Annotated in this window: 46 protein-coding genes, 3 tRNA genes and 1 riboswitch (1 of these 50 cut by a window edge); of the genes, 36 read left to right on the forward strand and 13 right to left on the reverse strand. The window is 71.2% G+C overall.

Features of this window, described 5'->3' with window-relative positions:
• Positions 1–285 carry the end of a CPBP family intramembrane glutamic endopeptidase gene (locus tag ABD298_RS10840; RefSeq protein ID WP_344299698.1) on the forward strand. It extends 516 nt beyond the left edge of the window, so the window shows 285 of its 801 coding nt (coding positions 517–801); its start codon lies beyond the left edge, outside the window; its stop codon occupies positions 283–285.
• 146 nt (positions 286–431) lie between these two features.
• Here ABD298_RS10840 and ABD298_RS10845 read toward each other — a convergent pair whose 3' ends face one another.
• The 5 genes from ABD298_RS10845 to ABD298_RS10865 form a co-directional block, all read right to left on the reverse strand.
• On the reverse strand, positions 432–1,070 hold the full coding sequence (locus tag ABD298_RS10845) for a VOC family protein (RefSeq protein WP_344299796.1): 639 nt from the start codon (positions 1,068–1,070) through the stop codon (positions 432–434).
• Between the two features lie 47 nt (positions 1,071–1,117).
• The gene (locus ABD298_RS10850; protein ID WP_344299699.1) at positions 1,118–2,152 is read right to left on the reverse strand and encodes a sensor histidine kinase; all 1,035 of its coding nucleotides are present in this window, start codon (positions 2,150–2,152) and stop codon (positions 1,118–1,120) included.
• Positions 2,149–2,835 (reverse strand): response regulator transcription factor, encoded by a 687-nt coding sequence (locus ABD298_RS10855; protein WP_344299700.1) that lies wholly within the window; start codon positions 2,833–2,835, stop codon positions 2,149–2,151. Before ABD298_RS10855 ends, ABD298_RS10850 begins: the two co-directional genes overlap by 4 nt.
• A gap of 90 nt (positions 2,836–2,925) precedes the next feature.
• Complete coding sequence (locus ABD298_RS10860) at positions 2,926–3,555, reverse strand: VTT domain-containing protein (protein WP_344299701.1); 630 nt, start codon at positions 3,553–3,555, stop codon at positions 2,926–2,928.
• 6 nt (positions 3,556–3,561) lie between these two features.
• The gene (locus ABD298_RS10865; RefSeq protein ID WP_208712126.1) at positions 3,562–4,305 is read right to left on the reverse strand and encodes a phosphatase PAP2 family protein; all 744 of its coding nucleotides are present in this window, start codon (positions 4,303–4,305) and stop codon (positions 3,562–3,564) included.
• A gap of 146 nt (positions 4,306–4,451) precedes the next feature.
• Here ABD298_RS10865 and ABD298_RS10870 point away from each other — a divergent pair, with 146 nt between their 5' ends.
• The 9 genes from ABD298_RS10870 (at position 4,452) to ABD298_RS10910 (ending at position 12,077) form a co-directional block, all read left to right on the forward strand.
• Positions 4,452–4,682, forward strand: a complete 231-nt coding sequence (locus ABD298_RS10870) for a helix-turn-helix transcriptional regulator (RefSeq protein WP_208712127.1) — start codon at positions 4,452–4,454, stop codon at positions 4,680–4,682.
• A complete protein-coding gene (locus ABD298_RS10875) occupies positions 4,679–5,950 on the forward strand; it encodes a type II toxin-antitoxin system HipA family toxin (protein ID WP_344299702.1) in 1,272 nt (423 codons plus the stop codon). Before ABD298_RS10870 ends, ABD298_RS10875 begins: the two co-directional genes overlap by 4 nt.
• Positions 5,951–6,012: 62 nt before the next feature.
• Positions 6,013–6,125: riboswitch (SAM riboswitch) on the forward strand.
• Positions 6,126–6,138: 13 nt separating this feature from the next.
• A complete protein-coding gene (locus tag ABD298_RS10880; RefSeq protein ID WP_344299703.1) occupies positions 6,139–7,551 on the forward strand; it encodes a bifunctional o-acetylhomoserine/o-acetylserine sulfhydrylase in 1,413 nt (470 codons plus the stop codon).
• 2 nt (positions 7,552–7,553) lie between these two features.
• Positions 7,554–8,726 (forward strand): homoserine O-acetyltransferase MetX, encoded by a 1,173-nt coding sequence (metX, locus tag ABD298_RS10885; protein ID WP_425564390.1) that lies wholly within the window; start codon positions 7,554–7,556, stop codon positions 8,724–8,726.
• 91 nt (positions 8,727–8,817) lie between these two features.
• Entirely contained in the window at positions 8,818–9,153 is a 336-nt protein-coding gene (locus ABD298_RS10890) for a hypothetical protein (RefSeq protein WP_344299704.1), read from the forward strand.
• A gap of 1 nt (position 9,154) precedes the next feature.
• Positions 9,155–10,081, forward strand: a complete 927-nt coding sequence (locus ABD298_RS10895) for an FAD:protein FMN transferase (protein ID WP_344299705.1) — start codon at positions 9,155–9,157, stop codon at positions 10,079–10,081.
• Positions 10,078–10,632 carry a ferric reductase-like transmembrane domain-containing protein gene (locus ABD298_RS10900; protein WP_344299707.1) on the forward strand — a complete coding sequence of 185 codons (555 nt, stop codon included), beginning with the start codon at positions 10,078–10,080 and terminating at the stop codon, positions 10,630–10,632. The genes ABD298_RS10895 and ABD298_RS10900 overlap by 4 nt, the downstream gene beginning before the upstream one ends.
• Positions 10,633–10,638: 6 nt before the next feature.
• Complete coding sequence (locus tag ABD298_RS10905; RefSeq protein WP_344299708.1) at positions 10,639–11,853, forward strand: NADH-ubiquinone oxidoreductase-F iron-sulfur binding region domain-containing protein; 1,215 nt, start codon at positions 10,639–10,641, stop codon at positions 11,851–11,853.
• Positions 11,850–12,077, forward strand: a complete 228-nt coding sequence (locus tag ABD298_RS10910) for a ferredoxin (RefSeq protein WP_344299710.1) — start codon at positions 11,850–11,852, stop codon at positions 12,075–12,077. The genes ABD298_RS10905 and ABD298_RS10910 overlap by 4 nt, the downstream gene beginning before the upstream one ends.
• Positions 12,078–12,088: 11 nt before the next feature.
• Here ABD298_RS10910 and ABD298_RS10915 read toward each other — a convergent pair whose 3' ends face one another.
• Positions 12,089–12,952, reverse strand: a complete 864-nt coding sequence (locus ABD298_RS10915) for an SGNH/GDSL hydrolase family protein (protein ID WP_344299711.1) — start codon at positions 12,950–12,952, stop codon at positions 12,089–12,091.
• Between the two features lie 83 nt (positions 12,953–13,035).
• Between ABD298_RS10915 and ABD298_RS10920 the strand changes: the two genes are divergently transcribed.
• Positions 13,036–13,737, forward strand: coding sequence for an alpha/beta hydrolase (locus tag ABD298_RS10920; RefSeq protein ID WP_344299713.1), 702 nt, complete (start codon positions 13,036–13,038; stop codon positions 13,735–13,737).
• A 103-nt stretch (positions 13,738–13,840) separates the two neighbouring features.
• On the opposite strand, the gene ABD298_RS10925 is transcribed toward ABD298_RS10920, so the two are convergent.
• Positions 13,841–14,101 (reverse strand): RNA-binding S4 domain-containing protein, encoded by a 261-nt coding sequence (locus ABD298_RS10925; RefSeq protein ID WP_344299715.1) that lies wholly within the window; start codon positions 14,099–14,101, stop codon positions 13,841–13,843.
• A gap of 39 nt (positions 14,102–14,140) precedes the next feature.
• Here ABD298_RS10925 and ABD298_RS10930 point away from each other — a divergent pair, with 39 nt between their 5' ends.
• The 4 genes from ABD298_RS10930 (at position 14,141) to ABD298_RS10945 (ending at position 19,232) form a co-directional block, all read left to right on the forward strand.
• Positions 14,141–15,121 carry a DMT family transporter gene (locus tag ABD298_RS10930; RefSeq protein ID WP_344299716.1) on the forward strand — a complete coding sequence of 327 codons (981 nt, stop codon included), beginning with the start codon at positions 14,141–14,143 and terminating at the stop codon, positions 15,119–15,121.
• A 115-nt stretch (positions 15,122–15,236) separates the two neighbouring features.
• A complete protein-coding gene (locus tag ABD298_RS10935) occupies positions 15,237–16,622 on the forward strand; it encodes a glycine--tRNA ligase (protein ID WP_344299717.1) in 1,386 nt (461 codons plus the stop codon).
• 4 nt (positions 16,623–16,626) lie between these two features.
• Positions 16,627–17,655, forward strand: a complete 1,029-nt coding sequence (locus tag ABD298_RS10940) for a GNAT family N-acetyltransferase (RefSeq protein WP_344299718.1) — start codon at positions 16,627–16,629, stop codon at positions 17,653–17,655.
• A gap of 173 nt (positions 17,656–17,828) precedes the next feature.
• Positions 17,829–19,232: a YibE/F family protein gene (locus ABD298_RS10945; RefSeq protein WP_344299798.1), complete on the forward strand. Its 1,404-nt coding sequence runs from the start codon at positions 17,829–17,831 to the stop codon at positions 19,230–19,232.
• 9 nt (positions 19,233–19,241) lie between these two features.
• On the opposite strand, the gene ABD298_RS10950 is transcribed toward ABD298_RS10945, so the two are convergent.
• Positions 19,242–20,069, reverse strand: a complete 828-nt coding sequence (locus ABD298_RS10950) for a lysophospholipid acyltransferase family protein (protein WP_344299719.1) — start codon at positions 20,067–20,069, stop codon at positions 19,242–19,244.
• Positions 20,070–20,295: 226 nt separating this feature from the next.
• On the opposite strand from ABD298_RS10950, the gene ABD298_RS10955 reads away from it, so the two are divergent.
• The 13 genes from ABD298_RS10955 to ABD298_RS11015 all read left to right on the forward strand — a co-directional run bounded on the left by ABD298_RS10955 (position 20,296) and on the right by ABD298_RS11015 (position 31,902).
• Positions 20,296–21,342 carry a hypothetical protein gene (locus ABD298_RS10955; RefSeq protein WP_344299721.1) on the forward strand — a complete coding sequence of 349 codons (1,047 nt, stop codon included), beginning with the start codon at positions 20,296–20,298 and terminating at the stop codon, positions 21,340–21,342.
• A 140-nt stretch (positions 21,343–21,482) separates the two neighbouring features.
• Complete coding sequence (dusB, locus tag ABD298_RS10960; RefSeq protein ID WP_344299799.1) at positions 21,483–22,634, forward strand: tRNA dihydrouridine synthase DusB; 1,152 nt, start codon at positions 21,483–21,485, stop codon at positions 22,632–22,634.
• The gene (locus tag ABD298_RS10965; RefSeq protein WP_344299722.1) at positions 22,627–23,910 is read left to right on the forward strand and encodes a deoxyguanosinetriphosphate triphosphohydrolase; all 1,284 of its coding nucleotides are present in this window, start codon (positions 22,627–22,629) and stop codon (positions 23,908–23,910) included. The genes dusB and ABD298_RS10965 overlap by 8 nt, the downstream gene beginning before the upstream one ends.
• Positions 23,911–23,923: 13 nt before the next feature.
• Positions 23,924–25,822: a DNA primase gene (dnaG, locus tag ABD298_RS10970; RefSeq protein ID WP_344299723.1), complete on the forward strand. Its 1,899-nt coding sequence runs from the start codon at positions 23,924–23,926 to the stop codon at positions 25,820–25,822.
• 53 nt (positions 25,823–25,875) lie between these two features.
• Positions 25,876–25,948, forward strand: a tRNA-Asn gene (locus ABD298_RS10975).
• Positions 25,949–25,961: 13 nt separating this feature from the next.
• A tRNA-Asn gene (locus tag ABD298_RS10980) sits at positions 25,962–26,034 on the forward strand.
• A 73-nt stretch (positions 26,035–26,107) separates the two neighbouring features.
• Complete coding sequence (locus ABD298_RS10985; RefSeq protein WP_344299724.1) at positions 26,108–26,518, forward strand: hypothetical protein; 411 nt, start codon at positions 26,108–26,110, stop codon at positions 26,516–26,518.
• A 170-nt stretch (positions 26,519–26,688) separates the two neighbouring features.
• Complete coding sequence (locus tag ABD298_RS10990) at positions 26,689–27,534, forward strand: phage holin family protein (protein ID WP_344299800.1); 846 nt, start codon at positions 26,689–26,691, stop codon at positions 27,532–27,534.
• A 31-nt stretch (positions 27,535–27,565) separates the two neighbouring features.
• On the forward strand, positions 27,566–28,207 hold the full coding sequence (locus ABD298_RS10995) for a CDP-alcohol phosphatidyltransferase family protein (RefSeq protein WP_344299801.1): 642 nt from the start codon (positions 27,566–27,568) through the stop codon (positions 28,205–28,207).
• A complete protein-coding gene (locus tag ABD298_RS11000; RefSeq protein WP_344299725.1) occupies positions 28,207–29,142 on the forward strand; it encodes a DMT family transporter in 936 nt (311 codons plus the stop codon). The genes ABD298_RS10995 and ABD298_RS11000 overlap by 1 nt, the downstream gene beginning before the upstream one ends.
• Before the next feature lie 68 nt (positions 29,143–29,210).
• Complete coding sequence (locus ABD298_RS11005; RefSeq protein WP_344299802.1) at positions 29,211–30,437, forward strand: glycosyltransferase; 1,227 nt, start codon at positions 29,211–29,213, stop codon at positions 30,435–30,437.
• A gap of 85 nt (positions 30,438–30,522) precedes the next feature.
• Positions 30,523–30,596: transfer RNA gene (locus ABD298_RS11010), tRNA-Ile, on the forward strand.
• Between the two features lie 121 nt (positions 30,597–30,717).
• Positions 30,718–31,902 (forward strand): acyl-CoA dehydrogenase family protein, encoded by a 1,185-nt coding sequence (locus ABD298_RS11015; RefSeq protein WP_344299727.1) that lies wholly within the window; start codon positions 30,718–30,720, stop codon positions 31,900–31,902.
• 69 nt (positions 31,903–31,971) lie between these two features.
• Here the strand turns inward: ABD298_RS11015 and ABD298_RS11020 are convergent, their stop codons facing one another.
• Positions 31,972–32,499 carry a M23 family metallopeptidase gene (locus ABD298_RS11020; protein WP_344299728.1) on the reverse strand — a complete coding sequence of 176 codons (528 nt, stop codon included), beginning with the start codon at positions 32,497–32,499 and terminating at the stop codon, positions 31,972–31,974.
• A 503-nt stretch (positions 32,500–33,002) separates the two neighbouring features.
• Between ABD298_RS11020 and rpsB the strand changes: the two genes are divergently transcribed.
• From rpsB to ABD298_RS11050, 6 genes are all read left to right on the forward strand, one after another.
• Entirely contained in the window at positions 33,003–33,899 is an 897-nt protein-coding gene (rpsB, locus tag ABD298_RS11025) for a 30S ribosomal protein S2 (protein WP_344299729.1), read from the forward strand.
• Positions 33,900–34,027: 128 nt separating this feature from the next.
• Entirely contained in the window at positions 34,028–34,864 is an 837-nt protein-coding gene (gene tsf / locus ABD298_RS11030; RefSeq protein ID WP_208712148.1) for a translation elongation factor Ts, read from the forward strand.
• A gap of 136 nt (positions 34,865–35,000) precedes the next feature.
• On the forward strand, positions 35,001–35,789 hold the full coding sequence (gene pyrH / locus ABD298_RS11035; protein ID WP_208712149.1) for a UMP kinase: 789 nt from the start codon (positions 35,001–35,003) through the stop codon (positions 35,787–35,789).
• 100 nt (positions 35,790–35,889) lie between these two features.
• Positions 35,890–36,447, forward strand: a complete 558-nt coding sequence (frr, locus tag ABD298_RS11040) for a ribosome recycling factor (protein WP_344299730.1) — start codon at positions 35,890–35,892, stop codon at positions 36,445–36,447.
• The gene (locus ABD298_RS11045; protein ID WP_344299731.1) at positions 36,447–37,403 is read left to right on the forward strand and encodes a phosphatidate cytidylyltransferase; all 957 of its coding nucleotides are present in this window, start codon (positions 36,447–36,449) and stop codon (positions 37,401–37,403) included. The genes frr and ABD298_RS11045 overlap by 1 nt, the downstream gene beginning before the upstream one ends.
• A gap of 19 nt (positions 37,404–37,422) precedes the next feature.
• The gene (locus ABD298_RS11050) at positions 37,423–38,034 is read left to right on the forward strand and encodes a DivIVA domain-containing protein (RefSeq protein ID WP_208712152.1); all 612 of its coding nucleotides are present in this window, start codon (positions 37,423–37,425) and stop codon (positions 38,032–38,034) included.
• Positions 38,035–38,096: 62 nt separating this feature from the next.
• Here the strand turns inward: ABD298_RS11050 and ABD298_RS11055 are convergent, their stop codons facing one another.
• The 4 genes from ABD298_RS11055 to ABD298_RS11070 are packed head-to-tail and all read right to left on the reverse strand — an operon-like array spanning position 38,097 to position 41,963.
• Complete coding sequence (locus ABD298_RS11055; protein WP_344299732.1) at positions 38,097–39,593, reverse strand: sodium/solute symporter; 1,497 nt, start codon at positions 39,591–39,593, stop codon at positions 38,097–38,099.
• Positions 39,590–40,003, reverse strand: coding sequence for a hypothetical protein (locus ABD298_RS11060; protein ID WP_344299733.1), 414 nt, complete (start codon positions 40,001–40,003; stop codon positions 39,590–39,592). The genes ABD298_RS11055 and ABD298_RS11060 overlap by 4 nt, the downstream gene beginning before the upstream one ends.
• Positions 40,000–40,731: a LytR/AlgR family response regulator transcription factor gene (locus tag ABD298_RS11065; RefSeq protein WP_344299734.1), complete on the reverse strand. Its 732-nt coding sequence runs from the start codon at positions 40,729–40,731 to the stop codon at positions 40,000–40,002. Before ABD298_RS11065 ends, ABD298_RS11060 begins: the two co-directional genes overlap by 4 nt.
• Before the next feature lie 5 nt (positions 40,732–40,736).
• Positions 40,737–41,963, reverse strand: a complete 1,227-nt coding sequence (locus tag ABD298_RS11070; RefSeq protein WP_344299735.1) for a sensor histidine kinase — start codon at positions 41,961–41,963, stop codon at positions 40,737–40,739.
• Between the two features lie 172 nt (positions 41,964–42,135).
• Here ABD298_RS11070 and ABD298_RS11075 point away from each other — a divergent pair, with 172 nt between their 5' ends.
• On the forward strand, positions 42,136–42,531 hold the full coding sequence (locus ABD298_RS11075) for a DUF485 domain-containing protein (protein WP_344299736.1): 396 nt from the start codon (positions 42,136–42,138) through the stop codon (positions 42,529–42,531).
• The coding region (locus ABD298_RS11080) for a solute symporter family protein (protein ID WP_344299737.1) at positions 42,528–44,130 on the forward strand (1,603 nt) is incomplete at its 3' end. The genes ABD298_RS11075 and ABD298_RS11080, both read left to right, overlap by 4 nt.

A 44,130-nucleotide genomic window follows, 5' to 3' on the forward strand; every position in this document is an offset into this window, starting at 1 on the left:
GCGCTCGTCGAGGAGGTCATCGTCGTGGCGTTCATGCTCGGGTGGCTTCGGCGGCTGGGCTGGGGGGCGCCGGCGGCGGTCGCGGCGAGCGCGCTCCTCCGCGGCAGCTACCACCTGTACCAGGGGATCGGGCCCTTCGTGGGGAATGCGGTGATGGGCGTCGTGTTCGCCTTCGTGTACCGCAGGTACGGGCGCGTCATGCCGCTGGTCATCGCGCACGCCCTGCTGGACATCGTCGCGTTCGTGGGCTTCAGCATTGCCGGCAAGGCCATGGGCCTGGGGTAGGGACGGGACCCCGCAACGAAGGGGACGGGACCCCGCAACGAAGGGGACGGGACCCCGCAACGAAGGGGACGGGACCCCGCAAACGTTGTGGGGTCCCGTCCCGTCGAATGCGGGGTCCCGTGCGCCCCCGTCGTCCGGTCCTCTGGTCAGATCGTGACGGCGCCGTTCGCCGTCTCGAAGGTGACCGACATGATGCCGGGGGTGCCCTTCGGGGAGACCCACTCGACCTCGACGTCCTCGAGAGGCTTCTCGACCGGCTCGCCGAGCCACTCGGTGACGCGCTCCGCCGAGCCGGCGATGGTCAGCCGGCTCATGCGCACCGTGGCCGGGTAGGCGTTCGAGGGGTGGAGGGACGGGTCGCCCTCCCACTTGAGCATGTACGGGACCTGCGGGTCGGCGATGAGCCCGAGGATGCCGATCTGCTTCCACACGAGCTCGCGCCCGTCGGGGAACTTCCGGTTGCCGGGAACGGCCTGGCGCCCGAGCCGCTCCTCGAACGGCGCGAGATCCCGGACCTCGACGCACCAGCCCATCCAGCCCCCGCCCGCAGCGCTGCGGGCGCGGACCGCTTGGCCGAACGGCGCCTTGTCCGACGCCGGGTGGTCCAGGACCTCGACGACCTCGAGGTAATGGTGGTCCGTGAGGGGAATGATCATATTGCGGGTACCGAAACGCGGGTGGACCCCGCCCTTGACGGCCTCGACACCGAGGGCGTCGGCGATCCGCTCCGTCGTGGCCAGCAGACCGTCCGCTTCGCAGGCATAAGAAACATGGTCCATACGCATGGAAGTCATGGTGCCACTTTGTGATGGGCGCCTCAGCTTAGGTTTGCCTAAGTAGCGGCGAGGGGGAGGGAGACCTCCATGGTGGTGCCGCCGGACCCGGTCTGCGCGATGCGCACCGAGCCTCCGTTGCGCACGGCGATGTCCCGTACCAGGGCAAGCCCGAGCCCGAAGCTCCGCCTCCCGCCCGGGGCGGGTAGGGCGCCGCCGGCGTACCGCTCGAACACCCGTTCGGGGGCCGGTCCGGCAATGCCGGGACCGGTGTCCGCGACGGTGAGCACCGCCGTCGCGCCTCCCGGGCCGCGTCCGCCTTCGGCGACCCGCACGCCCACGGTGACCCGGCCGCCGTCGGGCGTGTACTTGAGCGCGTTGTCGGCAAGGGCGACGACGACGCGCCGCAGCGGTGCGGGGGCAACGGCTACGGGCACGGGGTCGGTCGGGGCTAGGGCCGAGAGCGCGATCCCGCGGTCTCCGGCGACCACGGCAAGGTCGCCGACGACGTCGCGGGCGAGGTCAGCGAGGTCGGTGGGCGTATTGGGGACATCAGGGCCGCCGGAGGCGCTGTGGAGGAGGTCCTCGATGACCGCGGCGAGCTTCGCCGAGTCCCCGCGCAGCTCGGCGAGCACCCCAGCGGCCTCGCTGTCGGGACCCAGACGCTTCTGCGCGAGCTGGATGCGCGTGTCGATGACCGTCAGCGGCGTGCGGAGCTCGTGGCTCGCGTCCTGGACGAACCGGCGCTGGAGCGCCAGGGACTCGCCGAGCGGCCTCACGGCCTGCCGCGCGACCAGGACGCCCACCACTCCGGCGAGCACGATCCCCGCGACCCCGCCGACGACGAGGGCGAGCAGGACATCGACGGTGTCGAGGACGACCTGCGGCTGGTCCCGCTCGAGGTGGGCGAGGACCTGGGCGGGCTGGGACTTGACGGCGACGTACACCGCCGCTGCGGCGATCATCGCGACCACGACGACGGCGACGGCTGCGGCAATCTGTGTCCCCACCCTCATGGCGGCGCGCCGCAGCGCCATCTCGTCCGAGTTCAGGGGCCGCCGCGGCGGTCGAGGGGTCCAGGGGCGGGGGCTCATTCGAGGCCGCCGAGTTGGTAGCCGACCCGGTGCACGGTCCTGATCACGGTCTTGTGCGTCTTCTTCCTGATGTAGTGGACATACGTGTCGACGACGCCGGGGGTGTCGCCGGCGTCGAACACGGCTGCGAGGAGTTCGGCCCGGGAGTGGACGCGCGCTGGCTCCCGGGCGAGGCGTACTAGGAGGGCGGACTCGGCGGCGGAGAGCTCGACCCGGTCGCCGTAGGGCGAGGTGAGGACGCGTGCCGCAGGGTCGAGGTCCCAGGCGCCGACGGACAGCAGCGCGGGCGGCGGCGCCTCGTAGGTGCGGGTGAGCGCCCGGAGCCGGGCTGCGAGCTCCTCCGAATCGAAGGGCTTGGGCAGGTAGTCGTCGGCTCCGGCGTCGAGCCCCTCGACCTTGTCCCGCACGCCCCCGAGGGCTGTGAGCATCAGGATCGGGGTCCCGATGCCCTTCGCCCGCAGGGTCTTCACGAGGGAGACGCCGTCCACGAGCGGCAGCCCGCGGTCGACGACGAGGGCATCCCACGCTTCGCCCAGCGCGAGGCGGAGGCCCTCGCGCCCGTCCGCGGCGAGAGTGACGGCGAACGCATCGCCGAGCAGCTCGGCAACGAGGGGGCCGAGCTGGCCGTCGTCCTCGACGAGGAGGATGCGGGGTGGCCCCGTCCGCGGATGTCTGGGCTCCATGGCTGCCATTGTGCCAAGCGGACCTGACTCGCAGGAGGTGACCCCCAGGAGGTGACCCCCAGGAGGTGACCCCCAGAGGGAAGGGGGGTGTCAGTCCTCGTCGGCGCGGACCCGGACCGGCTCGGGCTGGCCGGCCTTGCGCCGCCGTCGGACGATCTCGATGGTGATCGGGATGACGGACGCCGCGACGATCAGCACGGACAGGACGTCGATGTTCTTGGCGATGAACTCGACGTGTCCGAGCCAGACGCCCAGCAGGGTGATGGACACGGCCCACGCGACGCCCCCGAGCACGTTCCAGCCGAGGAACTTCCGGTACGGGTAGTGCGCCATGCCGGCCACGAGCGGGACGTACGTGCGCACGATCGGGACGAAGCGGGCCAGGACGAGCGCCCTCCCGCCGTAGCGTCCGAAGAACTCCTCGGCGCTGTCGAGGTAGGAGAGCTTGAGGACCTTCGCGTCCGCGCGGAACCACCTCTTCCCCACGAACTTGCCGAGGAGGTACCCCGCTTGGTCCCCGGCGACGGCCGCCCCCGCCACGACCAGCATGAGGAGGGGCAGGCTCAGTCCGAGCTGGGCGTGCAGGAGGCCCACCGTGAACAGCAGGGAGTCGCCGGGCAGGAACGGGAACAGGAGCCCCGACTCGATGAAGACCAGCAGGGCCACGACGCCGAGGACCCAGGGGCCGGCGTCGAACAGGAGGGATGTGGGATCAAGCATGGGGCATCAGCGGCTCTCGAGACGGGCAATGAAGGGGAGTTTCCCGAGGACCGGCGGGGCCAAACGGTTCCAGATCCCGGAGAAGAGCAGGATCCCCGCGATCGAGGCGGGGAACGAGGCGAGGACGTCCATGGGGTAGTGCACGCCGACGTACACGCGGGTCCATGCCGCGAAGGCCGAGACCGCGAAGCCGGCCACGAGGATCCACGGGCTCCACCGCCGGTGGCGGAGCAGGAAGTACAGCGCGATGGTGAGCGAGACGGCGAAGCACACGTGGCCGCTCGGGAAGCTGTTGGGATCCATCTCGGGGGAGAGCGGGTCGGCGAGCAGGCCCGGATCCGGGCGGTGCCGATGGATCGCGTACTTGAAGATCAGGCTGAAGACCCAGCCGAAGGCCGTCACGCCCACGACGGCGATCGCGTCCACCGGCGTCCGGCGCACCACCCACAGGCCGATGAGGAGGAGCACGAGGATCGCGATCGCCCCGCGCGGGCCGAGGATCTGCTCGATCGCGAGCGAGACGGCGTTGAGCCAGGCCACGTGCTCGGTGCTGAGCCGCTGGTCGATCGCGAGCTCGGAGGACTGGTACGCCGGGGTCATGGCGGCGAGGCCGAGCGCGAACACGACGATGCTCATCGCGAAAGGCACCGCGATCCAGTGACGGAGCTCGGGAAGCTGCAGGAGCCGGCTGCGGGCAGGGCGCTCGCGCGCCGGCTCGACGCTGAGCCTTGCGTCGTTCTGTGGAGTCATGGGTCCATCGTGCGCCGGGCGGTCTAAGACGGTTCTAAGAACCGGGAAGCGCGTTCCGGGTCGGAGAGAGCGGAACGATCGTGCCGATCCGTCCGCTGGTGTGTGGCTTGACTCACAGCCTTCCGGTGCTCACGCTAGAAAACGGAATGAACGTGCCGGTCCCCTCACCTGACGTGAGCCTCGCCCTCGCCGCAGAGGTGCGGGGGCGGCGTCGTGCGCTCGGGCTGAGCCAGCAGGACCTCGCCGACCTCGCGGGGGTGAGCGAGCGGTTCGTGCGCTTCGTCGAGCAGGGCAAGCCCAGCATCCAGCTCGACGCGCTCCTCGCCGTCCTCGACGCGCTCGGACTCGAGCTCGTGGTCCGCAGGAGGGGCACATGACGCGCCACCGCATCGCGGACGTCTACAAGGCCGGCGTCCTCGCGGCACGGCTCGAGCGCTTCGAGGGCGGGACGCGCTTCTCCTACCTCCCGGCCTATCTCGCCTCCCGCGGCGAGCCGGTCGCGACGACGCTGCCCCTCACCGACCGCCCCGTGGACACCGGATCCGGCGCGGTCCCGCCGTTCTTCACCGGCCTCCTCCCAGAGGGCCGCCGCCTCGCATCCCTGCGGCGCGCCGTCAAGACCAGCGCGGACGACGAGCTGGGGCTCCTCATGGCCGCCGGATCGGACCCGGTGGGCGACGTGCAGATCGTCCCCCACGGCGAGCCCCTGCCCGCCGACGCGGGCACCGGCGTCCCGGCGGAGGGCCCGGAGCACGCCGTCGAGCTCGACCCCCGCCGGCCGCCGGATTTCGCGGCCCTCGTCGACGACCCGTCGCTCGTGGACCCGAAGGCCCTCGCGGGGGTCCAGGACAAGGTCAGCGCGGGGATGATCTCGGTTCCGGCCGCCCAGTCCGGCCGGCGCTACATCCTCAAGCTCAACGCCCCCGAGTTCCCCCATGTCGTGGAGAACGAGCACCTCATGTACCGACACGCGGCCAGGCTGCGCATCCCGGTGAGCACGGCCAGGATCGTCCACGACGTCGCCGGCCGCGCCGGGCTCCTCGTGGAGCGCTTCGACCGCCCGCCCCAGCCTGCCGGCAGCGCGCCCGGGGTGGCGACCGTGCGGCTCGCGGTCGAGGACGGCTCCCAGCTGTTCGGCCTCTATCCGGCGGACAAGTACAACGTGGGCTATGGCGAGCTCATCTCCGAGATGGCGCGCCGGTGCGCGGCGCCGCTCCCGGCCCTGCGCAACCTCGTGCTGCAGGGGGCGTTCGCCTGGCTCACGGGCAACGGGGACCTCCACGCCAAGAACGTCTCCCTCGTCAGGACCGCGCCCGGTCCCGCCACGGCCGAGGCGCCGGGGGAGTGGCGTGTCGCACCGGTGTACGACATCCCCTCGACCGTCCCCTACGGCGACCGGACCCTCGCCCTCCCCCTGGGCGGGAAGCGCTCCGGGATCTCCCGCCGCCACTTCCTCGCGTGGTCGGGGGAACTGGGGCTGCCGGCCCGCGCCGCCGAGGGGGTGCTCGCCGTGGCACTCCGGGCGGCGGGCCCGCTGCTGGCCTCCCTCGAGGCGGACGACGGCGGCCCCTCGCCCTTCGCCCCCGCACAGACTCGGGCGTGGGTCAGGGAGCTGCGGCACCGGCGGAGGCTCATGGAGGGGTGAGGGGGTCACAGACCGTCACAGAGTTGCCTGCCCCTTCGCAGCGTTCCCTAGACTCTTGAAAAGGTCATGAGTGCCAGCGCGAAACCCCGGTTTGCTGGCCGGCAACCCTCCTGATGCGGTGGGGTGCCCCGGGTGAAGACCTGGTCCGGCGAGAGCCGCCGGTCAAGCGCAGCGCAAAGGAGCTTGCTATGTCCAGCAACCCCGAGTGGTCCTTCGAGACCCGCCAGATCCACGTCGGCCAGACCCCGGACTCCGAGACGGGCGCCCGCGCCCTCCCGATCTACCAGACGACCTCGTTCGTGTTCCCGAGCGCCGAGAGCGCCGCGAAGCGGTTCGCGCTCGCCGAGCTGGCCCCGATCTACACCCGCATCGGCAACCCGACCCAGGACGCGGTCGAACAGCGCATCGCGAGCCTCGAGGGCGGCCTCGCGGCCCTCCTGCTCTCCTCGGGACAGGCTGCGACCACCTACTCGCTCCTGAACGTCGCCGAGTCCGGGGACCACGTGGTCGCGAGCGCGAGCCTCTACGGCGGCACCTACAACCTCCTGAAGCACACCTTCGCGAAGTTCGGCATCGAGGTCACGTTCGTCACGGACCCCGACAGCGTCGAGGAGTGGAAGGCCGCCGTGCGGCCGAACACCAAGGCGTTCTTCGCCGAGTCGATCTCCAACCCGCGCCAGAACGTCCTGGACATCGAGACGGTCGCGGACATCGCCCACGCCGCCGGCGTCCCCCTGATCATCGACAACACGGTCGCGACCCCGTACCTCGTCCGCCCGCTCGACCACGGGGCAGACATCGTGGTCCACTCCGCGACGAAGTACCTCGGCGGGCACGGCTCCGCGATCGCCGGGGTGATCGTGGACGGCGGCTCCTTCGACTTCGCCCGTGACCCCGAGCGCTTCCCGGGCTTCAACACGCCGGACGAGAGCTACAACGGGCTCGTTTTCGCGCGCGACCTCGGCGCGGACGGGCTCCTCGGGGCCAACCTCGCGTACATCCTCAAGGCCCGGGTCCAGCTCCTGCGCGACCTCGGCTCCGCGGTCGCGCCGTTCAACGCGTTCCTCATCGCCCAGGGCCTCGAGACCCTTTCGCTCCGCGTCGAGCGGCACGTCGAGAACGCCCAGAAGGTGGCCCGGTGGCTCGAGGAGCGCGCCGATGTCGCGTCTGTGGCCTACGCCGGGCTCGAGTCCAGCCGGTGGTACGGGCTGGGCCAGAAGTACGCCCCCAAGGGCGCCGGCGCGATCGTCTCCTTCGAGCTGGCGCTGGAGGACGCCTCCGGGGTTTCCCCCGCCGCTGCCGGCGCCGCGTTCGTCGACGCCCTCGAGCTGCACTCCCACGTGGCCAACATCGGCGACGTGCGCTCCCTCGTGATCCACCCGGCGTCGACCACCCACGCCCAGCTGTCCGCGGAGCAGCAGCGAGCGGCCGGCGTCACGCCGGGCCTCGTGCGCCTCGCGGTGGGGATCGAGCACATCGACGACATCCTGGCCGACCTCGAGAAGGGCTTCGCCGCCGCGGCCTCCGCGGCTCAGGACAGCGAGGGCGACGCCTCGGCCGCGGAGGCTGTGGCCGACCCGGTCGCGGAGCCCGTCGCGTGACGATCCTCGACCGGTCGGCCATCGACGGCGCGGCCCCCGGCGGGAGCCGCGAGCGCACGACGGCGGCGCCTGCGAGCGGGACCAGGCAGGACGGCGTCGTGCGCGCCACGGCCGTGGGCGCCCTCCAGCTCGAGGCGGGCGGCGCCCTCCCCGAGGTCGAGCTCGCCTACGAGACGTGGGGAACGCTCAACGCCGACGGGACTAACGCGGTCCTCATCCAGCACGCGCTCACCGGGGACACGCACGTGGCCCAGGGCGAGGGCGACGAGCCGGGCTGGTGGGAGGCCCTCGTCGGCCCGGGGAAGCCGGTGGACACCGAGAAGTACTTCGTGGTCGCGGCCAACATGCTCGGCGGGTGCTACGGCTCGACCGGGCCGAGCAGCCTCGACCCGGAGGGCGTGCCGTGGGGCTCGCGGTTCCCGTTCGTGACCATCCGCGATTCGGTCCGCGCCGAGGCCCGGCTGGCGGACCGGCTGGGCGTCCGCGCCTGGCACGCCGTCCTCGGCGGGTCCATGGGAGGCGCCAGGGCGCTCGAGTGGGCGGCCACGTACCCGGAGCGGGTGCGGCACTGCGTCGTCGTCGCGATCGGCGCCTACTCGACCGCCGAGCAGATCGCCCTCGCGCAGGCGCAGGTCCTCGCCATCCGGCAGGACCCCCACTTCAACGGCGGCGACTACTATGGCGGCCCGACCCCCGTGGCCGGGCTCGGGCTGGCACGCCGGATCGCCCACATCTCCTATCGCTCCGAGCCGGAGCTGAATTTCCGCTTCGGCCGCCGCGGCCAGGGCGCCGAGAACCCGATCGAGGCCCCCGGCCACGCCGCCGAGCGCGGCCGCTACCAGGTGGAGAGCTACCTCGACCACCAGGCCGCCAAGCTCGTGAACCGGTTCGACGCCAACAGCTACATCGCCATCACGGAGGCGCTCATGAGCCACGACGTGGGCCGCGGCCGCGGCGGCCTCGTGAGGGCACTGGCGAAGACGAAGGCGGAGTTCTTCCTCGCCTCCGTCAACTCGGACCGGCTCTACTTCCCCGAGCAGAGCGACGAGCTCGCACGCGCCCTCCCCGGTGAGGTCCCCGTCCATTCGATCGATGCCAAGATCGGCCACGACGGGTTCCTCACCGAGATCGGCCAGCTCGGCGGCGAGCTCCGGCGGAAGGTCTTCACGCTCTGATCGGTGCGAAAGCACAGCCTGCACACAGCTTTCTCCCTTCGAAGGCATAACTCGCGCGTCCATGCTGGAACCAGACCAGAGGAGGAGCGCGATGGGTGAGGGCATCCGTGAGACGGGACGGCGCCGGGCGCGCCTGACGGCCATGGCGGTCGGCGCGGCGAGTGCCGTCGCCGCGGGCGCCGTCGCGGCAGCCGTGTACATTCCGGCCGCGCAGGCGGCATCGACCACCGTGGGCAGCACGACCGGTTCGGACGACGGGTCCGGCTCCGGCGGGTACCCCGAGGAGGGGCCCCAGGAGCATTCCGGCCCGGGAACCCAGAGCCACCGGTCGCCGGGCTCGAGCTCCAGCTCCGGAAGCCAGCAGTCCCAGCAGGGGCTCGGCCCCTCGCGCGGCGGCGGCGCCGTCGGCCATTCCATGGGGTCCTGACGTGGCAGCTGTCGCGGACTTCGAGGCGTTCACCTGTGCGTGCCGCCTGGCCGTCACGGACCCCGCCGCTCTCGGCCCCGCCCTCGCCCACGTCGAGGAGCTCCTGGGCCGCGTCGATGAGGCCGCCAGCAGCTTCCGCCCCGACTCGGAGCTCAGCCGTCTGGAGCGGGCCGGGGGAGGGACGGTGACCCCGCTGCTGGCGAGCCTGATCCGCACTGCGCTCGACGCCGCTGACCGGTCCGGGGGCGCCGTCGTCCCGACACTGGGCCGCGAGCTGATCCATCTGGGCTTCGGGCCGCCGGCGGAGGACGCGCCCGCTGCGCCCGGCCCGGCGGTGTCCACCCGCCCGCTCCCCGCGGAGAGTTGGCGGAAGGTCACGCTCGACGCCGGCGTGCTCGCCATCCCGCCGGGTGTCCGCCTCGACCTCGGCGCCACGGCGAAGGCGGCGGCGGCCGACCGGGCGGCGGCGGAAGTGCACGCCCGCTTCGGCACGTCCGTCCTCGTCTCCCTCGGCGGGGACCTCGCCACGGCCGGCGACGCCGCGTGGGAAGTGCTCGTGCAGGACCTCCCGACCGACCCCGCATGCCAGGTGAGCCTGGCCGGCGGCTGGGCGATCGCGACGTCGAGCACGCAGAAGCGACGGCGGCGCTCGGGAACGCTCGAGGCGCACCACATCCTCGACCCCTGGACGGCCCTCCCGGCCCTTGAGGTCTGGCGCAGCGTCACGGTGGCGGCTCCCGACTGCGTCAGCGCGAACACGGCGAGCACCGCCGCCGTCGTGCGTGGGACCGGTGCTGTCGCAGGGCTCCGCGGCCTGGGATACCCCGCGCGTCTCGTGCGGGCCGACGGCGACGTGGTGGAGCTCAACGGCTGGCCCACCGACTCCGCGGACCACCGGCCGGCCCTCCCGGCAGGGTCCCGGCGATGAACGAAGTCCTGTGGGCCTTCGGCCGGGCGAGCGGGATCGTCTCCCTCGCGCTGCTCACCGCCGTGCTCGTCCTGGGCATAGTGAGCCGCTCGGGGCGTCCGCTCGCCGGGCTTCCGCGCTTCTCGGTGGCGCTCGTCCACCGCAGCACCGCCCTGACCGCCGTCACGTTCCTGGTGCTGCACGTTGGCACCCTCATGCTCGACCCCCACGCGAAGCTCGGCCTGAGCGACGCCGTCGTGCCCTTCGTGGCGGGCTGGAACCCGTTCTGGGTGGGACTCGGCACGACGGCCTTCGATCTCGTGGTGGCCCTCGTGGTGACGGGACTGCTGCGCCACCGGCTCGGGCAGCGGGCCTTCCGGGCCATTCACTGGGCCGCCTACGCCCTCTGGCCGATCGCGTTCGCCCACGCGCTGGGCTCGGGGACGGACGCGGGGTCGCTGTGGTTCCAGGCCTACGCGTGGGCCTGCGCCGGGGCCGCGGCATCCGCCGTGCTCTGGCGCCTCAGCGCGGGATTCGCGGAGACTGCCGCCGCGCGGTTCGGGCGGGTGTGAGCGCCCATGACTGAGACGGCTCTCGGACTGCCTGCCCTGGGCACCGGACGGCTCTTCGCGTCCGCCGGTCCGGGTCTGGCAGCCCACGAGGCGGCATACGGGCCGCCGAGGACCGGCTGGACCCGCGAGGCGCTGCTCGCGGAGCTCGAGGCGTCGGGTCTCGCCGGGCGCGGGGGCGCCGGATTCCCCGCCTGGCGCAAGCTGTCCTCGCTCGGAGCGCGCCGCGCCGTCGTCGTGGCCAACGGCGCCGAGGGCGAGCCGCTGAGCCGCAAGGACGCCGCGCTCCTGACCGGGGCGCCCCACCTCGTCCTCGACGGTCTCCTCACAGCGGCCGAGGCGCTGAACGCGTCGCAGCTCTTCGTCTATGCGCCCGCGGCATCGCTCGCGGGCGTGGCCGCCGCCCTGGCCGAACGCCGCGACGGACGGCGCGTCTCGCTCGTCGAATCGCCGGGAACGTTCGTCTCCGGGGAGGCCAGCGCGGTCGTCTCGGCGCTCGAGACGGGGGTTGCCCTGCCGCGGGACAGCGCGGCGCGCCTGACCACCGCGGGGTACCGGGGACTGCCGACCCTCGTTCACAACGTCGAGACGCTCGCCCAGCTCGCGCTCGTGGCCCGGTACGGCGCCGACTGGTTCCGCACCGCAGGGACCGACGACGATCCGGGCACCCGTCTCGTCAGCGTCTCGGGGGACGTCCCGGCGCCCCACGTCGCGGAGGTTCCCGGCGGCACGCCGCTCCGTGACATCCTTCTCGGCGCCGGGGCCGACCCGGGCTCCCTGGCCGCCGTCCTCGTCGGAGGCTTCCACGGCGCCTGGGTGCCGGCGAAGGCCCTGGGCCGGCGCGCGACAGCCGCAGGTCTTGCGGACTACGGCGCCCGGCCCGGCGCCGGGGTGCTCGTCGCCCTCGCCGCGGGACGCTGCGGCCTGGCGGCAGCCGCGCCCATCGCGCGCTACCTGGCCGACAGCTCGGCGCGCCAGTGCGGGCCGTGCACGTTCGGGCTGCCCGCCATGGCGGCCGTCCTCGAACGGATCGCCGCGGGGGAGCGGAGCCCCTGGCTCGCGGCGGAGGCCGAACGACTGGCGGGCCTTGTCACGGGCAGGGGAGCGTGCCACCACCCCGACGCGACGGCAGGGTTCGTCCGCAGCACGCTGACGGTGTTCCGGCAGGAGGTGCGTGCCCATCTGGACGGGCACTGCACGGGCGCCGAGGGGTGGCGGCCATGAGCCGGGAACGCCTCGCGCTGCACATCGACTTCACGCGGTGCGACGGGCGCGGCCTCTGCACCGAGCTGCTGCCCGAACTCCTCGTCCGCGACGACTGGGGCTACCCGCTCGGACGCGGCGGCCGGGACGTGCCGGTTCCCTCCGGGCTTGCCGGGGCGGCGCAGGACGCCGTCGCACTGTGCCCCGTGCAGGCGCTGAGGCTGCGGTCGGCCGGCCGGGACTGACCCGGCGCGCCTCAGCTGGCGCTGGCCTCCCCGGACCCGAGGGGAGCGCCCGCGCCGAAGACGGGCTGCGCCGTCGGGCGCTTGGCCAGGATGCCGTCGCCGCTCGACTTGTGCCGGAGCCGGCGGACCACCCACGGGACGAAGTACTCGCGCGCCCACACGAGGTCCTCGCTGCGGGCCGCTCGCCAGCTGCGCGCGGGCATCGGGCGGGGCTCCATCGGTTCGAGGCTGTGCCTCACATTGAGGGCCTCCAGGGCCATGATCGCAATCGTGTGGTGGCCCAGCGGGGAGAAGTGGAGCCGGTCGCTGTCCCACATGCGCGGGTCGGAGAGCTTGCGCAGCGCCCACATATCGGCGATGACGGCATCGTGGCGAGCGGCGATGACGCGCAGGTTCTCGTTGTAGATCGCGACCTTGCCGCGGATCGCCGAGAGCACGGGCGTCGAGCCGATGTCCGGTCCGTTGAACAGGAGCACCGTCGCGCCGGAGTCCGCCAGGCGGCTGACGGCGCCGTCGAGCCTGAGCGCGAGGGCGTCTGGGTCGCTGCCGGGCCGGAGGAGGTCGTTGCCGCCCGCGGAGAGCGAGACAAGGTCCGGCCGCAGCTCGAGCGCGGGCTCGAGCTGCTCGTCGAGGATGCGTCCCAGGAGCCGCCCTCGGATCGCCAGATTGGCGTAGGCGAAGTCGGGGGTGCCGTGGGAGAGCTCCTCCGCGAGGCGGTCGGCCCAGCCGCGGTGTCGTCCGGGATTGTTCTGGTCGGGGTCGCCGATTCCCTCCGTGAAGGAGTCGCCGAGTGCAACGTAGCGGTGCCACGGGTGGTGGTCGCCGTCGGGTCCGTCCTCGACGCCCGGGGAGAGCCGGTCAGAGATCGTACTCACGGGTACATTGTGCGCCGCGGGAGCGTGGAGTCCAAGGCGGCCAGCATTTAGTTGACAGTTCAACTACGTGCAAGAATGGACCCATGACTGATGCCGTTACCGATGCCCAGCGTCCCGAGGCCTACCCGGCCGACTACCCCGACCACCAGATCCTGTGGAGCCGGCCCGAGCCCGAGCGCGCTGGCACACCGCTCATCGTGATGTTCCACGGGTACGGCTCGAACGAGGCGGACCTCATGGGACTCGCGGGCTACCTTCCCGAGGACTTCACGGTCGCCGCGCTGCGCGCTCCCCAGACGCTCGCGCCGGGCGCCTACCAGTGGTTCCCCCTCATGGCCGCCCAGGACTTCACGATGGACTCCGTCGAGGCAGCCGTCGAATACGCCCTCGCGTGGCTCGACGAGGTCCGCTCCCAGCACTCCTCCGTGACCCTCCTCGGATTCTCGATGGGCATGGCCATGGCCACCTCCCTCCTGCGCCGGCGCCCGGCGGACTTCGCCGCCGTCGTGGGCCTGTCCGGCTTCGCCGTCGATCCCTCCGCCGCTGGAGCAGCGGACTACTCCTACTTCCGCGACGCAGAGCTGACCGGCAGCGTGCCCCTGTTCTGGGGCCGCGACCAGGCCGATCCGGTCATCACGGCCGACAAGGTCGAGTACACGATGGGCTGGGTGCGCGGCCACGTCGCCCTGACCAAGATCACCTACCCCGGCATCGGCCACAGCATCAGCGGGCCCGAGATCGCCCACGTCAAGGAGTTCCTCGAGCAGGCCGTCCTCAAGCCCTGACCGTCTCGGGTACGCGAAATCGCGCCGCTGACCGTCTCGGGTACGCGAAATCGCTTCCCCGAGCCTCTCGGGTACGCACGACGGCGCGGGGCCGCCCGGGCGGTCAGCCTCGCGACACGAGCTGCACCCGCGCGCCATTGACCTCGACCACGTCCCCGGCGCTCAGCTGGCGCCCCCGGCGCTCCTCGATCTCCCCGTTGACCTTGACGAGCCCGTTGCGGATCAGCTCTGCGGCCTCGACCCCGTCCTCGACCAGAGACGCGAGCTTGAGGACCTGTCCGAGGCGGATCGTCCCCTCGCGGATCTCGACCGTGTCGAGGCCGTCGTCGGGGGCGGGAGTGCTGCGCAATTCGCTGGGGGACATGGTGCAACTGTAGGCCGTGCAGCCCCTAGGCTGTCTCCAGTGACCGCGCCCCGACCCTTTCCCCTTCCGCTCGGCCTCGCCGCGGCCGTGGCGGCCGGCGTCGCCGTTCCCGCGCAGGGCCGCATCAACGGGGCGCTCGGCGCTCGCCTCGGAGATGGCGTCGCCGCAGCGCTGACCAGCTTCGGCACCGGGCTCGTGGTCCTCGCGTTCCTGGCGGCGGTCCTGCCCGCAGGCCGCGCAGGGGTGCGGGGCATCGGGCCGGCCGTGCGGTCGCGCGAGATTCCGTGGTGGTACCTCGGGGCTGGCCTATGCGGCGCGCTCTTCGTCGTCGCGCAGGCCGTCACCGTCGGCGTCCTCGGGATTGCGGTCTTCACCATCGCCGCCGTCACGGGGCAGACCATGAGCGGCCTCCTCGTGGACCGCGTGGGCTTTGCGCAGGGCCGGCAGCGTCCGCTCACGGGCATGCGCGTCTTCGCGACCGTCCTCACCCTCGCCTCGGTCGCCTATGCCGTGGCGCCGAAGTTCGGAGCAGCGCAGGACCTCGCCACGCTGACCGCCCTCGTGGTCCTGCCCTTCGCGGCTGGGTTCGCGCAGAGCTTCCAGTCCGCCATGAACGGGGCCAGCGCGGTGGCCTACAGCAGCCTCCTCGCGGCCACGCTCATGAACTTCGTCTCGGGCATCGTCGGGCTCACGGTCGCGTGGGCCGTCAAGGTCGCCGTAGCAGGCCCGGGCGGGCCCCTACCCGCCGACTTCCCGGGGGACTGGTGGTACTACACGGGTGGCCCCCTCGGCGTCGTGTTCATCGCCGTCGCCACCGTGCTCGTCCGTCGCCTCGGAGTGCTCCTGACGGGCCTCGGGATGATTGCTGGCCAACTGCTCGGCTCCCTCGCGCTCGACGCGTTCGCGCCCGCGCCGGGCACGGTCGTCGCGCTCCCCACCGTCGTCGGCACCGTGGCGACCCTCGTCGCGATGGTCCTGGCGACCCTGCCGTGGAACCGGCGCATGATCCGCTCGAGGTGACCGGGCGGCGTCGTGCGCCGGTAGGCTTGTCACTGCACGCTCGTCTGTGCGCCTGACTCACTGGTGCACACCGCCGGACCGCACCCAGCGGCCTGAGAAGTACGGAGGAACCCCCTTGGCACCGAAGACCCCACTGGACTCGATCGTCTCCCTGGCCAAGCGCCGTGGATTCGTCTTCCAGGCGGGTGAGATCTACGGAGGCTCCCGCTCGGCCTGGGACTACGGCCCGCTCGGCGTCGAGCTCAAGGAGAACATCAAGGAGCAGTGGTGGCAGACGTTCGTCCGCGGCCGCGAGGACATGGTGGGCCTCGACTCCTCCGTGATCCTGCCCAAGCAGGTCTGGGAGGCCTCGGGCCACGTCGCGACGTTCACCGACCCCCTCGTCGAGTGCCTCCAGTGCCACCACCGCTTCCGCCAGGACCACCTCATCGAGGCGTACGAGGCGAAGAAGGGCCGCGCGCCTGAGGGCGGCATGGACTCCATCGTCTGCCCGAACTGCGGGACCACGGGCAAGTGGACCGAGCCGCAGATGTTCTCGGGCCTGCTCAAGACCTTCCTCGGCCCGGTGGACAACGCCGAGGGCCTGCATTACATGCGTCCCGAGACGGCGCAGGGCATCTTCGTGAACTTCAACAACGTGGTCACCACGAGCCGGAAGAAGCCGCCCTTCGGCATCGGCCAGATCGGCAAGGCGTTCCGCAACGAGATCACCCCCGGCAACTTCATCTTCCGCACCCGCGAGTTCGAGCAGATGGAGATCGAGTACTTCACGGCGCCCGGCGAGGCCGACGAGTGGTTCAAGCACTGGGTCGAGGAGTGCTGGAACTGGTTCGTGGACCTGGGCATCAGCCCGGAGAACATGCGCCGCTTCGACGTCCCCGAGGACGAGCGCGCCCACTACTCCGCCGGCACCATCGACATCGAGTACCGCTTCGGCTTCCAGGGCAACGAGTGGGGTGAGCTCATGGGCATCGCGAACCGCACCGACTACGACCTGGGCAGCCACTCGAAGGCCTCCGGCCACGAGCTCGCCTACTTCAACCAGGCCACGAACGAGCGCTACATCCCCTACGTGATCGAGCCCTCGTTCGGCCTCACGCGTTCGATGATGGCGTTCCTCGTCGACGCGTATACCGAGGACGAGGCTCCCAACACGAAGGGCGGCGTCGACAAGCGCACGGTGCTCAAGCTCGACCCGCGCCTCGCGCCGGTCAAGGCCGCCGTGCTGCCGCTGAGCCGCAACGAGGACCTCTCGCCCAAGGCCCGCGACCTCGCCGCCCAGCTGCGCAAGCACTGGAACATCGAGTTCGACGACGCCGGCGCCATCGGCCGCCGCTACCGCCGCCAGGACGAGATCGGCACGCCGTTCTGCATCACCGTGGACTTCGACACCCTCGAGGACCAGGCCGTGACCATCCGCGAGCGCGACACGATGGGCCAGGACCGCGTCTCCCTCGACAAGGTGGCCGGGTACCTCTTCGAGCGCCTCGAGAAGAACTGAGCCCGTGGCCCAGCTGACGTACCGCCCTTGGCGCGACGGCGACGACCACGTCCTCCTGCAGCTCTGGGGTGACGCCGAGGGCGCCGCGGCGGAGCAGTTCCGCGGCGCCTTCGGTCCCGACGCCGACGGCGCCCAGCAGGGTGCCGCCGCCGGTGACGGGGGCGCGCACGACGGCGCCGGCTCGGCACCGGGGGCGTGGCGGCGCTGCGTCGTGGCCGAGGACCAGGGCATCCCTGTTGCCGCGGGCGTGGTGTACGCCTCCGCGCTGCATCCCCAGCGGCACTGGGCGTACGTCGAGGTGGCCCGGGACCACCGCCGGCAGGGTGTCGGCACGGAGCTCCTGCGCCGGCTGCGCGAGGCGGCGGAAGCCTCGCCGTCGGGCGTCGCGGCCCTGCGCTCACGGGTGACGGTCGGCACGCCGGGGGCGGACTTCGCCGCAGCGCGCGGATTCAGCACTCTGCAGCGGTCGCGCCACGTGGTGGTGCGGCCGGGCTCGCTCAAGCTGCCGGTCTTCGGCGACGGCGAGGACTCCGGCGACTTCCCGCTCGTCGAGGACCTCGCGACCGGCTCGGTCGAGCTCTCGGACGCCGTGGCCCGCTACTACACCGAGATCAACGACTGGGACCCGCCTGCGCCGATCAGCGTCGGGCGCGCCCAGCAGCTCTTCCTCTCGGACGCGGCCGGCGCCCACGGCGCCGTCGTGCTGCGCGCTCCGGCGGAGAGCGCTTTCGGCTCCGGTGTCGCCCCGTCGAAGCGGAAAGGGCGCCTGCGCGCGTTCGCCGTCAGCTACGCGGCACCGAGCGGCGCGGCGGCGGACGACCCGAGCGAGGTGCTCCTCGGCCATGAGGTCCGGCTCGACGCGGAGGACGCCCGGGACGCGGTCCGCGGTCTCCTGGCGCTCATCGCGTACCAGCACCCTGTGAGCCTCGAGCTGGACGATTCGATGGCGGCGCTCCGCGCGACCGTCGAGCCGCTGCTCGCTGCCGGCGCCGCCGAACAGGTCGGCGCGGACACGCTGACCGTCGGGGACTGAGCGTGGGCGCGGGACACGGGGCCGGGCACGGGTCGGCGGGGCACGGGCACGCAGGGCACGGGCACAGCCATGGGGGCCCGCCCGCCGGGCCCGCCGCGGCGGCGGCCCGCCGACGCGCCACGTGGATCCTGGCGGCGGTCCTCGTCCCCCTCGGCCTCCTCACCCTCGTCGGGATGGTCTCGCTCTGGCCCTCGGGTGACCGTTCGGGCCTCCAGCTCTCCAACCCCTACTCCGTCGCGCAGGGCGTCACGATGGACACCGGCACGGTTAGGACGGTGAGGTCCGAGGCCTGCGCGGGCGCGTCGTCGTCGCCCGCTTCCTCGGGGACGTCCGCCAGCACGTGCAGCCTCGCGTTCACCCAGCCTGACGCCGGTGGGGCCGAGGTGCGGGTGGCGCTCAACCCGGACATCGTGAAGTCGCACGGGGTCAAGCCCGGGGACCGGATCCGGTACCTCAACCTCTCGCGCATCCAGCCCCCGGCCCAGGGCAGCGCGGCCCAGGGCGGCGCGGTCCAGCAGGCGAGCGGCACCCCGGCCTACGTCTTCACGGACTTCGTCCGGACGGTCCCGATCCTGCTCCTCGCGGCGCTGTACGCCGTCGTGGTCGTGGCCGTCGCGCGATGGCGGGGCCTGCGCGCCCTGCTCGGACTCGGGGGCGCGTACGTGGTGCTGGTCGCCTTCGTCCTGCCCGGCCTCGTCGAGGGGAAGCCTCCGCTCCTGCTGGCCCTGGTGGGGTCGACTGTCATCATGATGGGCGTCCTGTACTTCGCCCACGGGCTCTCGGCCCGCACCTCGACGGCGCTGCTGGGGACGATCTTCGGACTGGGCGTGACTGCCCTGCTCGCGGCCTGGTCGACCGACGCCGCCTACCTCACCGGTGTGGGCAGCCACGACGCGGCGAGTCTGGTCAACGTCGGCGGGAACATCTCGATCTCGGGGATCATCCTCTGCGGGCTCATCATCTCGGGACTCGGAGCGCTCAACGACGTCACGATCACCCAGTCCTCTGCGGTGTGGGAGCTCTACGAGCTCGCCCCGCACACACCCGCCCGCAAGCTGTTCACCTCCGCGCTGAGGATCGGGCGGGACCACATCGCCTCGACCGTGTACACGATCGCGTTCGCCTACGCCGGAGCCGCGCTGCCCCTGCTCATCATCGTCTCGCTCTACGACCGGCCGTTCCTCGAGGCCATCACGAGCTCGGAGCTCGCCGAGGAAGTCGTGCGCACCCTCGTCGGCTCCGTGGGCCTCGTGCTCGCGATCCCGATGACCACCGCCGTCGCCGTCGCCGTCGTCAAGGCCACAGGCGCCTCCCGGATCGAAGGCCGGCCGTCCGAGGCGGCCCGGCTCGCGGGCGAGGAGACGGATCGCCTCGCCGCCGGCCGCTCACCGCGCACGACGGCGGGCACGCGCCGCGGCGAGGCCGGCTCGGCCTCCAGTCCGGACGACGGCGGCGCCCACCCCGCCGCCGCCGGTACAGCCGCAGCGACGGCCGGAGCGGGGGCCGATGCTGATGCAGTCACGCAGGGTGACGTCGCAGGGGAGTACCCGACCCGGAGGTCCCGCCGCGGCCGCTGACGCGGGCCCTCACATCTTGTCGCGGTCAGGCCGCAGGCCGTGCGAGGCGTCGAAGGCGTCCCAGATGTCCCTCTCGGCCTCGGTGGGTGCTCCGCCTCCGTCCTTGGCAGCGACCCACCACGTGCCCCGTGGCCGGCCGAGCGGGAAGTCGCGGGCCGCGGCGTCGACCGCCTCCTGGAGCGCCGTCTGGAGCCGCTGGGCCGAGAATTCGGGCGGTTCTCCGGCGCTAACCACAACCGGCGGCCCGAAGTGCACCCGGATCGGTGCCCTCCACGCGTTGCGGAACGAGCCGCGGTGGGTCCGGTTCCCGGGGCCGTGGCCCCGGGTCGCGATCCGCTGGCCGCCCCACACGCCAACAGGGATGAGGGGGATGCCGGTGGCGAGGGCCATCCGCACGGCGCCGGTGTGGCAGCGGCGTACGGTGAAGCTCCTGCTCACGCCCGCCTCGGGGAACAACGCGATGCTCCAGCCTGCGTCGAGGGTCCGCACCGCCGCTGTCAGGCTCGCGTGGTTCGGCTCGCCCAGGACGGCCAGTCCGCCGCAAGCCGTGATCGCGGCGCCGAGCAGCCTGCTCCGGTAGGGCCGCGGACCGACCATGAAGCGCAGCCGATCGTGCCTGTCCGTCCACCACGCGAGCGCCACCGGGAGGAAGTCGCCGTAGCCGAAGTGCGTCACGGCGAGGACGACCTGCCCGGTGGGCACATCGGAGAGCCCACTGGCGATGATCCGCAGGCGAAGGCTCCGGACGAGCCAGCTCGCGGCGCGACGGACGTAGTCGTAGAGCAACAGGTTCCCTCGCCGCGCGGCGCGGCCGCCCACGTCCGCGAAGCTGCTCATGGGCCAAGCGTAGGCCCGCTCCCACTGGTGCGCGCCGCGGGCGGCCCCGTGGTCCTGCACAGGTGGCCGATTGGTCCTCCACAGCCAACGCCCGCCGGGGCCCTCGGCTCCGTTCGTCGAAGTTGTCCACATAGGGGCTCGAGGTGCCGTCCGTCGGCGGATCGCTGCATAGCGTCGATGGCGAGGCGCCGGCGAGGCGTCCGGCAGAGCGGAACGGGGTACAGGCATGGGCAAGGCACAGCGGAACCGGGCAGAGCGGGCAGGCGCCATGAGGACGGCCGCCTCGGAGACGGTCCAATCCGTCTCCAGCGAGGACCTTTCGGGGCCAGACCGGTTCATCCCGGGATTCACCGGCCGGCAGGCAGACCTGCTCAGGGGACACTGTGCCGAGGCGGTCCGGGCCCTAGGACTGCGGCCGCGCGACCTCGGGAGCCACGTGGTCGTCACGGGAGGCCCCTTCGGCGGATCCGGGGCCCAGCTGGGGCTGACCTCCATCGCGCGTGCCGCATCGCGTGCACCCGAGGAGGCGTGGGGCGAGGTGGTGGGCAGCATCGTGGGACAGCTCATCGGGGGCGCCCTCGAGGCCTCCCAGACCGGAGGCGGCCGGGTCGGAAGCGGGCTCGGTTACGCCGGGAAGGCCCTGCGGGAGCGGCTGTTCCCGAGGTTCTCGGCCCCTGGACGGATCCCTGACGAGGTACTGGGCGAGGACTACACGTACGCGCGCAGGATCGCCGGGCTCCCGCTCCTCCTCGCCCTCCGCAGGGAGGAGACGTCCCTCCTGCTTGCCGACGTCCATCTGGCCAAGGCTGGCGGGCTTGAGGCAGCGTGGGAGGCTGCCGAGGCGAATCTCTTCTCCGCGGGCTTCGATGAGGTCCAGGCCTACGCCAAGGACGGCATCACGGTTCTGCACCTCGAAGGCGACCATCCGCGAATGGCCTCCTGGCTCGCCTATCCCGACCGGCTCATGGCCGAGCTGGGCCTTGAGCCGAGCAGGCTCGGAGTCTTCTTCGGGGTTCCCGCCCTGCGGATGATCACCCTCCACCTCGTGGACGAGGAAACGACGGTCGAGGGACTCGAAGGGATGCTCGGCCTCAACGCGATCCTCGGGAAGGACGAAATCGCACCCCTGAGCGGCCACCTGCACTGGTGGCGTCCCGGCGAACAGGTCCAGGCGGTGACTTCGAACGAGGAGGGCGCCCTGGCGCTGACGCTCCCAGCGAGCGTGATGCGGGCTGTCGCTGGACCCGACGGCGACTACTGGGAGGTCGCATGATGGCGGCTCAGGGCGGCGCTCCGCTGGAATTTGCCCCGCTTTGACACAATAGACGGGTGACTGCAGTGCCAACCGCCCTTCCCTCCGCCCCTGCGGGCCCAGACCAGGCTCGTCGGGGGGCCGGTCAGGATGCCGAGCCGGTGCGCCTTGAGCTGCCGCCCCTGAGTCTCGGCAGGCTGACGATCGACACCCCGGTCGTGCTCGCGCCGATGGCTGGTATCACCAATACCGCCTTCCGGCGGCTGTGCCGCGAGTACGGCGGCGGCCTGTACGTCTCAGAGATGGTCACCTCGCGTGCTCTCGTCGAGAGGCACCCAGAGTCGCTGCGCATCATCAAGCACGACGGCGACGAGCAGGTCCGCTCGGTGCAGCTGTACGGGGTGGATCCGGTCACGGTGGGCCAGGCGGTTGGGATGCTCGTGGATGAGGACCGGGCGGACCACATCGACCTCAACTTCGGCTGCCCGGTGCCCAAGGTCACCAAGCGCGGCGGCGGGTCCGCGCTCCCCTGGAAGACGGACCTCTTCACCCAGATCGTCCAGACCGCCGTGCGCGAGGCGGATCGGGGAGGGGTCCCCCTCACCATCAAGATGCGCAAGGGCATCGACGACGACCACCTGACCTACATCGAGGCCGGGAAGATCGCCCGGGACGCCGGCGTCGCAGCCGTGGCCCTCCACGGCCGGACGGCGGCCCAGTTCTACTCCGGGACAGCGGACTGGAGCGCCATCGCCCGTCTGCGCGAGGCGCTTCCGGACATCCCGGTCCTCGGCAACGGGGACATCTGGAGCGCCGAGGACGCCGTCCGGATGGTCCACGAGACCGGAGTGGACGGCGTCGTCGTCGGGCGCGGCTGCCAGGGCAGGCCGTGGCTCTTCGGCGACCTCCAGGCCGCCTTCGAGGGACGTGCCGAGCGTATCCGGCCGGGGTTGGCAGCCGTGGGGGAGGCCTTCTACCGGCACGCGCAGCTCCTCGTCGAGTACTTCGAGGACGAGGGCAAGGCGCTGCGGGACATCCGCAAGCACGTCGCGTGGTACTTCAAGGGCTACGCGGTCGGAGGGGAGCTGCGGGCCCGGCTCGCTCAGGTGAACACCCTGGACGAGCTTCGTGGACTGCTCGACACCCTTGACCCCGAGGCCCCCTACCCCGGCACTGACGCCGAGGGCCCGCGGGGCCGCGCTGGGTCGCCCAAGCGTCCGGCGCTGCCCCACAGGTGGCTCGAGAGCCGCACCATGGATGACGCGCAGACCCGTGACATCGCCGCCGCGGAACTGGACGTGTCCGGTGGCTGAGACAGTGGCCGAGGACACCCGCGGCTATTCGGTCCAGGACTCGAGCCGCTGGGTTGTCGAGCCCCCGAAGAAGGGCTACCGGAGCGACTTCGAGCGGGACCGCGCGCGGGTTCTGCACTCCTCGGCGCTCCGCCGACTCGGTGCCAAGACGCAGGTCGTCGCCCCGGACACCGACGACTTCGTCCGCACCCGCCTGACGCACTCCCTCGAGGTGGCGCAGGTGGGCCGTGAACTGGGACGGGTCCTGGGCTGCGACCCGGACGTGGTCGACGCCGCGTGCCTGAGCCACGACCTCGGGCACCCGCCCTTCGGCCACAACGGCGAGAGCGCCCTGAACGACCTTGCCCACGCCATCGGCGGCTTCGAGGGCAACGCGCAGACGCTCCGGCTCCTGACGCGGCTGGAGCCCAAGGTCCTTGATGCCGAAGGCCGTCCCGCCGGGCTCAATCTGACGCGGGCCAGCCTCGACGCCGCGTGCAAATACCCCTGGACCGCGGTGGACGCGCCGATCATCCACGGGCACCGGACGAGCAAGTTCGGCGCCTACGAGGACGACCTCAGGATCTTCGCCTGGGTCCGCGAGGGTGCCCCGTCCGGCAGGTCGTGCATCGAGGCCCAGGTCATGGACCTCTCCGATGACATCGCCTACTCGGTGCACGATGTCGAGGACGCCATCGTCGCCGGCAAGTTCCAGCTGCGGTGGATGGAGAACCCCGACCACCGGGCGCGTGTCATCGGCTACACCCAGCAGTGGTACCTCCCGCACAGCGACCCGGCCGAGATCGACGCCGCGCTCGCCAGGCTCGAGTCCACGCCCGTGTGGGTGCGCGAGGCCGACGGGTCACGCCGCTCGATGGCGGCGCTCAAGAACATGACGAGCCAGCTCATCGGGCGCTTCTGCGACAGCGCCCTGTCGCTCACGCGCGCTGCCTACGGCGAGGCCCCGCTCACGCGGTACGCGGGCGAGGTCATGGTGCCCCAGGAGACGGTCCAGGAGATCGCGGTGATGAAGGGCCTCGCGACGACCTTCGTGATGACCACGGACCACCGCCAGCCCATCTACGAGCGCCAGCGCGAGGTCCTCCACGCCCTCGTCACCGCCCTGAGCGCGTCGGGCGACCGGCATCTGGAGCCGATGTTCGCGGCCGACTGGAGGGCGGCGGACGACGACGCCGCACGGCTGCGTGTGATCGTGGACCAGGTGGCCTCGCTCACCGACGGGTCGGCTCTTGCCTGGTACGAGCGGCTGGTGGGCAGCCTTCCGAGCCTCTGGTGACTAAGGTGGTCCAGTGGCAGGCCTGATCAAACCCGAGGACATCGCGGAAGTCCGCTCGCGCACGGACATCAGGGAGGTCGCCGAGGGATACGTGACCCTCAGGAGCGCAGGGATCGGGTCGTGGAAGGGCCTGTGCCCGTTCCACGACGAGCGCACGCCGTCCTTCCATGTGCGTCCCCAGGTCGGCACGTACCACTGCTTCGGCTGCGGCGAGAGCGGCGACGTCATCAGCTTCGTCATGAAGATGGACCACACCGCCTTCGCGGAGACCGTCGAGAAGCTTGCCGCAAGGATCGGCTACGAGCTCCACTACGAGGACGGCGCCGGGCCGCGGCGGGAAGAGGTCGGCCGGCGGCAGCGGCTGCTCGACGCGCACAAGGTCGCTGCCGAGTACTTCCAGGCCCAGCTCCTGACCCCGGGGGCGGCCGCGGCGCGGCAGTTCCTCTTCGAGCGCGGCTTCGAGCGGGACGTCGCGGAGCAGTTCGGGGTCGGCTTCGCCCCCCAGGGATGGGACAGCCTGCTCAAGCACCTGCGCACGAAGGGCTTCCGCGACGAGGAGCTCAAGCTCACCGGAATGTTCTCCGAGGGCTCGCGGGGCCTGTACGACCGCTTCCGGGGACGCCTCATCTGGCCGATCCGGGACATCGCCGGGGACGTGATCGGCTTCGGCGCCCGGAGGCTGTTCGAGGACGACCAGGGCCCGAAGTACCTCAACACTCCGGAGACGGCGCTCTACAAGAAGTCGCAGGTGCTGTACGGGATCGACATGGCCAAGCGGAACATCGCCAGGAAGCGCCAGTTCGTCGTCGTAGAGGGCTACACCGACGTCATGGCGTGCCACCTGGCGGGCGTGGACACCGCTGTCGCGTCCTGCGGCACGGCCTTCGGGACCGAGCACATCAAGATCGCGCGCCGGCTCCTGACCGATGACGGAACCGGAGGGGAGGTCATCTTCACCTTCGACGGCGACGAAGCCGGCCAGAAGGCTGCTCTGAAGGCCTTCGACGAGGACCAGCGCTTCGTCGCCCAGACCTATGTGGCCGTCGAGCCGCACGGCATGGACCCGTGCGACCTCCGCCAGCACCGGGGGGACGCCGCCGTCCAGCAGCTCATCGAGAGCCGCCGTCCGCTCTTCGAGTTCGCCATCCAGGCTTCGCTCCGCCGCCACAATCTCGAGACCGTCGAGGGCCGTGTCGCCGCTCTGCGCGAGGCGGCGCCGGTCGTTGCCCGCATCCGCGACCACGCCATCCGGCCCGCCTATGCCCGGGAGCTGGCCAAGTGGATCGGGGTGCCCCTCGACGATGTGACGCGCGCGGTGGCCTCCGCGGCACGCCGGCCATCGTCCGAACCGCACGGAGGCCCCGGTCGCGAGGCGGGCCGCAGCCCGGCGCAGGGGGCACCTCCCGGTGAGGCGACGCCGTCGCCCGCGGCGTGGCGGCCGGATCCCCGCGACCCCGTGGCCGTCATGGAACGCCAGGCGCTCGAGGTTGTCCTCCAGCAGCCGGCCATGCTCGACGCGGCCGCATGGGATGAGTTCGCGGCGGCCCGGTTCGTGGCGCCGGCCCACGCCGCCCTGCATTCCGCCATCGCCGCCGCCGGCAGACACGGGGAGCAGGAGGCGGTCTCGGCCTGGATAGAACGGGTCCGTCACGAGCTGCCCGAGGGGTTGCGGCCGTTCCTGGCCGAGCTCGCCGTGACGCCCCTGCCGGCGACCACCGAGGAGTCGCTCGAGCGCTACTGCCGGGACATCCTCGCTGGGCTCGCCGAGCTGCAGATCACCGCGCAGAAGGCCGAGCTGATGGGACGCCTCCAGAGGCTCGATGCCGCCGCCTCGCCGGAGGAGTTCCAGCAGCTCAACCGGAGGCTGATGGAACTCGAGCTGCGCCGCCGCGCGCTCCGCTCGCGGGACTGAGGGGCCGATTTCGCCTCAGCGGCACAGCCCTGCTAGGGTAGATCCCGCTGCAATCCCCCGTAGCTCAATTGGCAGAGCATTCGACTGTTAATCGAAGGGTTACTGGTTCGAGTCCAGTCGGGGGAGCAATTGCAGCCATTCCCCCGTAGCTCAATTGGCAGAGCATTCGACTGTTAATCGAAGGGTTACTGGTTCGAGTCCAGTCGGGGGAGCTCGCCTCCCGGTCGCGGGCCGGAAGGTTGGAGGCCCCGCCACGGCGGGGCCTCCGGCATTTATGATGAAGCTATGTCCGCGCCGTCGCGACCCCTTCCGCCCGGATGGACCCGTTACGACGGACCGCTGCTGACCATCTGGCGGTCCAGGTACGAGGCGGTCCACGGCGAGGCGGCGGCCAACTCCTTCGCCGACGGAATGCTCGTTCGGGACCACCGCCGGCCCATCGCCCAGTGGATCAACTACGGCCTCCGTTCCGCGGTGCTCGTGGCACCGGCCTCTCCGGCCGCTTGGCCCGTGCAGCGGTTCGCGATCTACTACGCGCCGCCACGTGAGGGCTTCCAGACCGTCGAGACCGCCCGCCACGAGTGGATGCCCCGCGGGCCGCGTGGGTCAACGACCGACGCCGACGCCTTCACGGGCGCGGTCGAGGCCGCCGAGCAGTTCCTCCAGGTCGAGGCGACGTTCGGGGCGCTCGGCTGACGAGTCCTCGCACCGCGGCATCCGGCGCCGGGCAGGGTGAAACGCCCGGCGGGGGCGAATGGGCCCTTCGCCCCCGCCTCCGGGGGCCCAGATGATAGTTTGGTCGAGGATTGCGCCTCACGCGTTCCGGACCGACAGGAAGGGGCCCGACGATGAGTGGACGCCACAGTATGCCCGTGGACCGGCGGCCGCGGCTCGCCGCACTGCCGGATCTCGTCGGGCTCGCGGCCCGCCTTGCGCCGCGGCAGCTCAGCGACGAGATCGCGCTCGCCCGCATCGAGCTGAAGAAGAAGGGCGTCAGCGCCGGCATCGGCGCCGCGCTGTTCGTCGTGGCCCTCGTCTTCCTCGGCCTGCTGGTCATCGCGCTTGTCGTCGCGGCGATCCTCGGGCTTGCCACCATCATGCCCGGATGGCTTGCAGCCCTGCTCGTCGGCGCTGCGTTCCTCGTGATCCTCGCGATCGCGGCGCTCATCGGCTTCGGCAACGTTAAAAAGGCCATGCCGCTGATGCCCGAGGACGCGATCCGCGGGCTGCGCTACGACCTCGGGATCGTGACGGAGGGGCGCACCTTCGACCCGCGGCTCCTCGACCCGACGACGATCCAGTACAAGAGGGCTCAGGCTACGAAGGAGGCCGAGAAGGCACGCGCCAAGGCCGAGAAGGAAGCCCAGGACCGGGCCCACGGCAAGGTGCACCTTCCTCCGCCGACGGAGACCGAGCTGCGCGACCGCCTCGACAAGCGCCGCGCGCACCTCCTGGATGTCAGGGAAGACCTCGTCAAGGAGTTCGACGTCAAGCGCCAGGCGGGGCATCTCGCCGAGGATGTCAGGGCCCGGTTCGCCTCAGGCCCCTCCGGGCGGACGACGGCGAGCGGCCTCTCCGCGAAGCCGCAGGCCTTGGGGTCGAAGGGGTCCGATGCCGCCGAGATGATCAGGGAACGCTGGGCACCGCTCACCGTGTTCGCCGTCTCGACCACCGCCTTCGTCGTGTTCCTGCGCAAGCTGGTGAAGAGCTGACCGGCCCAGGTCCTGTGGCGCACCCGGCATGATGAGGATCTTCGGGGCGGGCGCCAGGCCCGGCCGGGAGCAGATCGACCACGACCGGGTCGTGACCGTCCCCAACGTGCTCACGGTGGTCCGCTTCCTGGGCGTTCCGCTGTTCATGTGGCTCGTCCTGGCCCAGAAGGAGTACGGCTGGGCAGTCGTCGTGCTCGCCGTCATGGGCAGCACCGACTGGGTCGACGGCTATGTCGCCCGTCGATTCGACCAGGCCTCCAAGCTGGGCCGCGTGCTGGACCCTGCCGCCGACCGCCTCGCGCTGATCGCGGTGGCGGTCACGCTGGTGCTCGCCGGCGTCGTCCTGTGGTGGTACCTGGCCGCGCTGCTCGTCCCGGACCTCGTGCTGGGCATCTCGTCGCTGTTCTACTTCCGCAGCCACCCCGACCTCCCTGTCTCCCGCGTGGGCAAGGTCCGTACGGCCCTGCTGCTCGCAGGGACACCGCTGCTGGTCCTGTCCAAGCTCGCCATTCCCGGCGCAGCGGCGTATGCCGTGATCGCGTGGATCCTCTTGGCGCTCGGACTGGTGGGGCACTGGATCGCTGCTGTGAACTACTTCCGCGCCATCGTCCGGAAGGGGCGCCCCGTCCGCACGGGACGCCTTGAGGACCGTGACGGCGAGGCGGGCCACTGATGGTATGGCTCGCCGTCTTCCTCGCGGTCCTGGGCGCGTTCTTCCTGGCGTTCGGCGCTCAACGCCAGGGCAGTGCCGTGAAGGCCGACATGGGAGGCCTCTCACTCAGCTCCCGCAGTGCCCTGAGGCTGATCCGCAACCCGCGATGGATCTTCGGCCTGCTGCTCCTGGCGATGGGAATGGGGTGCAACATGATTGCCCTCGTCTCCGCGCCGCTCACCGTCGTCCAGCCGATCGGGGCGATCGCGCTCGTGATCACCACGGTTGTGAACTCCAAGGACCAGGGCATCACGCTCAACCGGCCCACCGTCGTCGCGATATCGTCCTGCGTGACCGGGTCCGCGCTCTTCGTACTCCTCGCCGTCAACGCCACGGTCGAGAACCACAATGTCGAACCGGACGAGGAACTGGCGATCGTGCTCCTCCTCGCCCTCACCGTCGGCATCTTCGGCACCCTCGCGGCGACGCTCCGGCACCGCATGGGCGCGTTCGTCTACATCATCGGCGCGGGAGTCCTCTTCGGCTTCGTCGCGGTGCTCACCCGGATCATCGGCCGCGACCTCTTGGACCCCAACGGGCAGTTCCTGCTGAACGTCCAGTGGTACTCCGTTCTCGCCATCGTCGCCGCGGGCGGCCTCGGGTCGTGGTTCGTCCAGAGCGCGTACTCGTCGGGTCCGCCCGATCTCGTGATTGCGGGGCTGACGGTGGTGGACCCCATTGTCGGCATCGCGATCGGCATCACGATCCTCGGTGAGCTGCGACCCGATGTCCCAGCCGTGCTGGCCGTTGCCATGGCCGCTGCCGCCGTCGTTGCTATCGTGGGGGTCATTGCCCTGTCCCGGCACCACCCGGAGGTCGCGAAGCGGAGGAAGGACGCCGCGCGCGAGCTCCGCGGGGGCGGCGGGCCGGAGGCGCGATCCCACACCGGCGGCTGATGTCCACCGTGCCGCCGGGCACGCGGACCGGAACCGCCGGACCGCCCGACCAGGAGACCATCGTGACGATGCCTGACCCCGAGACGGAACCGACACAGAACCCCCGAAGCAACGGCACCAGGCCCCTGACGATCCTCATCGGCGCAGACACCTATCCGCCGCACGTCAACGGAGCTGCCCAGTTCGGCTACCGGCTCGCGAAGGGCATGACGGCGCGCGGCCACAACGTGCACGTGGTGGCGGTCCGCGCGGAGAAGGGCAGGAGCTTCACCGAGACCCGCCCCGAGGCAGTGGTGCACAGGCTCCGCTCCCACTCAGTGCCCACGCACGAGTACTTCCGCATCGTCTTCCCCTGGGAGGTCAAGAAGGAGATCTCCCTGCTGTTCGACCACGTGCAGCCCGATGTCGTGCACATCCAGAGCCACTACATGATCGGCGAACACGTCCTCTATGAGGCGGTCAAGCGCGGCATCCGGGTCATCGCGACCAATCACTTCATGCCGGAGAACCTCAACCCGTTCCTGCCCTTTCCGCAGTGGTTCCGCGACATCGTGGGACGCATCTCCTGGAAGGACATGGGCAAGGTCATGGGGCAGGCCGACGTCGTCACGACTCCCACGCCGCTGGCCGCGAAGGCCATGCGCGACCACGCGTTCCTGCGCGAGGTGATGCCGCTCTCCAACGGGATTGATGTCTCCGCCTACGAGCCACGACCGGGGGAAGCGGTCGAGAAGAACCCGTACCCCACCGTCCTCTTCACCGGTCGGCTCGCCGAGGAGAAGCACATCGACGTCCTCATCGAGGCCATCGCGAAGACGCCCGCCGAACTTGACGTCCACCTCGAGATCGTCGGCGGGGGAGAGGTTCGCCCGGCCCTCGAGCAGCTTGTGGACCGACTCGGCGTCCGCTCCCGCGTCAGGTTCCTGGGCCTCGCGCCCGACGAGGAGCTGCGGCTCGCCTACCTCAGAGCCGACGCCTTCTGCATGCCGGGGACGGCCGAGCTCCAGTCGCTCGTGACGCTGGAGGCAATGAGCGCGTCGACGCCGGTGGTCCTCGCGGATGCCATGGCGCTCCCGCACCTGGTCGAGGACGGCGTGAATGGCTACCTCTTCCGCCCGAACGACAGTGACGATCTGGCGGAGAAGCTCACCGCCGTGCTTGCCCAGCCTGCCGAGGACCTCCGCCGGATGGGAGCGGAGAGCCATCGGATGGTCCAGAAGCACGGCATCAAGGCCACTATGGACACGTTCGAAGCGCTCTACCGCGGGGCCGACACGGCGGAGGACCTCGGCTAAACCGAGTGCCGATCCCACCGGCGCTGCTACGCAGAGGCGTACCCACCGGGGCACTAGGATGGAGAAGTCCCGGACGCCGGGACGGGGGGCGTTAGCTCAGCCGGTTAGAGCAGGGGACTCATAATCCCTTGGTCGTGGGTTCAAGTCCCACACGCCCTACCTTGAGGGGCTCGGAACACTGCGTTCCGGGCCCCTTCTGCGTCTTCCGGGTTGTCAGCGAAGGGGATCGAGGATAAGTTACTCGTCAGTAACTAATCGTGGTAGCCCCCTGGAGGATCTCGTGGCGCACACCGGCCCTGCTTCCCTGCCCTACGCGGACGGCGACTTCTACTCGTTCGAGGCCCTCCTGTCGCAGAAGGAGCGCGACCGGCTGCACGAGGTGCGGGAGTGGCTCGGGCGAGAGGTCCGTCCCATTGCCGTCGACTGCTGGAACCGAGCCGAGTTTCCCCACGACATCGTCCCGAAGATCGCCGAGCTCGATGTGGTGAGCCCGATCCGCCGCCAGGGCCACTCCCAGCTCCTCGCAGGCCTCACGCATGCGGAGTTCACGCGCGCAGATGCCTCCATCGCCACGTTCTTGGGCGTCCACGACGGGCTCTTCACCGGCACGCTCGAGCTCCTCGCATCCGCCGAGCAGCAGGCGGAATGGCTGCCCGACGCGTACTCGCTCGAGAAGATCGGCGCCTTCGGGCTCACCGAGCCCCTCGGCGGCTCGGACGTCGCCCGCGGCATCCGCACCACGGCACGGCGCGAGGGCGATGTCTGGGTTCTCGACGGGGCCAAGCGGTGGATCGGGAACGCAACCTTCGCCGACTGGGTCGTGGTCTTCGCCCGCGACGAGGCGGACCACGAGGTCAAGGGCTTCATGGTCGACACGACCCTGCCGGGATTCCGCGCCACCCGGATTGAGAACAAGATCTCCCTCCGGACCGTCCAGAACGCAGATGTCGCACTCGAGGGCGTGCGCGTCCCCGCCGACTTCCGGCTCGCGCATGCCAACAGCTTCCGGGACGTCAACAAGGTCCTCAAGGTCACACGGCTCGCGGTGGCCTGGCAGGCTGTCGGCCTCCAGATGGCGGCCTTCGACGTGGCCCGCCGCTACACGCTCGCCCGCGAGCAGTTCGGTCGATCGCTTGCCTCCTTCCAGCTGGTGCAGGACCAGCTGGTCACGATTCTCGGCAACACCGTGGCCTCCCTCGGCATGATGGTTCGCCTCGCCCAGCTCGAGGAGGCTGGCCAGGCCCGGGACGAGCAGTCGGCTCTGGCGAAGGCCTTCACGACCTCACGCATGCGCGAGTCGGTGGCCCTGGGGCGCGGGCTCCTCGGCGGGAACGGCATCGTCACCGACTATGAGATGGCCAAGGTCTTCGCCGACGCCGAGGCGATCTACTCCTACGAGGGCACGCACGAGGTGAACACGCTGGTCGCGGGACGGGCCATCACCGGTCACTCCGCCATCGTCTGAGGCCTGGCGGCGCCTTCCGCCAGCAGGGGCCATCCCGCGGCCAGGTCCGCCCCAAGCGGCACTGAGCGCTCACGGCGGACCGGCCCACGGCAGGAGGACCGAAGGCCTGCGGTCCTCGACGAACTGAAGCGGGTCGACGTACTCGTCTCCGCGCCTGACGCCCCAGTGGAGGCAGGCAGCGGGAGCGCAGTGGCCGACTTCTGCCGGCTCCAGAGTGCCGAGCGGCGTCTCCTTCTCCACCTCGACCCCGAGCGCCAAGGGGCTGTCTACCGGCTCGAAGCTGCTCCTGAGGCCGTCGCCGTGGTCGATGGTCACTACCGGCCGGTCCACGACCCAGCCGACGAACACGACGGTTCCCGGGGCCGGAGCACGTACCGTCGCGCCAGCGGAGGCCGCCAGGTCCACGCCGCGGTGGCCGCTCAGCCAGGGGCGCTCCGGAGGGTCGAAGGGATGCACGACTGCGGGTCGCGGCTCAAGCGGCCACGACCACGACGCTTGGGGAGCCTGCGCCTCGACCGGGTGCGGAGCCGCGGGCGCGGCGCCGAGGAGTGCAGCGGCGAGCAGCAGGAGGGGCACGATGCGGGGGGTCAGCCTCATGGCCCCAGCCTTCCCTCCGGCAGGCCTCCCCGCCCGCGCGACCTAGACCATGTGGACGACACGCCGGTGCCGCGGCCTGTGGAGGGCAAATGACCTCATCGAGGCCTGGTTCCCTTGGGGAGGGCGCCGCGGAAAATGGCGGAGCGGGCCGGGGATCGGCGGGCCGGAGGGCGCGGCCCCTGTAGTACACTGGGAACCGCGGCTTGTCGCGCCTCCTTTGCTGTGCCACGATCCCCATTAAGGGGTGAGTGTCCCGGCGGTGGCGCGAGGGCCGACTCCGCGCATCCAGCGCGCTTCCCCATGTGTCAAGTGCCCTTCGGCCAGAGGATGGGGGTGCGCACTGCACGTCTGACGGTCCGCCTCGGCGGCTCGGGCAGGCAGGGGGTGCCAGGGGCGCGCGGCCAACCCAGGCCGAACGTCGTCAACAACCGTCAACTATGGCAGGGGCAAGGGCCGCCGCGAGGCGCTCTCGTAAAAGAAGACCTGCCGGAAGGAGCGTCGGCATGCCCGTCGTTACCATGCGCCAGCTGCTCGACAGCGGCGTCCACTTCGGTCACCAGACCCGCCGTTGGAACCCGAAGATGAAGCGCTTCATCTTCACCGAGCGCAACGGCATCTACATCATCGACCTCCAGCAGTCGCTGTCCTACATCGACCGCGCCTACGAGTTCGTCAAGGCCACCGTTGCCCACGGCGGCACCGTGCTCTTCGTCGGCACCAAGAAGCAGGCCCAGGAGGCCATCGCCGAGCAGGCCACGCGCGTCGGCCAGCCGTTCGTCAACCAGCGCTGGCTGGGCGGCATGCTCACCAACTTCTCCACCGTTGCCAAGCGCATCCAGCGCCTCAAGGAGCTCGAGGAGATCGACTTCGAGGACGTGGCCGGTTCGGGCCGCACCAAGAAGGAACTCCTCATCCTCGAGCGCGAGAAGGACAAGCTCGAGAAGACCCTTGGCGGCATCCGCAACCTCACCCGCACCCCGTCGGTGCTGTGGATCGTGGACACCAAGAAGGAGCACCTCGCGGTCGACGAGGCCAAGAAGCTCGGCATCCCGGTCGTGGCGATCCTCGACACGAACTGCGATCCCGACGAGGTCGACTTCCCGATCCCGGGCAACGACGACGCCATCCGCTCCGTGAACCTGCTCACCCGTGTCGTCGCCGACGCCGTCGCTGAGGGCCTCATCGCCCGCACGAACCGCGCCGCCGGCAACGAGGGCGCCCAGGCCGAGCCGCTCGCCGAGTGGGAGCGCGAGCTCCTCGAGGGTCAGAAGGCCGAGGCTGCTCCCGCCGAGGCTGCTCCCGCCGAGGCTGCTCCCGCCGAGGCCGCTCCCGCCGAGGCCGCTCCCGCCGAGGCCGCTGCTGAGGCTCCTGCCGAGGCTGCCGGCGAGTCCGCCGAGTAACTCGATCCACGAATTCTCCGTGACCCCCGGGACACGGAGGCCGCCGCGAGGATGGCGCCCCCTGCGTCAGGGGGTGCCATCCTCGCGGCCGGAAGAGAACTGCAGAACAACTGACGTAAGGGGTTCACATGGCGAACTACACTGCTGCTGACATCAAGGCCCTGCGCGAGCGCACCGGTGCCGGCATGATGGACGTCAAGAAGGCTCTCGACGAGGCCAACGGCGATTCCGAGAAGGCCATCGAGATCATCCGCATCAAGGGCCTCAAGGGTGCCACCAAGCGCGAGGGTCGCTCCACCGCCGAGGGCCTCGTTGCCGCCAAGGTCGAGAACGGCGTCGGCGTCATGGTCGAGGTCAACTGCGAGACCGACTTCGTGGCCAAGTCCGCCAAGTTCATCGAGCTCGCCGACAAGGTCCTGGCTACGGCCGTCGCCTCCGGTGCCGCCGACCTCGATGCGCTCCTGGCCGCCGACGTCGAGGGCAAGCCGCTGAGCGAGTTCGTCGTCGAGGAGGGCGCCGTCCTCGGTGAGAAGGTCGCCGTCCGCCGGATCGCCCGCATCGAGGGCAAGACGGTCGATGCCTACCTCCACAAGACGTCCAAGGACCTCCCGGCCCAGGTCGGCGTCCTGTTCGCCGTCGATGGCGAGGGCGAGGCCGCCCAGACGGCCGCGCACGACGTCGCGGTGCACGTGGCCGCGATGGCCCCGAACTACCTCCGCCGTGAGGACGTCCCGGCCGACCTCGTCGAGTCGGAGCGCCGCATCGCCGAGGAGACCGCCAAGGCCGAGGGCAAGCCGGAGGCCGCCATGACGAAGATCGTCGAAGGCCGCGTGACCGGCTTCTACAAGGGCGAGGTCCTCCTCGACCAGGCGTTCGCCAAGGACGCCAAGAAGTCCGTCGGCCAGGTGCTCTCCGAGGCGGGTGTCGAGGCGACCGCCGTCGCCCGCTTCCGCGTCGGCGCCTAGCACTCCCGTAGAGGGGCGGCCACTTCGGTGGCCGCCCCTTTGCTGTGCCGACCATGGCGTGTCACGCTCACGCCCAGCCCGTGCCGCTACTCTAGACCAAGGCCTTTCGCCCACGTTCGCCCGAGGGGACTCACTCATGGATACCGTTCAGACCACCGACGCCGACCTCGCCCCCTCCGCCTTCCCCGAGCCGGATGCCCGGGACAGCGATCCCCGCCCGCAGCGGCGCCGACGCGTGCTGCTCAAGCTCTCCGGAGAGGTGTTCGGCGGCGGCAAGCTCGGCGTCGACCCGGCCACCGTCCGGGGGATCGCAGACCAGATCGCCGCGGCGGTCGACGACGTCGAGATCGCCATCGTGGTCGGGGGCGGCAACTTCTTCCGCGGCGCCGAGCTCTCCCTGTCCGGGATGGACCGCTCGCGCGCGGACTACATGGGCATGCTCGGCACGGTGATGAACTGCCTCGCCCTCCAGGACTTCCTCGAGCAGGCGGGCGTCGAGACCCGCGTCCAGAGCGCCATCACGATGGGCCAGGTCGCGGAGGCCTACATCCCGCGCCGCGCCATCCGGCACATGGAGAAGGGGCGGGTCGTGATCTTCGGTGCCGGGGCCGGCCTGCCGTACTTCTCCACCGATACCGTCGCGGCCCAGCGCGCGCTCGAGGTGCACGCCGACGTCGTGCTCATGGCCAAGAGCGGGGTCGACGGCGTCTACACCGCCGATCCGAAGAAGGACCCCACTGCCGAGAAGCTCGACCGGCTCACCTACGACGACGCCCTGCGCCGCGACATCCGTGTCATGGACCAGACCGCCATGACCATGTGCAAGGACAACAAGCTGGACATGGTTGTCTTCGGCATGGAGGGCGAAGGCAACGTCACGAAGGCCATCCGCGGCGACAGCCTCGGCACGCTCGTGACCGTCTAAGCAGGACCCCTTCCTCGCGGCTAGGATGTTCCTAGCCCAGCGGCCGGGCATCGTCCCGGCCGCACCCTGAGCTGCAACGATTCCCTTCTAGGAGACAGACGTGATCGAAGAGACCCTGCTCGAAGCCACCGACAAGATGGAGAAGGCCGTCGAGGTGGCCAAGGAGGACTTCGCGTCGATCCGCACCGGCCGTGCCAACCCCGCCCTCTACGCGAAGGTGATGGTGGACTACTACGGCACTCCCACGCCGCTGCAGCAGCTCGCCTCCTTCCAGGTCTCCGATGCCCGCACGATCCTCATCACGCCCTACGACAAGAGCGCCCTGCGCGAGGTCGAGAAGGCGCTGAGCGACTCGGAGGTCGGCGCCAACCCGTCCAACGACGGCAATGTGATCCGCGTGGTGCTTCCGGAGCTCACCCAGGAGCGCCGCAAGGAGTACGTCAAGATCGTCAAGGGCAAGGGCGAGGACGCGAAGGTCTCCATCCGCAGTATCCGCCGCAAGGCCAAGGAGTCGCTCGACAAGCTCGTCAAGGACGGCGAGGTCGGCGAGGACGACGGCGTGCGCGGGGAGAAGGAGCTCGACGCCCTGACTAAGAAGCATGTCGACGCGGTCGACGAGCTCGTCAAGCGCAAGGAATCGGAACTCCTCGAGGTCTGATGAGCGCCCCGCATCCCGAGGTGCCGGCGTCCGGGCCTTCCGCACAGGGCGGCCCGGACCTTGGCGACCCCCGGGCGCGGAAGGCCCTGCGGGCCGCGAGGGTCTCGCGCGCCGGACGCAACCTGCCGGCCGCAGTCGCCGTCGGCCTGGTGCTCCTGGCCGCGCTCCTCGCGGGCCTGTTCCTGTGGCCCCTGGGCTTCCTGCTCATCGCCCTGACGGCGGTGCTGCTCGGCTCGTGGGAGGTCTCCCGGGCCCTCGAGGCACACGGCACGCACGTGCCGATCGTCCCTGTCATGGCCGCGACCTTCGCCATCCCCGTGGCGGCGTACTTCGGCGGTCAGGAGGCGCAGCTGTTCACCCTCGTGCTCGGATGCGCGGCGGTGCTCCTGTGGCAGAGCCTCGAACACCTGGAGGGCGCCGCCAAGAGCGTCTTTGCGGGCGTGTTCGTGATCCTGTGGGTCCCCTTCCTCGTGGGGTACGCGGTCCTGCCGCTGCATGACGCGCCGGTCCCGCCGGGCTTTGGCCTGTGGCCGGGAGGTGTGGTCCCCGCCGGCACGCTCCAGCTCGTGCTCACGCTCCTGCTGGTGGTGGCCAACGACACGTTCGGCTACATCGTCGGTGCCAGCATCGGGAAGCATCCGATGGCGCCGAAGATCAGTCCGAAGAAGTCCTGGGAGGGCTTCGCCGGCTCAGCCGCCGGCGCGATCGTGGTGGGGGTCCTCGGGGCCGTGCTGCTCCTGGGCAGGCCATGGTGGTTCGGCGTCGTCCTCGCCGTCGTCATGGTCGCCGCCTCGACGGCGGGCGACCTCGCGGAGTCCATGGTCAAGCGGGAGCTGGGGATCAAGGACATGAGCAGCATCCTCCCGGGCCATGGCGGCATGATGGACAGGCTCGATTCGATCCTGTTCGCGACGCCGGCGGCGTACCTCGTGTTCGCGCTGGTGCCGGGTTCCTAGTGGGCGAGCAGGAGGCATGATGGAGCTAGTCAACAGAAGGGGAGGACGCGGCACCGTGGCGCACACCGACGACAGCGCTGCTGCAGGCTTCGACCGGGTGGGGCGCGGCGACCTCGGGTACAGCCCGAAGCAGGTGGAGAAGTTCATGGCCGCCGCACGCGCCTACCTGGAGGACTCCTCGGCACCCGCCGTGACAAGCCACCAAGTACGCATGGTGTCCTTCGACGCCGTCCGCGGGGGCTTCGACGCGAGCGAGGTCGACGCCGCGCTCGACCGCCTCGAGGACGCGTTCGCGCGGCGTGAGCGCGAGGAGCTCATCGAGCGCTCGGGCGAGGAGGCCTGGCTCAGGGAGATCGGCCAGCTCGCGGGAGTCCTGCGGGGCCGGCTGGCGAGGCATGACGGCGAGCGCTTCCGCCGCCCGAGCAGCCAGAAGGCGCCCTCGTACCAGGTCCAGGACGTCGACGCCCTCTGCGTGCGGCTCCTCGACTACCTCGAGAACGGCTCCCCGATGAGCGCCGACGAGGTGCGCACCGCCGTCTTCCGCACGGTGACGGGGCAGGAAGGCTACGAGGAGACCCAGGTCGACGCGTTCCTCGACCGCGTGGTCGAGCTCATGGCCGCCATCGACTGACGCCGGGACAGTCCGGGCGCGAAGCGGCCCGGCGTGGGCGCAGCCCGGCGTGGGCGGCGCGGTCAGTCGGCCGGTTCGGGCGAGTGGATCCGCACGAGGAAGCGGTCCGCCCCGCGGGGGACGCGCCGCCGGCTGGCGCGCGACACGATCGCCATGACGGCGAACGCGAGGGGAACGGTCCACGCCGCGGGCTGGGCGCACAGCGCCGCGGCGACCTTCACGCTGGGATCGACGGGACCGCTGGCAGCCGCCGCAGCGCCGAGCACCCCGGAGGCGACGAGTGCGCCCCCGCACGCGAGGGCGCCCGTCACCATCCCGGCGACCGCGCCGACGGTCGTGAGCCGGCGCCACCAGATCCCGAGGACGAGCAGGGGGCAGATCGTCGAGGCGGTGAAGGCGAACACGAGCCCGACGCTGCCGGCGAGGGCCTGCGGGCCTGCGCTGAGCGCCGCGACGAGCGGGACGAGAGCGGACAGCGCCGCAGCCGCGCGGAACCCGCGTACGTTGCCGCCGAAGAACTCCTGGCTGATGACGCCGGCGACGGACACGAGCAGGCCCGACGTGGTCGACAGGAACGCCGCCATGGCCCCGGCCAGCACGAGCGCCGAGAGGGCCGTCCCGAGTGGCCCCGGCACGAGGCGCTGCGGCAGCAGGATCGCGAGGGCGTCCCCCTCGCCGGCCAGCTCCGGCGCGGCGAGGCGGCCCAGGACCCCGAACGTGGTCGGGAACACGTAGAACACCGACAGCAGCCCGAGCACGATCACCGTGGTCCTGCGCGCGGTGCGCCCGTCGGGGTTGGTGTAGAAGCGCACGAGGACGTGGGGGAGCCCGAGGGTCCCGAAGAGCAGGGCGACCATGAGCGAGACGGTGCGGTAGCCGCCGTCGGGCGTGCCGAGCTGGTACGGGATGGCCTCGAGCGCGGAGGGGTCCGACGACGGCTCCACGCCCTGGCCCGCGAAGTGCAGCGCGAGGAACACCGCCGGCACGGCGATGGCCGCGAGCTTGAGCCAGAACTGGAACGCCTGGACGAAGGTGATGGAGCGCATCCCGCCCAGCATGACGGCGAGCACGACGACGGCGACCACCGCCGCGGACCCGGTCCAGCCCGGCAGGCCCGTGGTGATGCGCACCGCCAGCGCGGCGCCCTGGAGCTGGGGCACGATGTACAGCCAGCCGATGAGCACGACGAGGACGCTGGTAGTGCGGCGCGCCGCGAGCGACCCGAGGCGTGCGGCGGCGAAGTCGGGCACGGTGTAGGCGCCGGACCGGCGCAGGGGGGCCGCGACGAAGAGGAGCAGCATGAGGAACCCGGCGGTGTACCCGACCGGGTACCAGAGCCCCGTCGCGCCGGTGACCATGATGAGGCCGGCGACGCCGAGGAAGCTCGCCGCCGAGAGGTACTCGCCCCCGATCGCCGAGGCGTTCCACCATGGTCGGACCGTCCGGGAGGCGACATAGAAGTCCCCCGTGGTGCGGGAGATCCGGAGCCCGTAGAAGCCCACGAGCACCGTCGCCGCGGCGACGAGCCCGATCGCGGAGAGCCCGATCGCGGGTGTCACGGGCGGTCCTCGAGGAGCTCGGCGTAGCGCTGCTCGTTCCGCGTGGCGGCGCGGTAGTACGCGATGCCGCAGACGACCGCAGCCGGGTACGGCAGGCCGCCGATGAGCAGCCACACGAGCGGCAGCCCGGGGAGCCACGGCAGCTGCGCGGCGAGCTCGGAGACCGCCCACACGGAACCGATCGCCGCGAGGAATGCGCCCGCGACGACGAGCGCGAGCCGCAGCTGCGAGCGCATCAGGGACCGCAGGACGACGCCGCCCACGTCCGACTGCTCGGCCACCTCGCGGGAGAGCGAGGGGGAGCGCGGGGCCGGCGCGGCGCTCGAGACCGGCGCCGTGACCCGGACCCGCTTGGAGCGGTCGACGGCGCGCATCGCCTCTGGGTCCTCCCGGCCCGGTGCGGTGCTCACGTCAGCGGCCTGATCCTGGTCGCCGCGAGCCGTTCGCGGAGCCCGGGCAGGAGCCGGCGGCTCACGGGCAGCTCTGCGCCGCCGGCGACCACGAACGGCTGCGGGCCCCCGAGCCTCAGCTGTTGCACCGCGTCCATGGCGACGAGGTAGGAGCGGTGGATGCGCACGAACCCGGCCGGGCCCCACTGCCGCTCGAGGTCGGTCAGCGGGACGCGCACGAGGTATGAGCCCTCCGGCGTGTGGAGGCGCGCGTAGTCGCCCTGTGCCTGGACGAACGCGACGTCGTCCCGCCTGATCATCCGGGTCACCCCTCCCTGCTCGACGGTGATGACCTCCGGCGCGGCGTCGGGGTGGGGGCGCGCGCCGTCGTGCTGGTCCACGATCCGCCCCACGCAGCGCTCGAGCCGCTCGGGCCGGACGGGCTTGAGGAGGTAGTCGACGGCGGCGAGGTCGAAGGCCTCGAGGGCATGGTCCTCGTCGGCGGTGACGAAGACGACCGCTGGGGGAGAGGCGAAGCGGGCGATGACTCGGGCGAGCTCGAGGCCTGTGAGGCCGGGCATGTGGATGTCGAGGAAGATCGCGTCCACGTCCTCGCGCTCGAGGACCTTGAGCGCCTCCGTCCCCGAGGTCGCCGTGTGGACCGTCGAGACGCGCTCGTCGCGGCCGAGGAGGTAGGAGAGCTCCTGGACGGCGGGCAGCTCGTCGTCGACGACGAGGGCGGTGATCATGCGCCTCAGTCTAGTGGCGGCCGCACGTCGTGCTGGGGCTGCGACTTGGGGATGCGCAGCGTGATGAGCGTGCCCTCCCCGGGGGCCGTCTCGACGACGAGGCCGTGGTCGTCGCCGTACACCTGGCGCAGGCGGGCGTCCACGTTCCGCAGCCCCACGTGCACTCCGCCGGCGTGCCCTGCGAGGACCTCTCGGAGCCGCTCGGGGTCCATGCCGGCGCCGTCGTCCTCGATCCGCACGATGGCCTCGTTCGGCGAGTCCTCCGCCGTGATCGAGATGTGCCCGACGCACTCCCGGGCCTCGAGCCCGTGGCGGACGGCGTTCTCGACGAGGGGCTGGAGGCTCAGGAACGGCACGACGGTTCCGAGCACCTCGGGCGCGATGCGCAGGCTCACCTGGAGCCGCTCGCCGAAGCGGGCCCGCTCGAGCAGGAGGTACCGGTCGATGCTCTTCAGCTCCTCGGCGAGGGTGGTGAAGTCTCCGTGGCGGCGGAACGAGTAGCGGGTGAAGTCGGCGAACTCGACGACGAGCTCCCGGGCGCGCGCGGGGTCGGTCAGGATGTAGGAGGCGATGGCATTGAGCGAGTTGTAGATGAAGTGCGGGCTGATCTGGGCCCGCAGCGCCCGCACCTCGGCCTCCATCAGGAGCGTCCTGGACCGGTCCAGCTCGGCGAGCTCGGCCTGGGTCGCGACCCAGTCGGCGACCTCGCCCGTGGCCCGCACCAGCCCGGCCCCCGCCCCCGGCGACGGCGAGAACGCCACGACGGTGCCGATCACGCGGTTCGCGGCACGCACCGGGGCGACCACCGCGCCGCGCACCGGGCAGTCGCGCTCGGTGCAGCCGGCGGCGGCGCAGTCCAGCTCGGCGTCGTCCACGACGCGCGTGCGGCCGGCAGCGAGGGTCTGCTGCGCGAGGGCCATGACGGTGCTCTGGTGTGCGCTCCCGGCGCCGTCCCACGCGATGAGCCGGGACTCGTCGGTGAGGGCCAGCGCCGGAGCGCCGAGCATCGAGCGCAGGTGTCCCGCTGCCTTCGCGGCGCCGTCCGGGTCGAGGCCGCCCCGCAGGTAACGGCCGGCCTGGGCGGCCGAGTGGAGGATCGTGTAGCTGGCGCGCTCCGCGTCGCTGCCGAAGTCCCTCCGCGAGCGCCCCACGCGCCAGGCGACGAGGGCCACGACGGCGCCCGCCACCAGCACGAGCGCGATGACCGCGAGCGAGAGCGCATCCTGGGACATGGAGCCAAGGCTATCCGCCGCTCGCCGTCGAGGGGGCGCCGTTCGGCGCACGCCCGCCTCCGCTGGGCGATGCAGGCGCGAAACCTCTGGAACGGCACTCCGGGCGCACGCGAGAGTGATGTGCATCACTCACATGCCGGGGCCGTGATCCCGGCCTCCCGAGGAGGATCCATTGGGCAATGACGCCTCGCGGGACGCGACGGCACAGGCCGCGCATCCCGACTTCCAGCTGGTCCAGTCCAGCGGAGAGTTCCGCGAACTGCGCAGGAGCCACCGCAGCTTCGTCTTCCCCCTCGCCGGAGCGTTCCTGCTCTGGTACTTCCTGTACGTGCTGCTGGCCGACTACGCGCACGACTTCATGTCCATCAAGGTCGCCGGGAACATCACCCTCGGACTCGTGCTGGGCCTGCTCCAGTTCGTGACCACCTTCGGGATCACCGCGTGGTACGTCCACCACGCCAACAAGAAGCTCGACCCGGCCGCGGAGGCGATCCGCAGCGAGATCGAGCACCACGACTTCGACGCCACGGCCCGCACCGCCTCGGCTGGAGAGGAGACCGCGCGATGAACCTCGCAGCCAACCTTCAGGAGAGCTCCTGGCTCAACATGGCGATCTTCGCCCTCTTCGTCGCGGTGACGATCGTGATCGTGCTGCGCGCCAGCAAGAACAACAAGACCGCCGCCGACTACTACGCGGGCGGCCGCTCCTTCACCGGAGGCCAGAACGGCACCGCCATCGCCGGCGACTACCTCTCGGCCGCCTCGTTCCTGGGCATCACCGGCGCGATCGCCGTCAACGGCTACGACGGCTTCCTGTACTCGATCGGGTTCCTCGTCGCGTGGCTCGTCGCGCTCCTGCTCGTCGCCGAGCTCCTGCGGAACACCGGCAAGTTCACCATGGCGGACGTGCTCTCGTTCCGCCTCCGCGAGAAGCCGGTCCGCATCGCGGCGGCCATCTCCACGCTCGCCGTGTGCTTCTTCTACCTCCTGGCCCAGATGGCCGGCGCAGGCGGGCTCATCGCCCTCCTCCTGGGCATCTCGGACTGGGCCGGCCAGTCCGTCGTGATCACGGTGGTCGGCGCCCTCATGATCATGTACGTGCTCCTCGGCGGCATGAAGGGCACCACCTGGGTGCAGATCATCAAGGCCGTCCTGCTCATCATCGGCGCCTTCGCCATGACCATCTGGGTCCTCGCGATCAACGGCTTCAACCTCTCCACCCTCCTCGGCAGCGCGGTCGAGGCGGCCGGCGCAGGCGGCGAGAAGATCCTCAACCCGGGCCTGCAGTACGGCAAGTCCGACACCTCCAAGCTGGACTTCATCTCCCTCGGGCTGGCCCTCGTGCTCGGCACCGCTGCCCTCCCGCACGTGCTCATGCGCTTCTACACCGTGCCCACCTCCAAGGAGGCCCGCAAGTCGGTCGTGTGGGCAATCTGGCTCATCGGCGCGTTCTACCTCTTCACCCTCGTCCTCGGCTACGGCGCCGCAGCCCTCATCGGCGCGGACGCGATCAAGGCCGCTCCGGGCGGCGTGAACTCGGCGGCCCCGCTGCTCGCGTTCCAGCTCGGCGGACCGCTCCTGCTGGGCTTCATCTCGGCGGTCGCGTTCGCAACGATCCTCGCCGTCGTCGCCGGCCTGACCATCACGGCAGCGGCGTCGTTCGCCCACGACATCTACGCCAACGTCCTCGCCAAGGGCAAGACCACCCCCGCCTCCGAGGTGAAGGTGGCCCGCCGTACTGTGATCGTGATCGGCATCTTCGCGATCATCGGCGGCATCTTCGCCAACGGCCAGAACGTGGCGTTCCTCGTGGCCCTCGCGTTCGCAGTCGCGGCGTCGGCCAACCTGCCCACGATCCTCTACTCGCTCTTCTGGAAGAAGTTCACCACCCAGGGCGCCCTGTGGAGCATCTACGGCGGCCTCGGCTCGGCGATCCTGCTCATCGCCTTCTCGCCGGTCGTCTCCGGCACGAAGACCTCGATGATCGCCGGCGCCAACTTCGCCTGGTTCCCGCTGAGCAACCCGGGCATCGTCTCGATCCCGCTCGCGTTCTTCCTCGGCTGGCTCGGCACCGTGCTCGACAAGCGGCGCGAGGACCCGGTCAAGCAGGCCGAGATGGAGGTCCGCTCCCTCACCGGCATCGGCGCGGAGAAGGCGGTCTCGCACT

Source organism: Sinomonas flava (genome assembly GCF_039531875.1).
GTDB classification, from domain to species: domain Bacteria; phylum Actinomycetota; class Actinomycetes; order Actinomycetales; family Micrococcaceae; genus Sinomonas; species Sinomonas flava.

What these genes read in the sequence shown, in the direction of transcription:
- ABD298_RS11000 (WP_344299725.1), top strand. Translation starts at nt 28,207, where the DNA reads ATGGTATGGCTCGCCGTCTTCCTCGCGGTCCTGGGCGCGTTCTTCCTG.
- ABD298_RS10900 (WP_344299707.1), top strand. Translation starts at nt 10,078, where the DNA reads ATGAACGAAGTCCTGTGGGCCTTCGGCCGGGCGAGCGGGATCGTCTCC.
- ABD298_RS11045 (WP_344299731.1), top strand. Translation starts at nt 36,447, where the DNA reads ATGAGCGCCCCGCATCCCGAGGTGCCGGCGTCCGGGCCTTCCGCACAG.
- ABD298_RS10985 (WP_344299724.1), top strand. Translation starts at nt 26,108, where the DNA reads ATGTCCGCGCCGTCGCGACCCCTTCCGCCCGGATGGACCCGTTACGAC.
- ABD298_RS10880 (WP_344299703.1), top strand. Translation starts at nt 6,139, where the DNA reads ATGTCCAGCAACCCCGAGTGGTCCTTCGAGACCCGCCAGATCCACGTC.
- ABD298_RS10850 (WP_344299699.1), bottom strand. Translation starts at nt 2,152, where the DNA reads ATGAGCCCCCGCCCCTGGACCCCTCGACCGCCGCGGCGGCCCCTGAAC.
- ABD298_RS10865 (WP_208712126.1), bottom strand. Translation starts at nt 4,305, where the DNA reads ATGACTCCACAGAACGACGCAAGGCTCAGCGTCGAGCCGGCGCGCGAG.
- ABD298_RS11005 (WP_344299802.1), top strand. Translation starts at nt 29,211, where the DNA reads ATGCCTGACCCCGAGACGGAACCGACACAGAACCCCCGAAGCAACGGC.
- ABD298_RS10845 (WP_344299796.1), bottom strand. Translation starts at nt 1,070, where the DNA reads ATGCGTATGGACCATGTTTCTTATGCCTGCGAAGCGGACGGTCTGCTG.
- ABD298_RS10990 (WP_344299800.1), top strand. Translation starts at nt 26,689, where the DNA reads ATGCCCGTGGACCGGCGGCCGCGGCTCGCCGCACTGCCGGATCTCGTC.
- ABD298_RS10910 (WP_344299710.1), top strand. Translation starts at nt 11,850, where the DNA reads ATGAGCCGGGAACGCCTCGCGCTGCACATCGACTTCACGCGGTGCGAC.
- ABD298_RS10995 (WP_344299801.1), top strand. Translation starts at nt 27,566, where the DNA reads ATGAGGATCTTCGGGGCGGGCGCCAGGCCCGGCCGGGAGCAGATCGAC.
- ABD298_RS10955 (WP_344299721.1), top strand. Translation starts at nt 20,296, where the DNA reads ATGGGCAAGGCACAGCGGAACCGGGCAGAGCGGGCAGGCGCCATGAGG.
- ABD298_RS10855 (WP_344299700.1), bottom strand. Translation starts at nt 2,835, where the DNA reads ATGGAGCCCAGACATCCGCGGACGGGGCCACCCCGCATCCTCCTCGTC.
- ABD298_RS10860 (WP_344299701.1), bottom strand. Translation starts at nt 3,555, where the DNA reads ATGCTTGATCCCACATCCCTCCTGTTCGACGCCGGCCCCTGGGTCCTC.
- ABD298_RS11050 (WP_208712152.1), top strand. Translation starts at nt 37,423, where the DNA reads ATGGAGCTAGTCAACAGAAGGGGAGGACGCGGCACCGTGGCGCACACC.
- pyrH (WP_208712149.1), top strand. Translation starts at nt 35,001, where the DNA reads ATGGATACCGTTCAGACCACCGACGCCGACCTCGCCCCCTCCGCCTTC.
- rpsB (WP_344299729.1), top strand. Translation starts at nt 33,003, where the DNA reads ATGCCCGTCGTTACCATGCGCCAGCTGCTCGACAGCGGCGTCCACTTC.
- ABD298_RS11020 (WP_344299728.1), bottom strand. Translation starts at nt 32,499, where the DNA reads ATGAGGCTGACCCCCCGCATCGTGCCCCTCCTGCTGCTCGCCGCTGCA.
- ABD298_RS10905 (WP_344299708.1), top strand. Translation starts at nt 10,639, where the DNA reads ATGACTGAGACGGCTCTCGGACTGCCTGCCCTGGGCACCGGACGGCTC.
- ABD298_RS10920 (WP_344299713.1), top strand. Translation starts at nt 13,036, where the DNA reads ATGACTGATGCCGTTACCGATGCCCAGCGTCCCGAGGCCTACCCGGCC.
- ABD298_RS10950 (WP_344299719.1), bottom strand. Translation starts at nt 20,069, where the DNA reads ATGAGCAGCTTCGCGGACGTGGGCGGCCGCGCCGCGCGGCGAGGGAAC.
- tsf (WP_208712148.1), top strand. Translation starts at nt 34,028, where the DNA reads ATGGCGAACTACACTGCTGCTGACATCAAGGCCCTGCGCGAGCGCACC.
- ABD298_RS11070 (WP_344299735.1), bottom strand. Translation starts at nt 41,963, where the DNA reads ATGTCCCAGGATGCGCTCTCGCTCGCGGTCATCGCGCTCGTGCTGGTG.
- ABD298_RS10945 (WP_344299798.1), top strand. Translation starts at nt 17,829, where the DNA reads ATGGTCTCGCTCTGGCCCTCGGGTGACCGTTCGGGCCTCCAGCTCTCC.
- ABD298_RS10890 (WP_344299704.1), top strand. Translation starts at nt 8,818, where the DNA reads ATGGGTGAGGGCATCCGTGAGACGGGACGGCGCCGGGCGCGCCTGACG.
- ABD298_RS10875 (WP_344299702.1), top strand. Translation starts at nt 4,679, where the DNA reads ATGACGCGCCACCGCATCGCGGACGTCTACAAGGCCGGCGTCCTCGCG.
- ABD298_RS10925 (WP_344299715.1), bottom strand. Translation starts at nt 14,101, where the DNA reads ATGTCCCCCAGCGAATTGCGCAGCACTCCCGCCCCCGACGACGGCCTC.
- ABD298_RS10870 (WP_208712127.1), top strand. Translation starts at nt 4,452, where the DNA reads ATGAACGTGCCGGTCCCCTCACCTGACGTGAGCCTCGCCCTCGCCGCA.
- ABD298_RS11065 (WP_344299734.1), bottom strand. Translation starts at nt 40,731, where the DNA reads ATGATCACCGCCCTCGTCGTCGACGACGAGCTGCCCGCCGTCCAGGAG.